Source organism: Eubacterium sp. An3 (genome assembly GCF_002159465.1).
GTDB classification, from domain to species: domain Bacteria; phylum Bacillota; class Clostridia; order Lachnospirales; family Lachnospiraceae; genus Anaerobutyricum; species Anaerobutyricum stercoris.
Genome location: NZ_NFIR01000002.1, coordinates 115344 through 173014 on the forward strand (window position 1 = coordinate 115344; position 57671 = coordinate 173014).

The 57671-nt window shown below is 48.0% G+C and carries 50 protein-coding genes (1 of these 50 only partly in view); 6 read left to right on the plus strand and 44 right to left on the minus strand.

Features of this window, described 5'->3' with window-relative positions:
* The 10 genes from B5F87_RS02940 to B5F87_RS02985 all read right to left on the minus strand — a co-directional run bounded on the left by B5F87_RS02940 (window position 1) and on the right by B5F87_RS02985 (window position 14583).
* A complete protein-coding gene (locus tag B5F87_RS02940) occupies window positions 1-2268 on the minus strand; it encodes an EAL domain-containing protein (protein ID WP_087276518.1) in 2268 nt (755 codons plus the stop codon).
* Window positions 2269-2357: 89 nt separating this feature from the next.
* Window positions 2358-3131, minus strand: coding sequence for a heparan-alpha-glucosaminide N-acetyltransferase domain-containing protein (locus tag B5F87_RS02945; RefSeq protein ID WP_087276521.1), 774 nt, complete (start codon window positions 3129-3131; stop codon window positions 2358-2360).
* A 41-nt stretch (window positions 3132-3172) separates the two neighbouring features.
* A complete protein-coding gene (locus tag B5F87_RS02950; RefSeq protein ID WP_087276524.1) occupies window positions 3173-4660 on the minus strand; it encodes a TrkH family potassium uptake protein in 1488 nt (495 codons plus the stop codon).
* 11 nt (window positions 4661-4671) lie between these two features.
* Entirely contained in the window at window positions 4672-6060 is a 1389-nt protein-coding gene (gene trkA / locus B5F87_RS02955; RefSeq protein WP_087276527.1) for a Trk system potassium transporter TrkA, read from the minus strand.
* Between the two features lie 295 nt (window positions 6061-6355).
* The gene (locus B5F87_RS02960) at window positions 6356-7264 is read right to left on the minus strand and encodes an Ig-like domain-containing protein (protein WP_087276530.1); all 909 of its coding nucleotides are present in this window, start codon (window positions 7262-7264) and stop codon (window positions 6356-6358) included.
* 62 nt (window positions 7265-7326) lie between these two features.
* The gene (locus B5F87_RS02965) at window positions 7327-8052 is read right to left on the minus strand and encodes a hypothetical protein (RefSeq protein ID WP_087276533.1); all 726 of its coding nucleotides are present in this window, start codon (window positions 8050-8052) and stop codon (window positions 7327-7329) included.
* Between the two features lie 506 nt (window positions 8053-8558).
* The gene (locus B5F87_RS02970) at window positions 8559-9269 is read right to left on the minus strand and encodes a response regulator transcription factor (protein WP_087276536.1); all 711 of its coding nucleotides are present in this window, start codon (window positions 9267-9269) and stop codon (window positions 8559-8561) included.
* Window positions 9270-9303: 34 nt separating this feature from the next.
* Window positions 9304-10941, minus strand: a complete 1638-nt coding sequence (locus B5F87_RS20905) for a HAMP domain-containing sensor histidine kinase (protein WP_158096932.1) — start codon at window positions 10939-10941, stop codon at window positions 9304-9306.
* Between the two features lie 234 nt (window positions 10942-11175).
* On the minus strand, window positions 11176-12324 hold the full coding sequence (locus B5F87_RS02980) for an aldo/keto reductase (RefSeq protein ID WP_087276542.1): 1149 nt from the start codon (window positions 12322-12324) through the stop codon (window positions 11176-11178).
* Between the two features lie 141 nt (window positions 12325-12465).
* On the minus strand, window positions 12466-14583 hold the full coding sequence (locus B5F87_RS02985) for a penicillin-binding transpeptidase domain-containing protein (RefSeq protein WP_087276545.1): 2118 nt from the start codon (window positions 14581-14583) through the stop codon (window positions 12466-12468).
* Window positions 14584-14783: 200 nt separating this feature from the next.
* Between B5F87_RS02985 and B5F87_RS02990 the strand changes: the two genes are divergently transcribed.
* The gene (locus tag B5F87_RS02990; RefSeq protein WP_087276548.1) at window positions 14784-15173 is read left to right on the plus strand and encodes a BlaI/MecI/CopY family transcriptional regulator; all 390 of its coding nucleotides are present in this window, start codon (window positions 14784-14786) and stop codon (window positions 15171-15173) included.
* The gene (locus tag B5F87_RS02995) at window positions 15170-16969 is read left to right on the plus strand and encodes a BlaR1 family beta-lactam sensor/signal transducer (protein WP_087276551.1); all 1800 of its coding nucleotides are present in this window, start codon (window positions 15170-15172) and stop codon (window positions 16967-16969) included. The genes B5F87_RS02990 and B5F87_RS02995 overlap by 4 nt, the downstream gene beginning before the upstream one ends.
* Before the next feature lie 56 nt (window positions 16970-17025).
* Here B5F87_RS02995 and B5F87_RS03000 read toward each other — a convergent pair whose 3' ends face one another.
* The 11 genes from B5F87_RS03000 to B5F87_RS03050 all read right to left on the minus strand — a co-directional run bounded on the left by B5F87_RS03000 (window position 17026) and on the right by B5F87_RS03050 (window position 31648).
* The gene (locus B5F87_RS03000; protein ID WP_143405183.1) at window positions 17026-19863 is read right to left on the minus strand and encodes a penicillin-binding transpeptidase domain-containing protein; all 2838 of its coding nucleotides are present in this window, start codon (window positions 19861-19863) and stop codon (window positions 17026-17028) included.
* A 214-nt stretch (window positions 19864-20077) separates the two neighbouring features.
* Window positions 20078-21712 carry a Na/Pi cotransporter family protein gene (locus B5F87_RS03005; protein WP_087276554.1) on the minus strand — a complete coding sequence of 545 codons (1635 nt, stop codon included), beginning with the start codon at window positions 21710-21712 and terminating at the stop codon, window positions 20078-20080.
* Between the two features lie 142 nt (window positions 21713-21854).
* Window positions 21855-22544 carry a TrkA family potassium uptake protein gene (locus B5F87_RS03010; RefSeq protein ID WP_087276557.1) on the minus strand — a complete coding sequence of 230 codons (690 nt, stop codon included), beginning with the start codon at window positions 22542-22544 and terminating at the stop codon, window positions 21855-21857.
* Between the two features lie 14 nt (window positions 22545-22558).
* Window positions 22559-23857 (minus strand): potassium transporter TrkG, encoded by a 1299-nt coding sequence (locus tag B5F87_RS03015; protein ID WP_087276558.1) that lies wholly within the window; start codon window positions 23855-23857, stop codon window positions 22559-22561.
* A 31-nt stretch (window positions 23858-23888) separates the two neighbouring features.
* Entirely contained in the window at window positions 23889-24596 is a 708-nt protein-coding gene (locus B5F87_RS03020; protein ID WP_087276561.1) for a response regulator transcription factor, read from the minus strand.
* A complete protein-coding gene (locus B5F87_RS03025) occupies window positions 24589-25647 on the minus strand; it encodes an ATP-binding protein (protein WP_087276564.1) in 1059 nt (352 codons plus the stop codon). The genes B5F87_RS03020 and B5F87_RS03025 overlap by 8 nt, the downstream gene beginning before the upstream one ends.
* A gap of 193 nt (window positions 25648-25840) precedes the next feature.
* Window positions 25841-26527, minus strand: coding sequence for a carboxymuconolactone decarboxylase family protein (locus B5F87_RS03030; protein ID WP_087276567.1), 687 nt, complete (start codon window positions 26525-26527; stop codon window positions 25841-25843).
* Window positions 26528-26619: 92 nt separating this feature from the next.
* Window positions 26620-27060, minus strand: a complete 441-nt coding sequence (locus tag B5F87_RS03035) for a cupin domain-containing protein (RefSeq protein ID WP_087276580.1) — start codon at window positions 27058-27060, stop codon at window positions 26620-26622.
* A 201-nt stretch (window positions 27061-27261) separates the two neighbouring features.
* Entirely contained in the window at window positions 27262-28791 is a 1530-nt protein-coding gene (locus B5F87_RS03040; RefSeq protein WP_087276584.1) for a hypothetical protein, read from the minus strand.
* Window positions 28792-28912: 121 nt separating this feature from the next.
* Entirely contained in the window at window positions 28913-30007 is a 1095-nt protein-coding gene (locus B5F87_RS03045) for a hypothetical protein (RefSeq protein ID WP_087276587.1), read from the minus strand.
* 36 nt (window positions 30008-30043) lie between these two features.
* Window positions 30044-31648 (minus strand): amidohydrolase, encoded by a 1605-nt coding sequence (locus B5F87_RS03050; RefSeq protein ID WP_087277306.1) that lies wholly within the window; start codon window positions 31646-31648, stop codon window positions 30044-30046.
* A gap of 248 nt (window positions 31649-31896) precedes the next feature.
* Here B5F87_RS03050 and B5F87_RS03055 point away from each other — a divergent pair, with 248 nt between their 5' ends.
* Window positions 31897-33135 carry a M20 family metallopeptidase gene (locus B5F87_RS03055; RefSeq protein ID WP_087276590.1) on the plus strand — a complete coding sequence of 413 codons (1239 nt, stop codon included), beginning with the start codon at window positions 31897-31899 and terminating at the stop codon, window positions 33133-33135.
* A gap of 20 nt (window positions 33136-33155) precedes the next feature.
* Window positions 33156-34556 carry a YfcC family protein gene (locus tag B5F87_RS03060; RefSeq protein ID WP_087276592.1) on the plus strand — a complete coding sequence of 467 codons (1401 nt, stop codon included), beginning with the start codon at window positions 33156-33158 and terminating at the stop codon, window positions 34554-34556.
* 83 nt (window positions 34557-34639) lie between these two features.
* Here the strand turns inward: B5F87_RS03060 and B5F87_RS21575 are convergent, their stop codons facing one another.
* From B5F87_RS21575 to B5F87_RS03095, 8 genes are read right to left on the minus strand one after another with little or no spacing between them, the layout of a single operon-like run.
* Complete coding sequence (locus B5F87_RS21575) at window positions 34640-34768, minus strand: hypothetical protein (RefSeq protein WP_275532328.1); 129 nt, start codon at window positions 34766-34768, stop codon at window positions 34640-34642.
* 18 nt (window positions 34769-34786) lie between these two features.
* Window positions 34787-35596: a protein-ADP-ribose hydrolase gene (locus B5F87_RS03065; protein ID WP_087276595.1), complete on the minus strand. Its 810-nt coding sequence runs from the start codon at window positions 35594-35596 to the stop codon at window positions 34787-34789.
* Window positions 35597-35612: 16 nt separating this feature from the next.
* A complete protein-coding gene (locus B5F87_RS03070; RefSeq protein ID WP_343215720.1) occupies window positions 35613-36563 on the minus strand; it encodes a Sir2 silent information regulator family NAD-dependent deacetylase in 951 nt (316 codons plus the stop codon).
* 10 nt (window positions 36564-36573) lie between these two features.
* Window positions 36574-37359, minus strand: a complete 786-nt coding sequence (locus B5F87_RS03075) for an ABC transporter ATP-binding protein (protein WP_087276598.1) — start codon at window positions 37357-37359, stop codon at window positions 36574-36576.
* 14 nt (window positions 37360-37373) lie between these two features.
* On the minus strand, window positions 37374-38330 hold the full coding sequence (locus tag B5F87_RS21660; protein WP_087276601.1) for a glycine betaine ABC transporter substrate-binding protein: 957 nt from the start codon (window positions 38328-38330) through the stop codon (window positions 37374-37376).
* 45 nt (window positions 38331-38375) lie between these two features.
* Window positions 38376-39014 carry an ABC transporter permease gene (locus tag B5F87_RS21665; RefSeq protein WP_087276604.1) on the minus strand — a complete coding sequence of 213 codons (639 nt, stop codon included), beginning with the start codon at window positions 39012-39014 and terminating at the stop codon, window positions 38376-38378.
* A gap of 15 nt (window positions 39015-39029) precedes the next feature.
* A complete protein-coding gene (locus tag B5F87_RS03090) occupies window positions 39030-39197 on the minus strand; it encodes a 4Fe-4S binding protein (protein WP_343215721.1) in 168 nt (55 codons plus the stop codon).
* Entirely contained in the window at window positions 39194-39775 is a 582-nt protein-coding gene (locus tag B5F87_RS03095; protein WP_087276611.1) for a nitroreductase family protein, read from the minus strand. The genes B5F87_RS03090 and B5F87_RS03095 overlap by 4 nt, the downstream gene beginning before the upstream one ends.
* Window positions 39776-40020: 245 nt before the next feature.
* Here B5F87_RS03095 and B5F87_RS03100 point away from each other — a divergent pair, with 245 nt between their 5' ends.
* Window positions 40021-40353: a helix-turn-helix domain-containing protein gene (locus tag B5F87_RS03100; RefSeq protein WP_087276613.1), complete on the plus strand. Its 333-nt coding sequence runs from the start codon at window positions 40021-40023 to the stop codon at window positions 40351-40353.
* Between the two features lie 17 nt (window positions 40354-40370).
* On the plus strand, window positions 40371-41741 hold the full coding sequence (locus B5F87_RS03105; RefSeq protein WP_087276616.1) for an MATE family efflux transporter: 1371 nt from the start codon (window positions 40371-40373) through the stop codon (window positions 41739-41741).
* Here the strand turns inward: B5F87_RS03105 and B5F87_RS03110 are convergent.
* The 15 genes from B5F87_RS03110 to B5F87_RS03180 all read right to left on the minus strand — a co-directional run.
* Entirely contained in the window at window positions 41738-43036 is a 1299-nt protein-coding gene (locus B5F87_RS03110; RefSeq protein ID WP_242964233.1) for a HAMP domain-containing sensor histidine kinase, read from the minus strand. The two genes, B5F87_RS03105 and B5F87_RS03110, sit on opposite strands and share 4 nt — an antisense overlap.
* Complete coding sequence (locus B5F87_RS03115) at window positions 43017-43733, minus strand: response regulator transcription factor (protein WP_087276622.1); 717 nt, start codon at window positions 43731-43733, stop codon at window positions 43017-43019. The genes B5F87_RS03110 and B5F87_RS03115 overlap by 20 nt, the downstream gene beginning before the upstream one ends.
* 157 nt (window positions 43734-43890) lie before the next feature.
* Complete coding sequence (locus tag B5F87_RS03120) at window positions 43891-44397, minus strand: hypothetical protein (RefSeq protein WP_087276625.1); 507 nt, start codon at window positions 44395-44397, stop codon at window positions 43891-43893.
* Window positions 44398-44590: 193 nt separating this feature from the next.
* Window positions 44591-44830 carry an aspartate dehydrogenase gene (locus B5F87_RS03125; protein ID WP_087276629.1) on the minus strand — a complete coding sequence of 80 codons (240 nt, stop codon included), beginning with the start codon at window positions 44828-44830 and terminating at the stop codon, window positions 44591-44593.
* Window positions 44831-44916: 86 nt separating this feature from the next.
* Window positions 44917-45336 (minus strand): HEPN domain-containing protein, encoded by a 420-nt coding sequence (locus B5F87_RS03130; RefSeq protein ID WP_087276632.1) that lies wholly within the window; start codon window positions 45334-45336, stop codon window positions 44917-44919.
* The gene (locus B5F87_RS03135; protein WP_087276635.1) at window positions 45326-45664 is read right to left on the minus strand and encodes a nucleotidyltransferase domain-containing protein; all 339 of its coding nucleotides are present in this window, start codon (window positions 45662-45664) and stop codon (window positions 45326-45328) included. Before B5F87_RS03135 ends, B5F87_RS03130 begins: the two co-directional genes overlap by 11 nt.
* Window positions 45665-45839: 175 nt before the next feature.
* On the minus strand, window positions 45840-46772 hold the full coding sequence (gene tsf / locus B5F87_RS03140; RefSeq protein WP_087276638.1) for a translation elongation factor Ts: 933 nt from the start codon (window positions 46770-46772) through the stop codon (window positions 45840-45842).
* 171 nt (window positions 46773-46943) lie between these two features.
* Window positions 46944-47675 carry a 30S ribosomal protein S2 gene (gene rpsB, locus B5F87_RS03145; protein WP_087276642.1) on the minus strand — a complete coding sequence of 244 codons (732 nt, stop codon included), beginning with the start codon at window positions 47673-47675 and terminating at the stop codon, window positions 46944-46946.
* A gap of 429 nt (window positions 47676-48104) precedes the next feature.
* Entirely contained in the window at window positions 48105-49892 is a 1788-nt protein-coding gene (locus B5F87_RS03150) for a DUF262 domain-containing protein (protein ID WP_087276645.1), read from the minus strand.
* A 61-nt stretch (window positions 49893-49953) separates the two neighbouring features.
* Window positions 49954-50724, minus strand: coding sequence for a GTP-sensing pleiotropic transcriptional regulator CodY (gene codY / locus B5F87_RS03155; protein ID WP_087276648.1), 771 nt, complete (start codon window positions 50722-50724; stop codon window positions 49954-49956).
* Window positions 50725-50982: 258 nt separating this feature from the next.
* Window positions 50983-53055, minus strand: a complete 2073-nt coding sequence (topA, locus tag B5F87_RS03160; RefSeq protein ID WP_087276651.1) for a type I DNA topoisomerase — start codon at window positions 53053-53055, stop codon at window positions 50983-50985.
* A gap of 164 nt (window positions 53056-53219) precedes the next feature.
* Entirely contained in the window at window positions 53220-54368 is a 1149-nt protein-coding gene (gene dprA / locus B5F87_RS03165) for a DNA-processing protein DprA (protein ID WP_087276653.1), read from the minus strand.
* A gap of 90 nt (window positions 54369-54458) precedes the next feature.
* The gene (locus tag B5F87_RS03170) at window positions 54459-56036 is read right to left on the minus strand and encodes a YifB family Mg chelatase-like AAA ATPase (protein ID WP_087276656.1); all 1578 of its coding nucleotides are present in this window, start codon (window positions 56034-56036) and stop codon (window positions 54459-54461) included.
* Between the two features lie 134 nt (window positions 56037-56170).
* Complete coding sequence (gene nrdR / locus B5F87_RS03175; RefSeq protein WP_087276659.1) at window positions 56171-56668, minus strand: transcriptional regulator NrdR; 498 nt, start codon at window positions 56666-56668, stop codon at window positions 56171-56173.
* A gap of 94 nt (window positions 56669-56762) precedes the next feature.
* Window positions 56763-57671, minus strand: partial view of a polyribonucleotide nucleotidyltransferase gene (locus tag B5F87_RS03180; RefSeq protein WP_087276661.1) — the final stretch only. 1182 nt of this gene lie beyond the right edge of the window; 909 of the gene's 2091 nt are visible here — the last part of the coding sequence; its start codon lies off the right edge, out of view; it ends in the stop codon at window positions 56763-56765.

Here is a 57671-nt window from a genome sequence, read left to right on the forward strand (position 1 = left end):
TTATTTTTGTGTCAATTTCATATATTTCCGGTTAAATTCCTCCCGCGGAATCGGCCGGCTGTAATAATAGCCCTGCCCCAGATCACAGCCCATGTCCAGACACAGCTTCTCATTTTCCACAGTCTCGACACCTTCCACCACCGTGGAAATCTTCAGCCGTCTGGTCAGCTGTACGATCTGTTCCATGATCACGCGGGAGCGGGCGTTCTTTCCGTCGCTGACCTCCAGAAGGAAGCCCCGGTCCAGTTTCAGTTCGTCGATATGCAGGTTTCCAAGGATATTCAGCGAGGAATAGCCGCTTCCAAAATCATCCATGGAAATACGGAATCCCAGTTTCTGCAGCAGAGAAATCTTCTGATTCAGCTCGTCCACATGATCCGCTGCCAGCCCCTCCAATATCTCAAGGGTCAGCAGGTTGCCCGGAACATCATATTTCTCAATGAGAGCGGTCAGCGTCTCTATATAATCATTCTCATAAAACAAAATCTTAGACTGATTAACAGAAATACCAATGGGTTCTGTACCTGCATCCAGCCATTCGCGAATCTGACGGCAGGCGCATTCCACCATATAGAGATCAAGCTTTGCACAGAATCCGTTTCTCTCAAACAACGGAATAAATTCATCAGGATAGATCATGGATCCATCCGACTTCATCCAGCGGACCAGCGCCTCAGCGCCCTTAAGCCTCCCCGTCTGCAGATCCATTTTCGGCTGCAGATAGAACTTAAACTCTCCGTCCCTGAGAGCCTGATGCATATGGCTCTCCACATAATTCTCCGTCTTTTCTTTCTCATGCAGCTTCGAATCATAAAACCAGACGTTATTCTTATAAGAACCCTTTGCCGTGGTCAGCGCGAACATCACATGGGTCATCAGCGGCGTCACATCCTTATTGCCCTCCTCGTTGGCTGCCACGCCGCAGTAAAGAAGAATCTGGTAATTATTATGATGATGACTGGAAATCTTGACCACAGAATCCATGATATTCTGAAGTCTCGTCAATATCTTCTGCCTGTCTGTTTCCAGCAGGCAAAGATAGAACAGATCCGCCTTATCCCGCGCAAAAAATTCTCCCGTCTGCATTTTATAGTCCAGCACGTCTTTCACCTCAACGAGCAGCGTATCCCCATATTCTCTTCCAAAAATCTCATTGATAAACTTGAACTGGTGAATATTCAGCGCCACCACCGACAGAGCTCTTCCCTGCTCCAGAAGCTTGGACAGCTCCTGATTAAAAAAGGAGAGATTCTTTGCTCCGGTCAACGGATCATGATAGGCATGACGCCAGAGCTCCCGGTTATTTTTCTGCACCAGACGAAAACCATATATAAGCAGAAAGAGAATGATCAGAGCCACTCCGGCAAGTCCGATTCCCATGATCGCAAGCACCGGATAGAGAGATTGATTGCTCTCCTGCAATGTATTGACGCACATCAGATACCATCCGTTTAATCCCACAGGATCAAGAAGCACCTGATATGTTTCATCCTCATACGTAAAGGAAGAGAACACGCTCTCCTGCCTGTTCATCTTTTCCTTTAGCACCGGAACTTCTTCCGGGTCAAAATACGGCCCGTCAAAGATATTCTGCATTTCTTCCTTCACTATGGCGTTCTGAGAGCGAATCAGAAAATCCCCTTCCGTTCCTACCATGTGCAGATAACCATTACCACCGAGCACTGTGTTGCCATCAAAAATATCAGAAAAAATCTCCAGCTGATCGCTGGCCATCAGAGCGCCCGCCAGCTCATCGTTGATATATACAGGAACTGCATAGGCAAACACACTTTCTTCCATGGCTTCGCTGTAAAACAGGCGGGATACACTTTTCTCCCCCTGAAGAGCCTTTTCAACGACAGGATGCACGGCCTTGTTCAGATCCGTATACTCTATATCTGTGCTGACGCCGGCTCCCGTGATGGAAACAATACCGTCTCCTTCTTTATAGAAAAACGCCATGGTCTGAAAATTATTCTGCTCATTTGAAATATTCAGTCTTTCGGCAAATGTCTCTCTGTCCTCCAGAAGCTCGCTGGTAAAAAAACTCGCCAGCGTATCCAGGCTCTGGAAATCCGCATTAATCTGCCGGTAAATCCTGCCTTTATATTCTTCCGTCTCGACCGTCATCTGTTTTCTTGCAGAATCGTTCATGGTCTGCATCAGAAAATATATGAGAAATACGGCAATGGCTACCAGTAAAAGGACAACGCCGGCAGTCAGGCGCACCATCCTTTTTATCTGTAAACGTGTCATTTTCTCATTCATGTTTATCGCCCCTCATCCAGTGGTTTTATACATTTTTTGTATTTATTATACACGAAATCCCTCTGGTTTCCATGTGCAATCTATGATTTTTATTTATCAAAATACCATGCCCAGAGATGCAGCAGGACATACAGCGCCGGCTGATGCAGCAGATACAGCAGAAGACTGCGCTGCCCGATCCACCGGAGTGCCGGCGCTCTCCCTCTTTTAAGAAAATGTAAAGGTTCCTCCTTCTGTGGGCACATTACACACCGGTACAGAAAATATCCGCTCAAAAACAAAAATAGCCACGGAATCAATGAAAAATAGTCCGTGGAATAGAAATCTCCCGGCGGAAATCCCAGAAATGCGGTTACGAAATTGTCATACAGCCCTTCCGGCAGCTTCAGAAGACGCCATTCTTCAAAGCCAAGAAATCCCACGTTGACATTTCTTGTAAACACAAAAAGAATGATGCTTGCAATCAGTCCCGGCGCCGGCCGGCACCGGGAAAGAAGCGGCTGCAGCAAAGTTGTGAGAAACGCCGCCGTTCCAAGAAAGGTAAGCACGCCGAACACTACTCTGTCCTCCGGCAGGAACAGGCAAGTCACCAGCGTTACAAGAACCCCCGCGCCAAATACCAGGCCCGCATGTCTGTATTTATTCCGTCCAAACGCCCAGCAGAATCCGGACAGCAGGATAAAGCACCAGCAGATACTCTGCTGCCACACATACCCGGCTGTTCCCTCGTACCACGCTATCTCATATCCAAACATGTAGACCAGATCCCACATACCATGGTACAGTACCATGCTGATAAATACCAGTCCCCGCAGTTCATCCAGGGCAAGATATCTCCCCCGTCTTCTATTTCTGTCCTCCATCGCGCTTTCCTTTCCAGCTGCCGCTCTCCTCTTTTATGTCTCTAATATCCTGTCTCTATCGCCGGTTTCTTCCTCTTCACCCGCTGCTGGAAAGCATCTTTCCATAGGGATGGATGAAACAGAATCAGAAGCGGGAACAATTCCAGTCTGCCCGCCAGCATATCGAACATCAGCACAATTTTTGACAAATTCGACAGATGCGCAAAATTTGACATTGGTCCGACCCCGGCAAGCCCCGGCCCAACATTGTTTATCGTTGTGGCGACAGCCGTAAAGGTAGTCACCAGATCCTGTCCTTCCAGAGAAACAATAAAAATTGAAGTCACAAACAATATCATAAATGTAATAAAATATACATTGGTGGACCGAACCACCTCATGCTCCACCGGCTTACTGTCTATTTTTATCTTTTTGATGCTCTTAGGATGAATATAAGAGTTCAGTTCTTTTTTCACCGTTTTCAGCAGCAGAACAAATCTTGAAACTTTGATTCCGCCGCCGGTGCTTCCGGCACAGGCTCCTATGAACATCAAAAGTACCAGTATTACCTGACAGCTTCCTGACCAGAGATTAAAATCCGTGGTGGCAAATCCGGTTGTCGTGATAATGGACGCCACCTGAAAAGCGGCGTGTTTTAACGCCTCGGCAAATCCCATGGCCGTACTGCATAAAGACCAGGTGATGAATGCCGTCGCCGCGATGATCACGAGAAAATAATAACGTACTTCTTCCATGGCCGCCGCCTTTTTAAACTTCCGGAAGAGTATCAGATAGTAGGCGTTAAAGTTCACGCCAAACAGTATCATAAATATGGTGATCACCCACTGGAGATACGATGAGTATCCCGCTATGCTGTCGCCTTTGATGGCGAAACCTCCGGTACCCGCCGTTCCAAAAGTAATGGTCAGCGCGTCATACAGCGGCATGCTTCCTATGAGAAGCAGCACGATCTGCACCAGCGTCATTCCAATATAGATAATATAAAGGATTCTTGCCGTATATTTTATCTTTGGAACCAGTTTGCCCACAGAAGGTCCCGGACTTTCCGCTCTCATCAGATTGATATGAGATCCCCCGCTTAAAGGAATGACAGCCAGAAGGAAAACCAGAACGCCCATACCGCCAATCCAGTGGGTAAAACATCTCCAGAAATTGACCGATCTCGACATTGCTTCCACATCAGTCAAAATACTGGATCCCGTTGTGGTAAATCCGGATATGGTCTCAAACATGGCGTCCACAAAAGAAGGAATCTCTCCGGTCAGATAAAACGGAAGACACCCGAACACGCTCATGACAATCCAGCTCAGCGCCGTTGCCACACAGCCTTCTTTTAAATAAAACACCTGGCTTTTGGGTTTACGGATGGTTCCTGCTGTCCCGAGAAAAAAGCATAAAGCCGCCACTCCCAGGATGACAAATCCTTCTTTTTCCTGATAAATAACCGCCACAATACAGGGCAGGAGCATCAAAAGTCCCTCGATTCTGAGAACCTGTCCCAAAATATATCGAATCATTGCATTATTCATGACACCCTCCGCTATAATAAAATATCCTGTATATCGTCAAATCCCGTATTGGTTGTAACCACCATCACCGAATCCCCTTCACGGATGCAATCCTGCCCGCTCGGAATCAAAATCTTTCCTTCACGGAAAATACAGGAAACCAGCAAATCTTTCTTGAGCGAAAGATTCATAAGCGGCACATCCGTCACCGCCGACGGCGCATCCACCCTGAACTCAATGGCCTCCACTTTTGAATCATACATGTGATACAGTGTTTCTATGTTGCTGTCCACAGAATTTTTCTTGGCACGAACATAGGCAATGATCGCTTCCGATGTGATGTATCTTGGATAAATCACGCTGCCCAGATCCAGTCCGTTAATGACATCCTTAAAAGTGATGCGGTTAATTTTTGTGATGACCTTCGCATTGGATACCTGCCTTGCATACAGGGTCAGCAGAATATTTTCTTCATCAATTCCCGTCAGCGGCACAAAAGATTCCACCCAGGAAATACCCTCTTCTTCCAGAAGCTCCTGATCTGTCCCGTCTCCATTTATGATCACGGCCTCCGGCAGAAGAACGCTCAATTCCTCGCAGCGCGCTTTATTCTGTTCAATTATTTTCACGGAAATCCCCACGGAAATCAGCTGCTTCGCAAGATAAAACGCCGCCTTTCCGCCGCCGATAATCAGCGTGTTGGCCACCTGGTTTGTCTGAAAACCGATCTGTTTTAAGAATGGCTTCGTAGTTTTTCTCGACGCCACAAAAGAGAGTACATCCCCTTTCATGATCTGAAAACTGCCATCAGGTATATACACTTTTTTCCCTCGCTCCACTGCGCAGACCAGCACCTCTGTCGCCAGCTTCTCGCCCATCTGAGCAATGGTCATCCCGTCGAGAATATTATTCTCCGGAACAGCAAATTTGATGAGCTCCGCCTGTCCCCGCGCAAAAGAATGTGCCTCCAGAGCCGATGGCAGGAACAAAATACGCGCCGCTTCTCTGGCCGCCTCCAACTCCGGATTGATGATCATAGCCAGTCCAAGCTTTTCTCTCAGATAGGCTGCTTCCTGACTGTAGTCAGGCGTACGCACTCTGGCAATGGCAGCGCAGTCTCCCACCTGCTTTGCCATAGTACAGCATAGGAGATTCAGCTCATCGGATTCCGTCACGGCGATGATCAAATCTGCCTCCTCAATCCCCGCTTCCATCAGCACACTGTAGCTGGCGCCGTTCCCTGCCAGCCCCATAATATCAAAGAAATTGGCAATCTCCTGTATCTTTTCCGCATTTTTATCTACGATTGTGATATCATGTCCTTCCTTTGACAGCTGCTCCACCAGCGTCACGCCGACCTTTCCGCAGCCAACAATGATAATCTTAAGTCCCCTCTTTACAGAAGTTTTCTTTCCGAACATTCTGTAATCCTCCTGTATTTTTATTTCTCTGAGATTATACAATGAATGATAAAAATACTCAATGCCAAAAGAAGCCGCATATAACAGGACGACCATCGCTCATTTTCATATTTCTTGTGAAAATTGTCCTTAAATGGCACAAAAAAACGGAGAATCCGTAAAAGAACCCTCCGTTTTTTTCATAATCTTTATGTAATCTGTATAAATTGTTCTTTTATTGCCTTTTAGCAAAACATCCGGTGTTTTCAGACAGATTCTGCGGCCGGCAGCTCAGCAAACCTTTGTGGTTCCCTGCTCAATCATCCCAGTCATCGTCATCGTCGTGCCGGTCATCCCAGTCATGATCGTCGTCATCGTCGTCGTCGTGCCGGTCATCCCGGTCATCATCATAACGGTCGTCGCGATCATCCCAGTCGTCGTCATACCGGTCATCGTCATATCTGTCGTCATAGTCATCCCAGTCATCGTCATCGTCGTCATCCCAGTCGTCGTCATCCCAGTCGTCGTCATCGCCCCAGTCATCCCAGTCATCTTCCCAGTCGAACCGGTCCTCCAGATAATCTTCTACATCTTCCAGATAATCTTCCACACGATCGATGGCGTCGTCCATTCTCTCGGCAGTTCTTCCCCAGCGGTCATCCCAGCGGTCATTCATTCTGTCCAGCTTATTGTCAATAACGTTAAGCTGTCTTGCGAAAGAATAATACTGGCTTCTGCGCTGGCTGGCCGAAACATTCCATCCGGTATTCTTGATCTGTTTATGGATCTTCTTGATCTGCTTCCGGTATTTTTCCAGCTTATTTGAATCAGAACTGCTTCCCTTGGATGTATTCCATTTTTGTGATGCGCCTGAAGTCTTTTTAACTTTCAGCTTCATGGTCGCTTTCAGGTTTGTTCCCTTCACCCGCACCGTAATCTTGGCGGTTCCGGCTTTCTTCGCTTTAATCCGGGTGTCGTCTCCCCGCTTATGAATAACTTTAGCCACAGAAGGCTTGCTGCTCTTCCAGATAATATTGCTGTCTCTCACATAATCGTCATCAATGACGCCATCAGCATCCAGCTCAATGGTTCTTCCCACCCAGGCGGTTCTGGAACCATCAATGTATATTTTTCCGGACGCCGCTTCTGTTTTCACTCCGGCGGCCATCATCACAGCCGCCGCTCCCGCGAACATCAATGCCCCTGCCAGCACTCTTTTTTTCATAATTTTTCCTCCCTCTTATCGCCTCTTGTTTCAATCTGAGATGATCAGACGCCGGTTACCTGTCAGTCATCCCAGTCATTATCGTACCTGTCGTCATCATAACGATCGTCATCGTAACGGTCATCGTCCCAGTCAAATCTGTGTTCCAGATAATTCTCCACGCTCTCCAGATAATTTTCCACGCTCTCAACGGCTCTCTCCATAGAACGGGCGGTACTTCCCCAGCGGTCATCCCAGCGGTCGTTGATCACATCAATCTTACGGTCTATCTTGTTTAATTTTCTTTCGAAACTCTGATAAATCGTCCGGCGGGAAGCTGCATCTCCCGGTACAGCCGTATTTGCGATCTGTTTTCTTATTTTTTTGATTTTCTTTCTGTATTTTTTTAATTTGTTTTTATCGGAAGCGGACTCCGAAGAAGCAGACACGCTTTTCTTTACCGTAATGGTCTTTGTCGCTTTGATGTTTGTTCCTTTAATTTTAACAACCACCTTGGCTTTTCCTGCTTTCAGACCCTTAATTCTCGTATCGTCGCCTCTCTTATTGAGAACCTTTACAACAGAAGGATTTTTGCTTTTCCATACAATATTCCAGCTGCTTACCAGATCGTCGTCGGGATAAATATCCGTATCCAATTCGATCGTTTTGCCTACCCGAACAGAACCTGCACCTTCGATTCTGACTCCCTGCGGCGAAACTGCCGCGTTGGCCGGAACTGCCGCTGTCAGTAATACCGAAGCTGCCAGCGTTGTTGTCAATAAACCTGCAAAAACTTTTTTCTTACTCATAATTTTTCCTCCTTGACATTTTCTTATCTGTTTTACTTACCGAGCCTTAGTATGCTCTCTTATCTTGTTCTGATGATGCCATTATATAGTCCTCTGTTCAACTTCCGATAAAGGAAAAATAAACTTTTCATAAATTCCATCTGATTTATAGGAATTATTTTTTTCCTCTACCTTTATGGATACTGCGTTTTCTTACTATAAATAACAGATTTCACACGAAAAATAACAGATTTCACACGAACAACTTTACATTTAAACAAATATGCTGCGTCAAGGATACTTCGTTTTATCTCCTCCTTCCCGGCTCCTCCAGCGGATGAAGGTCATTCTTTTCCCTGTTGTTTACCATTTGATGGCAACATACTACAAAGTATCCTTCAACTATTCGTAAAGAAAATTTAAACTTTTTCTAAACTATACTGTTTTCCTAGGAAATGTAAAATCTCTGTCAAGCTGTGTAAAATTTATGTTATTTCAAGTAAGTTTTGTGTAAAATATATGTGTGTTTATTTCTGACGGAAACGATATCCGGCTCCCCATACGGTTTCAATGAGTTTCAGGATTTCTTCGTCAGGTCCGATCTTTTCGCGTATGCGATTGATGTGCACTGCCACGGTAGCCGTGTCGCCAATGGCGTCCATACCCCAGATCCGGTCGAAGAGGGTATCTTTGGAAAAAACGATATTCGGATTGGAAGCCAGAAAATAGAGAAGTTCAAATTCTTTATTTGCCAGTTCCACTTCCCGTTCTCCCACAAAGACCTGCCTCGACAACGGTAATATTTTGAGCTTTCCTGCCTGGATGCTTCCCTCTTCAAAGGCTTTTTTGTCCGGCATCTGACAGTTTCTCTTCAATCTCTCATGAATATTGATATGCGCTTTGACTCTGGCTACAAGTTCGCTTGGACTGAAAGGCTTTACAATATAGTCATCTGCTCCCAGACCAAGCCCTCTGATTTTATCCAGATCCTCTTTTTTAGCCGTCACCATGATTACCGCAACATCCTTTTGCTTGCGTATTTCCCTGCAGATAGTAAATCCATTCACTCCCGGCAGCATGACATCCAGCAAAATCAGATCATATTCATTGTCCAGAGCGAGCTTCAGTCCCTCCTGCCCATCCTGACAGATGGTCACCTCAAAATCTTCAATCTCCAGATAATCTCTTTCGATCTCCGCTATTAAAATATCATCTTCCACAATCAAAATCTTTCTCATGAGGCACCTCTTTCTTTTCCTTCTTTATTTAATATTATATAACTTCGCTGTCCGCGCTGTTTTCCTTTCTGACGACAGGAAACTCCAGAACAAATTTCAGTCCTTTTCCTCCAACGCCTTCTTCCGCCCAGATACGCCCGCCGTGGCCTTTCATGATTTCTCTCACAATGGAAAGCCCCAGACCGCTTCCGTTTCCCGGATTCTGCCGGGCCTTATCTCCCCGGAAAAAGGTATCAAAAATCTTCTCCCGCTCTTCTTCCGGCACACCCGGTCCATCATCGGACAACTCCAGCCGGAGTGTATCGCCGAAGGTGTACAGGGCGGCCGTCATAATTGTTTCCGGCTTTTCCCTGTATTTAAACGTATTATCAACCAGATTACCGAGCACTCTCTTCAACTGCTGCCTGTCCCCCTGGATACATATGCCGTTTTCCTCCCAGACCGTCCGCACCAGCGTCAGATGGTTATTTTTAAATTCAATTTCATGCTCTTTGAAAAAGGAGTTTACAAACACTCCAAAATCAATTTTCTCCATAGAATAATGATACTCTCCCCGGTCAAATCTTGAGAACAGAGAAAGGTTATCAATGAGATCTTCCAGATCTCTGGTTCTTATTTTCAGCGCGTCATAGTAACGCTGTTTTTTCTCTTCTGTATTGGCAATACCATCCCGCAGTCCTTCCACATACGCTTTAATGGACGTCAGCGGCGTCCTGAGATCATGGGAAATCCCTGCCAGAAGCTGTTTTTTTGCCTCCTCATATTTTTCTCTTTCCTTTACGGAATTTTCCAGATACTCGGTCATCTCATCAAACTCCTGACATGCCTTTCCAAGCTCGTCCTTTTTCCTGCTGTGAATACGGTATGCAAAATTGCCGTCCTGCACCTGTCGCACACCTTCCGACAACTGTTCCAGGGACTTGTTCATACCGCCGCTCAGCCAGCGGGTCAGGATAAATATGCTGATGGCGATAGCCACCGCGAGAGCTCCCACAAAAATCCCGAGGATTGAAATAAAATCCCGGATTACCTGGGAATCTGAGGAATTGCTCACATAATCCTCGCAGAAAGCGAGGATACTCAGGGTGGTATTTTCCGCCGCATAAGAACGTTTTACTGCGGAGCTGCTCCCATCCGTGACTGCAAAGCTGGCAAGATTTTTGTACTCAGTTCCGGCAATGGCCGCGATCTTCTCCTCCGAACCTTCCGGCAGATTAGACGCGATGAGCTGATCGCCGTAATATATCTCATAATAGTATCCAATATTGCTCAATTCCCTTATCACTGTTCCAAAGGCGTTATTCTGCCGCCGGATTTCTTCTTCCAGCAGCGCCTCGCTGTCAACGCTCCCGCTCTGACCTTCGTCGTCTTCATCTTCGTCCCAGTCATCATCATCCCACTCGTCATCGTCCCACTCGTCGTCTTCGTCGGTATAACCGGACGGATTATACACTTCTTCCACAGGCTGATAAGTCAGAATCTGATTTTGATAATTATATAATATCGTCTGCACATTTAACAGACCGTTATCGTTATTGTATAAAGCTTCCAGCCGGTTCAGCGTCCCGCTTCCGTGAAAAAAAAGTACGACGACACTGAAAAAACAAGCCACCACGATGGGGATTAAGATCATTAAGATGCTGGCCAGCGCTATTTTTTTACGTAAATTCAAATGGCTCCCCCCCTTTTTATAGTTATGTCCCTGCAATTTATTACACATTTTAAGCATTTAGGCATTATTAGTTTAAATTGTACCATGTATTTTTAAATAAAAAATAAATTTATCCTCAACTTTTATCGGTTTTTACGGGTCGCCGGCGCCGCGGCATAAAAATGGCGGCGAGACGGGAACATTCTTTAAAGAACATTTTTCCCGCGTCGCCGCCGTTTATTTTTGTTTTATATATTATTTTCCGAATATCTTCGCTGCTTCCGCCATATTTTCCATGATCGGTACCTCGAACGGACAACGGGTCTCACATCCGCCGCAGCGGATGCATTCTCCTGCATGATGCGGAAGGACTTCGTAGTGCTCCCGCACCGTCTCCGGCACTTCTCCCTGTGCCTTCGCCAAATTGAGAAATTTGGTGACGGAGGCCACGTCGATCTTCTCCGGACACGGAGCGCAATGACTGCAGTACATACAGTGTCCCTTCCAGCTGATATTCGGAAAGGAAGCCAGCGCCATCGCATAATCTTTCTCTTCTTCCGGTGCGTCTTCATAGGCAAGACTCTCATGAAGCTGCTCCACGGTACGCGCGCCGGCAAGCACCGTCGCCACCGCCGGCCGTGTCAGCGCGTAATGCAGGCACTGCGGTACGGTCAGAGCTTTTGCCGCCGGTGAGAGCGTCTCATCCAGCAGATCTCCTCCGCCGAAAGCCTTCATGACGGTGATTCCCACACCCATCTCCTGACAGACTTCGTACAGTCTTTGTCTCTCCGGATCCATATTAATCAGATGACGGGCATAGTTTTCCTCCCGCCACAAATCTTCCACGTCTTCTGTGGACGGCTGCAGATCATAGCACGGATTGACGCTGAACATAAGAACCTCTATCTCCCCGCTGCAAACGGCGGCCAGAGCCACCTGCGCGTTATGACTGCTCAGACCGATATGATGAATGACTTCTTTCGCTTTTAATTCCCGCGCATACTCCATCACAGGACCATTTACAATCTCTTCCCAGTCTTTCATGGAATCCACATAATGAATCATTCCCACATCAATATAGTCTGTCTGCAGAAGAGAAAGCATTTCCTCAAAACCATTTTTCACTTCCTCTATGTTCCGGCTTCTTTTATACTGCCCGTCCTTCCAGATGGAACAAAGATGCGACTGGATGATGAACTTCTCCCGTCTTCCCTTTAACGCCTGTCCTACGCTGGCGCGTACTTCCGGATTCGATGTATACAAGTCAAAGTAGTTGATGCCGTTCTTCTCAGCTATATCAAAAAACAGCTGCGTATTTTTACAGTCATTTTCTGCAAAACCCTCACAGCCCATGGCGATTTCGCTTACTTTTAATCCTGTTCTGCCAAGATTACGATACTGCACCCTGATCCCTTCTTTCCATAATTATTTCTTTTATCATACTACACCGACCGGGACCGGACCGTCAAATGCTTCTTTTCTATTTATTAAAATAGTTGACAGACATTTCTCTTTACATGACAAAGTCCGCCGCCGACTTTCCTTTTATCGGCCGAGATATACGTCAAGTACTTCTTTATCTTTCTGTACCACATAGCCGCTGCCGCCCAGTCCTTTTACATTTTCCACCATGCTGACCAGAAGAATCGGTTTTTCCAGATTTTTTTCTGTGGTAAAGACGGAGAACCAGCCGATCTCCGTGCCGTCGGTATCGTCTTTGGAATCTTTCAGCTCGGCAGTACCTGTCTTTCCCGCCAGGGCGGCCGAAACACTGTGGGCGGCGTACCCGGTCCCGTCCGGATGGTTGACCACACCGGAAAGACCTTCCATAATCTGATCCACCGCCTCTTCGGAGAACGCCTGCGGCAGCCAGATGTCTGCCTGCGATTTCTCTCCCAGGCTCAGGCGGGGTGCCAGCACATTTCCATCGTTCAGAAAGGCGGTGTAGAGTGCCGCCAGGTGCAGGGGATTCATGAGAATCTGTCCCTGTCCGTAGCCGCTGTCGGCCAGCTGAATCTCGTTTTCGATGGCATCTGTGTTGGAATATTGGGACTTCGCCATGAGAATCTCAAAAGGGAGCTGTTTACCAAATCCCAGACGGTCCAGATTCTCGGTCAGGCGGTCCGCGCCGATACGCAGAGCCAGCTTCGCAAAGTAAATGTTGTCGGAATAGATGAGGGCGTTTTTGAGATTCGCCGGGTAGCCTGAATGAAGGGTCGTCACCTCGTACGCTCCCCAGGATTCGTCCTTCTGCCAGGAAAGTCCCTCATTGCCAAAGTCCTCTCCGGCGTCAAGTACGCCGGTATCAAGCCCGATGGCCGCCGTCACCGGCTTAAAGGAGGAACCCGGACACCAGACCTGCCGGAACCGGTTATAAAGCGGGCGGCTCTCGTCTTCATTGAGTCCGGTCCACTGCTCCTCCGACATTCCAGAAATAAAGTCATTGTTATCATAGGAGGGCGTGCTGACAAGGGCGAGCACCTCGCCGGTATAAGGGTTCATCGCCACAGAGCAGCCCGGGTCTTCCCGGAACTGTTCGTATAACTGCTCCTGCAGGGAGGCGTCGATGGTGAGAGTTATATCTTGTCCGTCTTCTTTTTCCACGGAGGCTATCGTCTCCGCAATCTCGCCGTTCTCATCCACTATCGTGATCTCACAGCCGTCCTGCCCTTTCAGTTCTTTTTCGTACAGGCTTTCCATGCCGCTGCGCCCGATGACGCTGCCGGCGCTGTAACCTTCACCTGCATGTTCTTCCAGATCTTCCGCCGTCACCTCCTGCACATAGCCGACCAGATGCGCGGCCGCCTCCGCCAGCGGATAGGTCCGGACCGTGATATCCGAGAGCATGACGCCGGGGATATTTAATAATTCTTTCTGGCGCTCCTGTTCTTTAAACGCCTCCCCGGCAGTCTCTCCTTCCATCAGCGCCCGCTGCTGTACTTTGGGGATCGTGGACACGGGAACAAAGGAATCATCCTGTACCCAGGCAGCCGACAGCTTATTTTCAATGGTCTCCGCGTCTGTGCCCAGAAGCTCCGCAATCTGTTCGAGCGACTTTTCTCTGTCCTCCAGCTTGCCCGGAACGATTCCCACAGAGACTGCCGTTCCCTCTCCAGCCAGCATTCGGCCGTTCCGGTCGAGAATCTTTCCCCTGTCCGCATCATCGACAGACACCTGTACCTTGTCGGTGGAACGGAGCGAAGGGTAGATCAGGTCGTGATTCCAGCGAAGCCGGCAGGCGTCTCCGTCTTTTACGAACACTGCCGTGTTGGCAAATGTGACGGCTCCTGCCACGGTGTCAAATGACATATCATAGGATACGGAAACCTCCCCGTGTTTTACCTTTCCCACCTTCACATTACTGATTTTTATTTTATCAGTTTCCATCCCCTCATAAATGCGGGAATTTCTCTCGATGAAGTCTCCACGGCTGATGCTGCCTGAGTCAGCCGCCTCCGTCATGTCGTACATTTCTTTGTATTCCTGTTTCTCAATATGCGCCATGTACTCCCGCAGGCACTCCTCCGCCTGCACCCGGAAACGAATCCGGCTGCCCTGAAGCGTCCAGACAGCGGCGCCGGCCGCCGCCAGCAAGAGAAGAAGAAGTATGACGAGTCCTGCCCGCCTTTTTCCCTTGCGCATACCTCTTTTCTGCCTTTTCATTTTTCGCCCTCCTTTTTCTTTGCAGAATTGTCTTTGTTAAATCTTACATATGTAATATTTAATATTATGCGCCACAGGTTTCTATTTGTCAATTGTTTCAATTATTTTCTCTTGATTGACCTTTTCCTCTCCCTGTCGTATAATAACCTTAGTTTTTCCTACATAAGTAAGAATAAGTGAAAAGACAGGAGGATTCGACTATGGGGCAATTACCGCAGATATCTGAGGCGGAATACGAAATCATGAAAATTCTCTGGGAAGAATATCCCCTCAGTACCAACGAGATCTGTGAGCGGGCGCAGCAAACGCACAGCTGGAATCAGAAGACCATTCACACACTGCTGTCCAGACTCAACAACAAGCGGGTGATCTCCTATGAGAAGCGGGGACGTATGTACTATTATTTTCCGATCATCTCCCAGAATAAGTATCTGGAACAGGAGAATCACCATTTTCTTGACCGGTTCTATGACGGAAAGGCGGCGCCGATGCTCTCCGCCCTTTTGTCCAACGAGACGCTTACTGATTCTGATCTGCAGGAAATGTACGACATGATTCAGTCAAAAATAAAGGGGGATGATGGCGAATGATCTCACCGGTTCATTTTCTGATGTGCAATGTGCTTCTCAGCATGTTTCTGGGAATCGTACTGCTCGTCCGCAAAATCAGCAGCCGGCATCTGACGATCCCTGTACGCTACCGTCTGTGGCATCTGTTTACCGCGGCTTTATTTCTGCCGTTTCTGCCATGGCGGCAGCTCTCTCCTCAGGAGTTTCTCTTTTGGATACAGGATCTGCTGACCCAGGACGCCACAGCTTCGGCGGTCACTCACACAGCGGAGAATGCTGTGCAGAGCAGCTCTTCCGGCACCGTGATCCGGGATTTTTCCACGGCGGTGACTGCTTCCGGCATATCGCTCTCCCGGATACTCGGCATTATCTGGATCGTCGGTATGACAGCCGTGACGCTCTATTTTGCCGTCACTTTGCTGAGCATCCATAAAATAAAACGGAACGCATTTCTTGTCACCGCGGAATCGGAGCCGGACCTGTACCGGCAGTTTTCCTCCTGCGTCCGCGAGCTGTCGCTCCGGCAGAAGGTGAAGCTTTATGCTTCCTGCGACATTCAGAATCCGGTGTCCTGCGGCTGGCTGCGTCCTGCCGTTATCATTCCGCAGGATCTGGATATCGTGTCCTCGGAAGAAGAGCTTCGGTTCATCTTTCTCCATGAGCTTCAGCACTGCAGGCATAAGGACGCTCTCCTTAATCTGCTGGTCTGCGTTCTGGAAATTCTGTACTGGTTCAATCCGCTGATCTGGTACGGTTTCCGGCAGCTTCAGAAAGACCGGGAAATCGCCTGCGACCATGCGGTCATCGACCATGTAGGTATCAGCGAACGGATGAATTACGGACTGACCATTCTCCGGTTTGCCCGGCATGCAGGACAGGGAGTGTTCGCTTCTCCGCTTTCCGGCATCAGCAGCAGCGCGTCCACCACAAAGCAGCGTATCATGGAGATCACGGAATACCGGCCGGCAACCGCCTTGCAGCGGCTTAAAAGCGCAGGTATCTTTCTTTTGATCTTCCTGCTTCTTTTTGGCACAAGCCCTCTCCTGTCCGCCTACGCCTCCGGTTCCCCGGTCTTTCATCTGACGGACGAGGCATGGACGGAAGCTGACGTGGCTGAAAGCTTCGGCGGCCGGGACGGTTCCTTCGTGTTATATGATATGCAGACAGAAAATTATTACATTTACAATAAAGAAAAAAGCGAGGAAAGGATCTCCCCCGCTTCCACCTATAAAATATGCAGCTCCCTCTTTGCTCTGGAAGAAGGGCTCATCACCCCGGAATCTTCCACACAGCAGTGGGACGGCTCCGAGCAGCCTTTCCCTGAATGGATGCACGACCAGACGCTCACATCCGCCATGCAGGATTCCGTCAACTGGTATTTCCAGAATCTTGACAGACAGATGGGGCTGCCCGCCCTTGCTTCCTATTACAGCCGGATCGGCTATGGCAACTGTGATCTGAGCGGCGGCGCCGGGAACTACTGGTCAAACTCCCTTGCCATATCCCCTCTGGAACAGGTACGGCTCCTGTCCGAACTTCTTTCCAACACCTGGGACTTTGCTTCGGAAAATATCCTCGCCGTCAAAGACGCCATGCTTCTGTCAGAGCACTCTGTTTCCGGCGGAAGACTTTACGGCAAGACCGGAACCAGCAATCCGGACGGCGGCACCCAGAGCGGATGGTTCGTGGGATTCCTGGAAACCGGCGAGACCACCTACTGTTTCGCCGTCAACCTGCAGGGCGAAGGATGCGACGGCAGCACCGCCGCAGATGTGGCGCTGCAATCACTGACAACGATGTTATCCCGGACGGAATGATTCGCCCGGGATTTTGTTTTCTCTTGCTCTTTTCTGTGGGCATATGAGAATCTTATTTATTTCCCGCTCTTTTCATTTCCATTATGGAAGTATGCGGAGAGAATCTCTCTGCCGCAGGCCACAGCGTTCTCTGATGTATAACCGTTGACAATCCGGACTGCGAGAGATATCTCCGGTTCATCCGCCGGGGCATAGCCGATAAAAAGGCCGTGGTCCGGTCTTGTTCTGCTCTCCTGGGCGGTTCCTGATTTACCCGCCACCGGAATGTCGAATCCTTCAAATACTCCCGTACTCTCCACATACATCTCCATCCCCCGGTGTACGCTGCTCCAGGTACTCTCCGACAGCTCGATGTGACTTTCCGGCTGTACATCCGTTTCGCCGGAAGAGCCAGCCTCAGCGTCTCCCTCCTTCCCAATGGTTTTGATGAGGGTGAGGTTGTAGCAGTCGCCTTCGTTGGCGAGAGTATTCACGTAACGGCCCAGCTGCACGGTGGCAAAGTTGTTGGTTCCCTGACCGATGGCGGACGGGATAGCGTAGGCGTCCGTCACCTGCGGGCTGCTCTCGGTGAGTTCGATACCGCTCTTTTCATCCAGATGGAACAATTTGGCGTATTTTTGCAGATAGTTCAGGGCCTGGGCGTCGGAAAACTCCCGGTTTCCTTTCATTCCAAGCCGGTAAGACACCTCGCAGAGATAATCATTGCAGGAATGACGCAGGGCGGCGGACACGGAAGTCACACGGCCGTGTCCGGCATGGTTCCAGCACCGGAGCGCCGGAGAAACTTTATCAAAAACACCGTCGCAGACCACCGTGGTATCTGTATCAATGACGCCTTCTTCCAGCCCGGCGATGATGGTAACCGGCTTAAAGGTGGAACCGGGCGCCGAGAGCTGCTGGGTCGCCCTGTTGTAAAGCGGCAGCGACGCATTCTGGGACAGGCTGTAATAATAGGCGTTGTCCATATTGTTGGCGAGGCGGTTGTTATCGTAGCCCGGATAGCTGACGCAGGCCAGCACCTCTCCGGTATCCGCATCTGTCACCACCGCAGAGCCGGAACACGGGTCCAGCGCCAGATCCGCGGGGGTGATCTCAAGACTTTCTATCTTGGCGCGGACAAATGTATAGGTAGACATTTCCCCCGACTTCCAGGCCTGATAGGTATCATCTTTTTTCTTCAACACTCCCTGATCGTAAAGAAGCTGCACGATCTCCTCCGGAGAGATCCGATCGCTCATGACCATATCCTCGTAGACTGCCGTATCAAAATCGCCGTCTTTCTGTACCGCGCCGGTTATGTAATCCACCACGCTTTCGTACATTTCCTCCTGCGTCAGATACTCGCTGTCTCCCTCGAAGATCTCATCCCGCACCCAGCCTTCGGATATCACCGCATTCAGGTAATCTCTCAGCGTATAACTGCCGTCCTGCCATTTTTCATACAGGGCGTCGGCTTCTTTCTCATACTCATCATACAGTAAATCCACATTGTCAAGGATAAATTCTTCGTATTCCCGCATCCCGGACTCCTCGTCTTCCTGTCCGTAATTTTTTCCGTCTCCCATGAGATGATCCGCAATTTTCTGACAGATATCTTCTTTTCGTTTTTCATATCTCTGATGCATCTTCTTTTCCAGACTGCTGGCGTCATTTTCCGCAAAATGTTCCGTATCCAGCACGTGATTGCTAAACAGAGCACAGTACACATCATATATGGGAATCCGTATTTCTGTTGTGTCAGAAACCGCTTCTTTATCAAATGTTCTGGCGTCAATGATATTTTCCAGCAGAATTTCCGAGATTTTTTTCTCCAGCGTATCATAGACCTCCTGCTGCAGTTCAAGGTCAATGGTCAGATAGACGTCTTCGCCGGTCTGCGGCTGTTCCGTCTGTCCGGTCCCGGTGAGGATGCGGCCCATATTGTCCACCAGCACTTCTGTCTGTCCGTCTTCCCCGTGAAGATATTCCTCCAGATATTGCTCCATACCAGCCTTTCCCACAATAGAATTGCTGCTGTATCCCTCCTCCTCCAATTCTTCCAGCTCATTGGAAGAAATCTGTCCGGTATATCCTATGATCGAAGCGCAGGCTTCTCCCCCGTCATATACCCGCATGGTATCTTCCTCAATGGCAACCTCTGTGAGCTCCGCCTTATTTTCTTCAACGGCAGCTACCGTCGCTTCCGAAACATTTTCCGCCACGATGACAGAAAGATACTTCTGGTAAGCCTGCAGGGAGAGCGCATATCGGATACCGAGAATACCCAGGATGTCTTCCTTTGACAGTTCTTCCGGGAGACCATACTGCGCTTTTTCTTCAGCGGTATACGGCTTGCCGTTCTGTGAAAAGAGACAGAACCGTTCTTCGCCGCTGAGATAGTCAATGATTGCTTCCACATCCGCGTTACTTTCTTTTTCCGTCAGATCGTCAATGTTGGCCTCGCCGTATACATCGGCCCGGAACCTGTCCAGCGCCGTTCCTTCTACGGAAAACTGATACTCTCCCTGATCATTGATATGAATTTCCAGATATTCTGACGGCGTATCTCCGTTCTGCTCCAGAATCTTAAGCAGACGGTAAATCTTGCCGTTTAAGGCAAGCTGCCGCTCCCGGCTGGTGTCATAAGTCTGGCTGTCACTGAGCGTCACCGAATACACCAGCTCGTTTCTTGCCAGAGACTTGCCATTCCTGTCGTAAATATTTCCCCTGACGCCCTTCAGCTGAATCTCCCTCTTTGTCTTCAAAACAAAATTCTCTGCATACTCTTCTCCATGAAGAATCTGAAGCTGATAGAGCCGGCCCACCAGAGCCGCTCCCATACAGAACATCACTCCTCCCAGTATCGTGATTCTGGACAGTTTTATATTTCTTATTTTTTCCGGTATACTTATCATGTTTTCATCCCCTACATATGTAATATTTATATCTTACATATGTAGGGGATAGATGTCAACCCTATTATCAGAAAAATCTCCCGCAATGTGATCCTGGCGGAGCGTTTTTTATATGGATCTGTATTCCCTGCATCATAAACAAACGGCATGCCCGCAGCCGAAGCCGCGGACATGCCGCATGTCTTTTATGTCATATAGGGTATGTTTAATGCGATTACGCACGAATCGTCGCAAGTTCCTGTCCGATATTCAGGACATGGTCACCGATTCGTTCAAAGTCTGTCAGCATCTCTGAATACAGAATACCAGCCTCTCCCTCACAGGTCTCCATACGCATTCTTTCCATCTGATTCTGACGATATTCTTCTGTCATCTGGTCAATCTGCTGCTCAATGCCGGAAATTTCTGACAAGGCTTCTTCTGACAAGGCATCCAGGTTGTTCAGATGGTCAATGGCCGAGAGACTGATACTGCGCATGTTCTCAATCTCTTTTTTTGCCTCCCTGGAGAAGGTAATCTTTTTTTCATCCATCATCTGCGTGTACTCGCAGATATTCATGGCATGATCGCCGATCCGTTCCAGATTACTGCATATTCTGAAAAAGGAACTGAAGTTGGAAGAATCCTTTCGGTTTGTCTCATGGACAAGGATACGGGAAATATATTTGGAGATCTCTTTGTTGAGATAATCAATATATTCCTCATTTTCTTCCACCTTGGAAAACCTTGCCGAGCTGCCTTCCATAACAGCCGTAAAGCTTTCCTCCACATTTTCTCTGGTCATCTTCTCCATACGTCTCAATTCATTCCAGATACCGTTAAAGGCAATGGCCGCATTTCCCATCTGATACTCAGCGCCAGCCTCCAGAGGCTTGATATACATAAGTCCCTGTGTATCCGGCTCTTCTCCCTCTCGCTCCGGCAGAATCCGCACCGCCAGCTTCGCCAGCTTCCTGCCAAACGGCAAGAGAAGCAATGTGGTGACCACATTAAACAGCGTGTGCATATTGGCGATCTGTGCCGCCGGATTGTCCGGCGTGAAGTTCTGCACCACTGTAGTAAGCGGCGTGAGAATACAGACGATGGTAAAGATTATCGTACCGATGATATTAAAGGTCAGATGGATAATGGTTGTCCGCTTGGCATTTCTGCTTGTTCCGATGGACGCCAGAACAGCGGTGATGCAGGTACCGATATTCTGACCAAACAGTACGAACACCGCATTCGGCAGGTCGATGAGACCGCCGATGGCCAAAGTCTGCAGAATACCTACAGAGGCAGAGGAAGACTGGATGATAGCGGTAAATACCGCGCCCACCAGTATTCCGATCACCGGATTACCAAACTGGGTCATCAGACTGATAAATGTTTCTGAATCCCGCAGCGGCGACATGGCACTGCTCATCATCTCCATACCGAGAAAAAGTATACCAAGCCCCGCCACGATCTGGCCATAGTGCTGTACCGTCTGCTTTTTGCTGAATGTAACGACAGCCACGCCGGCAAAGGCCAGCAACGGCGCGATCGCTCCCACGTCAAGAGCGATCAGCTGTCCGGTTATGGTCGTTCCGATATTGGCTCCCATGATAATCCAGACCGCCTGCTGCAGACTCAGCATTCCGGAATTGACAAAACCGACAACCATCACGGTAGTTGCAGAGGAAGACTGAATAACAGCTGTAATACCCGCTCCGACGATCACACCCAGTATCGGATTGGATGTCAGTTTCTCCAGTATCCCTTTCATTCGGTTCCCGGCTGCCGCCTCCAGGCCGGAACTCATCATCTGCATACCGTAAAGGAACAGGGCGAGACCGCCCAGAAGTCCTAATACGATGCTAATACTCATACCTTTATTTTTCCTCCATTTTCTCTCTCAACCTGTTTTCACAAAGACAGGCGGCCGCTCTGCGCTGTCTGCTTCGGATAACGGATTCTTTTCCGTCTTCCGCAGGCCAAAACAGGCTTTCTCCTGATTCATTCTGTCATTCTCAGGAATTTTTTTCTTTCTCGATCCAGTCTGTAAGGTGGAGCATTCCCTCCTCACTTCCCGAGATATACAGAATATCATTTTGTCTCAGTTCATATTCCGGGCGAACGTCTTCCATAACAGACTCTTTATTTTCAATGGCAATGATATTTACGCCAAGTTTGGAGCGAAGATTCAGGCTCTTGATGGACTGACCCACCATACTGTCCGGAACAGCCACCTTTGTGATGTTGATTTTCTTGCTCAGCTGCACAAAATCAAGAATTCTCGAAGATTCCAGACGAAGGGCAAGGCGGACAGCCATATCTCTCTCCGGATAAACCACTTCCGCTCCCAGTCTCTCAAGAATCTCTCCATGCTCGGCGCTGTTCGCCTTGGCGATCACCGTAGGAACGCCGATGCTCACCAGGTGAAGCGTCGTAAGAATGGAGGTTCCCATCTGCTCGCCGATGCAGACCACCGCCACATCACAGTTTTTAATTCCTGTTTCAAGCAGAGACTTTTTGTCAAGATTTTTGACCACATAAGCATTTTCCGTGACATCGCGGAGTTCCCGCACCTTTTCCTCATCCCGGTCGATGACCAGAAGTTCCGCGCCTGCTTCCGCAAGCTCTGAGGCCAGAGCATATCCAAATCTTCCAAGGCCTATGATACCATATGTTCTGCTGTCTTTTTTCTGTTTTCCAAACATAATATCCTCCTGCGTTATCCAATTGCAATATTTCCTTCCGGATAGCTGACCCTGTCACCTCTCGTAAAGTACCAGAGAGAAGCGATCGTCAGAGGTCCCAGCCTGCCAATATACATAATAATGATCGACAATAACTTACTTCCGTCACATAAATCCGCCGTGATTCCTGTGGAGAGTCCCACCGTGCCAAAAGCACTGGTAACCTCAAACAGCAGGTCAATAAGCGGAGTGTCCGGCTCCATGATCGTCATCAGATAGGTTCCCACAATTACGACGCCCAGCGCCAGAATAGCTATGACCGCCGCCTTGCGGAAGGCATTTTTAGGAATCGCATATCGAAATGCCTTTTCGTCTTTATTGGTTGCCGCCGATTTGATTCCCTGCAGCAAAACAAAAAATGTGCTGGTTTTGATACCGCCGCCGGTGGAACCCGGAGATGCTCCAATGAACATCAGTACCGTCAGTACCAAAAGTCCCGACTGAGAAAATGTTCCCAGCGGATAAGTGGAAAAACCTGCTGTTCTGGCGGAAACACTGTGGAAAAAGGCTGCCATCCAGGTAATGTCTTCCGTAAGCTTGAGCATCACGGCTCCCACCACGATAAGGATGGCGCTCATGGAAATCACGACCTTCGCATGCATAGAAAACTTTTTCCATCGGAATCGCTTGGAGCAGACTTCCCGGATAACAAGAAAACCAATACCACCCAGGATAATCAGTGCACAGGTCACCACATTCAGCAGCACATCGTGCCGATATGGAATCAGATTCTGGAAATTACCCAGAATATCGAATCCGGAGTTATTAAAAGCGGCGACGGAATGGAATAAACTGATTCCGATCGCCCGGATCGGCGGATAATCCTGTACAAACACCAGAAAGCTTAATACTGCACCAGAAAGCTCAATAATAACCGTTGTAATAAAAATATCCCGCACAAAAATGACCAGCCCTCTTCCGGAGTCCAGATTCATGGCCTCCCGGATGAGATTGCGTCCTTTCATGTTTACCCTCTTGCCGATGGCAATGATCACGCCGGCTCCCACCGCCGTCACGCCAAGACCTCCTACCTGAATCAGCATGGCAAGGAAGGTCTGTCCGAGAGGAGTAAATGTATCCCCCGCGTCAACCGCGATCAGCCCTGTCACGCACACCGCGCTGGTAGACGTATACAAAGCGTCGATATACCTTAAAGTCACGCCGTCTTTTACGCTGCATGGCAGCATGAGAAGTACGGAACCAATCAAAATCACAGAAAGAAATCCCAGAGCGATGATACGTCCCGGAGATTGTCTTTTTAGTAACCTAAACATTGTAATATCCTCTTTCTTCTTTCAAGTCTCCTTATGCTTCGTCCTGCATTCGATATCCAACGCCCAGCTCATTGACAATATAATTCTTCTCTCCCGGTCTTGAGCCCAATTTTTTTCGGATATTTGCCATATTCACCTGCAGCTTTTTAATACTTCCCGCGTCGGAGCTTCCCCATACGGCCTGAATAATGGACGCATAAGTCAGTACTCTTCCCGCGTGCTGTGAAAGCAGGGCTACTATATTATACTCCGTCTGCGTTAATTTAATCTCTTTTTCCCGCACACGGACCAGACGTCTGGCATAATCAATCTCCAGATCCTTGAATCTGTATCCGCCATTTACGTCTTCTCCACCCTGAATTCCTTCATAGCGTCTGTTACGCAAAGCTGCCCGTACCCGTGCCAGTAACTCTGCTGTCCCAAAAGGTTTTGTGATATAGTCGTTGGCGCCGGCATCCAGCGCCGTCACTTTATCGTTCTCCTGCGTTCTCGCGGAGAGTACGATGATCGGCGTGGAATCAGACCGGCGTATCTTACTGATAAAAGACATCCCGTCTTCATCCGGCAGTCCCAGATCCAGAAGCACCAGATCCGGATGATGGGAAGAATATACAAGCATCCCCTGCCGTAAGCTTCCCGCTGTCAGAACCTGATAACCGTTGGTATCCAGAATTGTTTTTACAAAACTGCGGATGTTGGTCTCATCTTCAATTACCAGCAGTTTATATTTATTATTCATTCATTTCCTCCATTTCCAATGAGAAACTGAAACGCGCCCCTCCTTCTCTGCGATTTTCAGCCTTGATGTTTCCACCGTGTGCCCTGATAATGGTCGCACAGACGGAAAGGCCGATACTCATATTGTTTCTCTTCCCATCCGTAAGTTCACCGGCTCTCTCCTGATATCCGTCGAAGATTCTGTCGAGTTCTTCCGCCGGTATTCCGCAGCCGTCATCCGCAATCTCAAAGACGGCCTGTCTGCCGGATGTTCTCACTGTGAAGGCAAGCGTTGTCATTCCTTCCGCATGCAGCACCGCATTTTCCAGCAGATTGATAAGAACCTGCTCGATCAGCAGCGGATCCACCGGAATACTGATAAATTCTTCCGGAATCTGCACAACTACTTTCTGGTTTGGATAACGCTTGTGAAACTTGATCAGGGTATCGTCGATCAACTCTTCCAGCACTGTGGGAGTCTTGATGACCTGCACCTTCTTACTGCCGATTTTTGTCACGGACAGCAGATTCTCCACCATCCGGATCAGCCATTCCGCATCCTCTCTGATCTCCCCGAGCAGCTTAATCTTCTGCTCTTTCCTGAGAGAATCATAATTCTCTATAATCGCGGAACAGGAGCCGTAAATGGTAGTGAGCGGCGTGCGCAGATCATGGGAAATCGCCCTCAGCAGATTGGCCCGTACCCTCTCTTTTTCATTTTCTGTCTTTGTTCTTTCCTGTTCCTTTATCTTTGTGGTCAGCGCGCTGGTCAGCACAGCTACGATCAGCATGATCACTGCCGAGAACAGACTCTCCACAGCTGCAAAGTCAAGAACAAAGTATGGAAATGTAAAAGCAAAGCTTTCCACCAGCACGCTGACAAGCGATGCCAGGATTCCCCATAAATACCCTTCTGTTTTCAGAGATATCAGGAATACCCCTAAAATAAAAACATCCGAAGAAAATGACTGCGTTTTAAATATGTTCTGCAGGACCAGATTAATAAGAAAGGTTACGCCCAGAACAATTACAGTAAGAAACATGTCCCGTATATAAATTTTGTATTTGTTCATCTTTTCTGTAACCTCCGCTAACGACTATATCACTTTTCTGGCTAAGATGTAGTAAAGATTAAGGGACAGCCCGTTTTTCACAACTGGCTGTCCCTATTATATACCTTTTTTCTTTATTTTGTTATGCCTAATGTAAAATTTGTCAAATAAATGTAAATTTTCTTGTGTTTTCAGTAAAATTTCTGTAAATCCGTTACATTTCCGCAGCCTTATTGATGCAGGAAACGGTGTTTAAGCTTCTCGGATATCCAATATATGGAAGACACTGGGACACAACCCTCATAAGAAAAGCTTTGTCATTTCCAAGATTCATGTTTCCTTTGGCGTGAGAAGTCAGCTGCGGCTCGCATCCGCCCTGGGCTGCCAGGAAACAGAAAGTGATCATTTCCCGCTGTTTCAGGTCAAGACCGGTTCTCGTATAGTAATCGCCGAAACAGTTGTCCGCCAGCCAGCGGTTGATGTGTCCGCCCTTCCAGGCTTCCCGCATCTGCTCGCCGAAGATCTCTGCCTGTGCATCCACGCCTTTCTCAAGACGGTTCTCCATGGTCGTGGTGGCCTGGCCCGGCAGCGGCAGTTCTACGCCCCGCTCTGTGAGCACCTCATTGACCGCATGAAGAAACGGCAGCACCCGTCCCATGCCGAGGTAATCCACCGCCTGATAAACCATTTCCTTAACCATTACCGGCGTAAGTCCGGCGTCAAGGGCCTTCGGCAGAACCTCCTTAAATGTATCCACACCCTGGCATCCGGTGAGGGTTGCCAGAATCGCCAGATATCTGGTGGAATCGTCCAGCTGCTGTCCCGGCTCGTTGACTACCTCATCCAGCGCAAAGTGATCATATCGTTCCATAAATTCCGGATCGGTTTCATATAAACTCATTGCAACGCACCTCTTTTTCTATGATTTCTTCTAAATTATACACAATCACAAAGGCACAGCCCAGGAGTTTTGCTGTGCCCTTTTTTATTCAATTATTCCGGCAGTTTTGCGTACTCTTCGTCGGACACCGGCTCGCACCACTCGTTGGATGTCTCTTCACCCGGCACTTCCACAGCGATGTGGCTGAACCAGGAATCCTTTTTGGCTCCATGCCAGTGTTTTACTTCCGCAGGAATGTTGATGACCGTTCCCGGCGTAAGGCTGACCGCCTCTTTTCCTTCCTCCTGATACCAGCCCTCTCCGGCTGTACAGATCAGCATCTGACCGCCGCCGCTTTTCGCATGATGGATATGCCAGTTATTGCGGCATCCCGGCGCAAAGTTCACATTGGCAAGACCAACTACAGACTCACCCGGTTTGGTCAGCGGATTCAGAAAGGAATCCCCGATAAAAAACTGTGCGAACGCCTCATTTGGCTGTCCCATACCAAACATGTTCTGTTTTTCAAATTCTTCTCTGCTGCTGATTTTCATAACTCTATATCCTCCATTCTCATACTTCGGCACTGCCGCCGATGTACTGTCTCTTCTTCTGTATCCATGAAACATTCTTTCATTTCGATACCAGAAACTCATTTCCTGAGATAATAGTAGCCCCCGGACTAAAAAAAGTAAAATGCCTAGTTGGAATGAGAGATAATGCCCCTGCTGCATGAAAAGTCCACCGAACGCCTTTTACTCTCCGGGCAACGTCTGCACCCCGGCATACTCCCAGGTAACGCCCGCGTCCGCTGATGTAAAGAGCAGCGCATAAGTTCCCACGTCCGCCGCGCTGGTGGACACCCGCACATGAAGCACTCCGCCTTCTTCATATGGAGTCTCTGTATAATCCATATCGCCGGTGGTAAAGGAGAACTCGTTGCCTTCCATATCCTCCGCCGCTTCATCCACCAGAAGAGTCACCTGCTGAAAATTCGTTCCTCCATCGTTGGTGTAATACATGGATGACGAATCCTGAGAGGCATAAGTCAGCAGAATAAATCCTTTCCGGGCATCCATGAAATATATGCCCTCAGCCGTGCCGATGTTTCCATCAAAAGGATCCGTATTATGAATGTCTCCATTATAAAACTCATAGAAACGGCTGCCGGCAGCGGCGTCTGTCACCTCCAGTCTCATGGAATTGTCCGCGTCCAGATAGAACGTCATGCTGCCGTCCTGATCCGTGAGCAGCGTCTTTCCTTCTTCCTGCGCTGCGGCGATATCTTCTTCGGCCTCACTTTTTTCTTCTGCCTGCTGCTGTGTCTCCATGGTCCCCTCGCCGCAGAAAATGGCTGCGATTTCTGCGCCCTCCGAGGAAATGTTCAGGAAAAAAGCATCCTTGTTTTCGCCATAATTGTTCCAGAAATAAGAAGCCAGGTCTCCTTCCCCTGTCAGCTGATACCAGTTGCTCCCACAGACTTCCGTGGTGTAACCGCTGTAACTCATGGTCCAGGAACTTCGCCCGCTGGAGATTTCCGGCAGCCCCTGTTCCCGCAGAGCGTCAGCCATGGCAAACATCGGCGACAGCCGCTCCTGCTCCCGGTAATCCGTATTTACAGCGCCGTTTAAACGAACCGTCATTTTCTTATCGGCAGACGAATCGTAACTGATCAGCCAGCTCTGTTCCTGATTTCCTTCTTCTGTCCCATTTTCATCTATTCTATCTTCTTCAGTTCCATTTTCTTCTGCTCCAAAGGAATACAGATAACCGTCGACCCTCTCAATCATACCATCGGCAGAAATGGTCACGGAAAATGTATTGGCCGTATACAGTTCACTGTCTTTCGACAGCCCCGCCCCTTCTTCCAGGGCCGTCACGATTCCATCCAGGCCATACTGTGAAAAATCCCGCTGTTCAAAATCAATTTTTCTGGTATTTCTTAAATCATCCAGCACCCAGGACAGTTTTCCGTTATAAGGCTGAGCGCTGTGATAGATCTGTCTGCCGTAAAATCCCGTGAGAATCACGAAAACGATCAGTTCTGCCAGCAAAGCAGGCAGTACAAAGTTGTCCTTCATCACTTTTCTCTTCTTCCGACGGAAATAAACAATGGTCCAGATGATAAACCACAGAATCCCCGCGCCGCCAAGCAGAGCGATCAGCGGAAGCCGGCGGGCGACGCCGCCCCACTGAAAGAACCGGGACAACGTGCGAAGTCCCAGGGCGTAAACCAACAGAAACAAAGGATTCAGTAAAATAAGCCAGTAATGTTTTTTATTCATGCCGCACCTCCTGTCAGAAAAAGGCTGTGAGGATACATTTTCTCCCCACAGCCGATTTTTCATTTTTTCCTCTTTTCTGACGCACTTGCTGCGTCAATAATGGTAGATTTGGGATCGTCTTCTACACAATATTCAGTCCCTTTGCCACGATCATGATAAAGTCCTGTACATTTGTGACAATGGTTGTCGCCGCCAGGCTGCCTCTGTCCAGAAGCTTATTGACCACGAACTCGTCGGCGTCCACCGTATATAGGAAGACCGGACGCACGGTTCCATCCTCCAATACGCGGTAGGACGGGGTCATATTGCCGGTGGCGATGGTGTGAAGCATGGTCGCCAGACAGACGACGGTTGTAGCTTTCTTTACCATGTTCCGCATGGCGGTCTGTCCCTCGTAGGCGTCGCCTATGACTTCCGGCAGCGGGCCGTCGTCACGGATGGAACTGGTGAGCACAAACGGTACATTTTCTTTCACACAACTGTACATGATGCCGTTGTCAATCTTGTAGTCTTCAATAAATTGCGGAATGGAGCCGCTCTTTCTCACACGGTTGATCACATCCAGATGATTATAATGTCCGTTCGGATGTGACCTCTGGGTATAAATGTCCTGTCCCAGGGCGGTGTGGAACATAGCGCCTTCCAGATCGTGGGTAGCCAGCGCATTTCCCGCCATCAGACCGTCCACATAGCCGTTTTCCACCATGGCCTGCATGGCTCTCCTGGCGTCGGCATCAAAGGAAAACGCCGGCCCCATGACCCAGAGAATATTGCCGTGGTCTCTCTCATATTTTAACAGTTCAAAAAGATGGTCGTAGTCTCTGGCATAAGAAGTCTCCCGGCTTCTGCCCTGACGGAACACAAATCGATCTCCTTCTTCTTCCTCCGGATTCTCAAAGCCTCTGCTGTGCAGATAAATTCCCTCTTCCGCATTTTCGGTTCTTCCGAGAATCACTCTGTCGCCAATCTGCAGATTACGGTTCTCCACCACCCGGAGTTCCCCGTCTTCTCCGAGAACTACGCTGGAATCCATGCGGCTCTCTTTGGCAAGCTTCCACTGGCCGTTGATCTTAAAGTATTCCGGGTACATGGATGTACTGTGGTAGTTCTCCGGCGCCACCCCTTGAATGGACACCTTCTCCCACACGGCGTCAGGCGCGTTTACAAATATATCCTGTGTAAAATCCGGTTCTCTGTATTTTGGTAAATGAAACATATTCTTTCCTCTTTTCTTCTAAAATTAATCTCGCTATTACTCTCGCTGGTACACACATTTTCCATCCACATAAGTCTCCGCCACCCGCACTTGATCAATATCGTCTGCCGGAATCTCCAGAATATCCCGGTCAAGCACTGCAAAATCTGCGTGATATCCCGGAGCAAGCATTCCGATATCCGGGAAGCCTGCTGCTTCCGCCGCGCCTTTTGTGTATAGAGTAACGGCCGTCCTGATATCCACCGCCTGCTCTTTTCCACAATCTGTTCCATCGGCGGCGACCCTCGTCACTGCCTGTTTCAGTCCCGGAAACGGATCAGAAGGCACCGCCCAGAAAGTAGCCGGCGCATCGGCAGAAAAACCGGTCGCCACTCCCTCTTCCAGCAATGTTTTTACCGGATAGCACCGCCGCATCCATTCCACACCGAGATTTTTCCGGTAGCTGGCCGATTCCGCGTACATGAAGATTGGCTGCGTCACAAAAGAAATACCGTGAGCCGCCGCTTTTTTTATGCTGTCCATGGAAGGGTCCGTCACATGCTCCACACGCACGTAAGGGATACCCGCCGGGGTCCACGGTTCTTCCACTGCCGCCCGGTCCACCATCCGCCGGATGGTTCTTCCTCCCATGGCGTGCATGGAAAGCTGGCAGTGATGCTCCTTACAAAATGCAATGGCAGCCTCCATAAGCGCATCACTGCACACAGAAATTCCGTACTCATCTGTGGAACCCTGATACGGCCGGTCCATCCAGGCAGTCCTGCCGGAAATACTGCCGTCCCCAATGAGCTTTAAGCCTGCGGCAAAAATCTGCTGATTCCGGTTCAGCTCCTCATTTGTCAGATCAAAGTCTGCGTCATCCGCAAAATAATCCCACATATAGTAGACGCCTACTTTCTGACAAAAGCCTTTCCGGGCCGCCGCCCGGTAAATCGGAATATTATCGGTGTTGTCCAGATTACCCATATCACAGATTGCCGTGATTCCCTGGGAAGTGAGCAGCCTGCCCAGTTCCAGCAAATTCTCCACTTTATTCCCCTCAGATTCCACTGGCAGAAGCGGCGTCAGCAGATTTCGCGCATTCTCTTTGAGAACGCCGGTCGGCTCTCCGTTTTCATCTCTCTCAATCTCCCCTCCCGGCGGATCCGGCGTGTTTTTGTCAATGCCCGCCATGGAAAGCGCCATACTGTTGACACAGCGGATATGGGCGCAGGTACGCATCAGAGATACCGGCGCATCGCTGCATACTTCATCAAGATCATACCGGTTGGGCGACCGTTTCTCCGCGAAACCTTCCTCATCGTATCCCCAGCCTTCAACCCACTGTCCCGGGCCCTGCAGCCGACGTCTCCGGCGAACCGCCTCCTTTAATTCCTCAATGGAAGTGATCTCGGGCGGCATGATCGTGATCTTCTTCTGAAAATCCGCCAGCATGACCGGATGCATATGAGCGTCCACAAAACCAGGAATCACTCTCCTGCCCTTCAGATCGATCACCGCGCCGCTGCCCGGATTCATCATATCTTCTTTTCTGCCAATCCAGCAGATACGCCCATTCTCCACTGCCATGGCATCGGCGCAGGGCATTTCCGTGTTGGCCGTAAATATCTTTCCATTTACAAAAAATGTTTTTTCTGTCATGTTCATTTTCCTCTACGCTCCTTTATGTACTATAATAGCAGAATAGGAGATATTTGTCAGGAAGTTTTGTATAAAATGTTGCAAATTGTGTAAAAAAGTGATAACATAATTATTAATATGTTTTAATATTTATGACATAATATGACTCCGAGGCTGGAAAGATAATTGTCCGGGGTCTTTTCTTTTTATCAGGAAATGTGCTGTTCACGGCACTCAAATGATAAAAGACGGAAAGGAGACGACATATCATGACAACGTCCACAGGTCAGATCCAGAAAATGGCGCAAAATATCCGGGAACAGATCATTAAAGACCGGCGCTTTCTTCATCAGATACCGGAAATCGGAACCGATTTGCCCGAAACCAGCGCCTATATCAAAAAACGCCTTGATGAGATGGGCATCGCCTGGAAAGACTGCGGCGGTCCGCTCCCTGCAGCAATGACAGAAGATTACATAGCCGCGGGATTTCCCCGCATGGAAAAGGAAACCGGCGTCGTTGCCACCATCGGCCGCGGCAGCCCATGTTTCCTGCTTCGCGCCGACATAGACGCCCTGCCGGTCCGTGAAGACAACGATCTGGATTTTAAATCCACCAACGGTTTCGGACATATGTGCGGCCATGACGCCCACGCCGCCATGCTTCTTGACGCCGCACAGATTTTAAAAGAATTAGAAGAACAGATCCCCGGCACAGTCAAACTCATGTTTCAGCCCGGTGAAGAAACCGGCGCCGGCGCACGGCTTATGGTGGAGGACGGTCTGCTGAATGGCCCTGAACCAGACGCTGCATTTGCCATCCATGTGCAGCCCGGAGATACCACAGGGCACGCCGGATATGCCGTCGGCGTCAACTCTGCTTCTCTTGATACATTTATTCTGAAAATCAAGGGAAAGGGGGGACACAGTTCTCAGCCGCAGTTTTGTACGGATCCGCTGATGGTCATGAATCAGGTATACCAGGCCGTTAACCTTCTTGTGGGCCGGGAGACAGACCCGGCTGCCATGGTTGCTCTGACCTGCGGCGTAGCGAAAGGCGGCGCCGCCGTCAACATTATTCCTGACGAGGCGGAACTGCACATCGGCGTTCGCACATTAAATGTGGAGGCCGCGGAACATTTGAAAAAACGGATTCCGGAGCTCATCGACCATTATGTCAAAGCGTGGAACGCCGAATATTCTCTGACCACCTTCCATACGCCTTGCACGCTGACCAATGAACTGCTATGCCAGGAACTGGTACCCTGCCTGAGAGAAGTGCTGGGAGGCAGCAATATCCACCAGATTCCCGCCATGTCCGGCACGGAAGATTTTGGATACGTCACAGAAAAAGTACCCGGTATGTTCGTATTTTTAGGAGCCGGCGCGCCGGGCAATGCACCGCTGCACAGTCCGCAGATGGTTCTTGACGAGAATGTGCTGCCTCTGGGAGCCGCTCTTCACGCCAGTGCGGCCATGTCCTGGCTCACAACTCATAAAATAAAATGAATCAGAAAGGAAACTCAAATATGGACACTCAAGCCAATGCAAAAAAGGGCTTTCGCATGCCGCATGTTTTTATTATTCTGCTTCTGATCATGCTTTTTGTTGTGGTTCTTTCTTATATAATACCAAGCGGAAGCTATGAGCGGATAGAAGACAGCGCGGGCATCACCGTCATTAACCCGGATACCTTCCAGTATGTGGAAAACGAAACGCCCATTACTTTTATGGATTATTTTGAAGCCATCTACACCGGCTTTGTCAACGGCGCCACCATCATGGGTACGCTGTTTATCAGCTCCGGCGTCATTTACCTGCTGGAAGTAAGCGGCGCCTTCGGGGCGGGTATCAACCTGATCTTACAGAAAACCAGGGGAAAGGAATTTTCTGTGGTATGTATTTTCTACACCATTTTCGTCATTTTCGGAGTATTGGGATACGGTGAAGCCGCCTACCCGTTCTATCCCCTTGCCGTGACCATCGGTTTTGCCCTGGGCTATGACCGGATGGTGGGCACCGGCCTTGCCATCATCGGCAGCACCGTGGGCTTCACTTCCGGCCTCATGAACACATTCACCACCGGCGTGGCCCAGCAGATTGTGGGTCTGCCGCTGTTTTCCGGCATCGGTTTCCGTGCCGCCGGTCTTGTGGTCTTTTATATTATCGGTCTCGCTGGTCTCTACGCTTACTGCCGCAAAATCAAAAAGAATCCGGAAGCGAGCCTTATGAGCGATGAGTACTTAAATCAGAATAAAGAAGACCATGTGTCCGGCATGGAAGAAATGACGCTGCCACGGATTCTGGGACTGCTGGTATTTCTCTGTATTATCATCATCCAGGGGATCGGCTGCATCCGCTTTGGCTGGAGTTTCCCGCAGATTGCCGCCATTTACGTGATCATGGGCATCCTCCTGACCATCATCTTCCGTTTCGAGCCGAGCAGGGCCTGTCAGCTTTTCTGCCAGGGCGCCGTGCGGGTATTCGCCGCCGCCTTCGCCGTGGGTCTGGCCCAGTCCGTGGTTGTTCTCATGAACCAGGCATGTATCATGGACACCATCGTCCACGCCATGTCCGTGCTGCTGGAAAACAAGAGCGCCATCCTTGCGCTGCTGATCATCTTTGTCTTCGTGACGCTGTTTAACTTCCTGGTAGTATCCGGCAGCGGCAAAGCGGTCATCATCATGCCGATCTTACAGCCACTGGGCGAGATTCTCCACATCAACCAGCAGGTGCTGGTACTGACCTACCAGTACGGTGACGGAATCACCAACAGCTTCTGGCCTGGCAGCTCACTGGTACAGCTTTCCATGTGCGGGGTGGACTACGGCTCCTGGATCAAGTTCTGCTGGAAAATCTATCTGGGCTTCATCGTCAGCGCGTTCATCCTTGTAATGATCGCCCACAGTATCGGATACGGGCCGTTTTAAAAGAATGATGGAATCGACATAAAAATACTCCCCTTCAAGACGAACGGGGAGTATTTTTATGTTGATCCGGAAAAGAATTTCCACTATCCTTTATGAAGAGACTGCTGGTACTCCACATCCGCCAGAAGATGTTCGCTGGCTATCTCTCTTGCGGCGGAAGCGTCTCCGTGCTTTAGTGCGATCCAAAGTTCTTCATGCTGTTTCAATTCCAAGGCCGCAGGAACTTTCCTTCAGTGTCTTCGGGAAAGGTTAGAAGACGAATGAGAAAGAAGCTTTTGATAAATAGAATAGTCTTTCTCTTTGAATACATTAAAGATTATCCGAATATCTGTTTCCTGTTCACTCAGAAAGGAAGTCACCGTTTCCACCGCAATCTCCGCCGCTTTTTTGTTGGGAAAATGAAATTCTCCTGTAGAGATACAGCAAAAAGCGATACTATGCAGCCCGTTTTTCACGGCAAGCGCAAGACAGGAACGATAGCAGCCGACAAGCTGGCGGCAGTGTTCTCTGGTCAGAGTCCCTGTTACGATCGGACCGACCGTGTGAATTACATAACGTGCCGGCAGGTTATACGCCGCCGTGATCTTTGCATGTCCGGCCGGCTCATCGTATCCCTGCTCATTCATGATCGCATCGCAGGCCAGACGAAGCTGTATACCGCTGACGCTGTGTATCATGTTGTCCACACAGGAATGACAGGGTACAAAGCACCCTCTCAGGGCGCTGTTGGCAGCGTTGACGATGGCGTCAGCTTTCAGGCTTGTGATGTCTCCGCGCCATAACACAAGTCGGGGATCTCTGGCGGAGGATGGCAGCGTTTCACTGTCTGTAATCCCCTTTCTTTTCACTTCTTCGCTCAGGTATTCATCCTGCACCTTGAGAAAATCTTCTCCGGCAGGGCGGGGCGGACGAATATTCATCAGGCTCCGAAGCAGATTTTTCTGCCTCTCCTCATCCTCCGGTATTTTCATGTCACTGTATTGCGGAAGCTCTGACAGCAGCTCTTTTATAAGATATTCCCGCTTTTCATCGTGGGTCATATTTCTCACTCCTCCTTTATCCCAGCATCTTCTGCAACACTTTTCCGATATCCTCGTTGATGCAGATGGATCGATCTTTTATCTCATCCGGCGCCCACGCCTCGCCTAAATTAATGCAGCCGTACCATGCTGCCGGTCTCTCATAAGTCATGCGCCAGAAATTAAATTTTATGATAGAAGGCGTGTTCATGCCGGTGCCAAGCTCCAGAAATAATGTTTTTACATTTCTATGTCTGCGGAGGAATTCACTGCAGCGCTCTGCCGCTCGGTGCCAGCCTTCGTCTTCCACAAATGTATGATCCGAGCGAAGGTTCATGCTCATGGGCCGCCCGCACCGTGGACAGTGGGGGATAAGCTCCGCAGGAATGCTCATTTTCGCCGTCCGCCCCTCCGGCAGGACGAGCCCGCCCCCGCCGTCTCTTTCCAAAAGGAATCCCTGAGACTTCAGCATCTCCTCTATCTGTTTCTGATTATCATACGTTTTCTGATGGCACGGTCCGGAACACTGCAGCAAACCATAATCTCCCTGCGTGTAGAACAGCCGCTTTTTGTCAAATCCTGCTTTCTGGAAGCAGTGATCCACGTTGGTGGTAAGGACAAAATAGTCTTTATCTTTCACAAGCTCCAGGAGACCCTCATAAACCGGTCTGGGCGTATCCATGTAGCGATTGACGTAAATGTACCGGCTCCAGTACGCCCAGTGTTCTTCCAGCGTATCAAAGGGATAAAATCCGCCGGAGTACATATCCTGAAATCCATATTTTGATGCAAAATCTCCAAAATATTTCTGAAAGCGTTCCCCCGTATAGATAAATCCAGCCGAAGTGGAAAGGCCGGAACCTGCGCCGATCACCACAGCGTCGGCGGATTCTATGACATTTTTTATGTCAGCTGTTTTATATACTGCCTTTTCTTTTCTTTTTTGTACTTTTTCCAAAAACATTTCCATCACCTTTTTTCTGTTCACGCGCGGCTTCTCAGATTGCCCCGCTGTACTCGCAGTCTCCCAGTTTTTCTTCCGGCAGATGACACCGCCGGCGTTCCTTTTCCACCAGTTTTCTCACATAATCTGTGGCCGGAGCGTGAAGAATCTCCCTGGGAGGAGCAAACTGCTGAATACTGCCTCCGTCCATGACAAGGACTTTCGTCCCCAGTTTTAATGCCTCGCCAATATCGTGGGTGACAAAGAGCACGGTGATTCCTGTCTCCCGGTGAATCCGGGAAATTTCCTCCTGCAGACTGCCCCTTGTGATCTCATCCACAGCCCCAAAGGGCTCATCCATCAGAAGGATATCAGGAGACGCCGCCAGAGCCCTGGCAATGCCGACTCTCTGCTGCTGTCCGCCGGACAGCTCCGACGGAAAACGGCTGCGCAAAGAGTCTTCAAGCCCCACAATATTCATCCATTTTTCGACAGCCTGCTCCGTCCTCTTTTTATCTCTTTTATTGAGCAGATTCGGCACATAGGCGATATTTTTCTCCACTGTCATATGCGGAAAAAGTACGCTGCCCTGAATGGCGTAGCCGATATTTCGGCGCAGCATTGTCAGATCTGTTTCCCGGGTATCCCTGCCTTCCACTAAAACATTTCCGTTCACGGGCCGCACCAGCCCGTTTACCATTTTCAGTATGGTCGTCTTGCCGCATCCCGAAGAGCCGATAATGGTGACAAACTCTCCTTTCTCAATGGAGAGATTAAAGTTTTCAATGACTACCTTTTCTCCATAGGCCATACGGACATTTTTATATTCTATGATACTCATATTTTTCACCCCTGTTATTTCAGCAGTCCTTTTTCCTGCAAAAATGCATTGGCGACATCTTCCGGCTCCTGGCCTTCCGTCTCCACCTGATAGTTCATCTCCGCCATCTCCGCATCGGTGATCAGATTCTCCACTTTATCGAACACCTGCTGCAGTTCCGGATGTTCCTCAAGAACTTCATTTCTTACTACAAATCCACACACATAAGAAGGATATAACCCTTTATCATCCTCAAGGACCACGGCGTCCGCTGCAGAAAGCTGCCCGTCTGTGGTGAAAATGTTCATTACGTCGATTTCTTTCTGGGAAAGAGCATCATATTTCAGACCGATATCCAGATCCATGGTATCCTTAAACTTCAGACCATAGGTGTCGCAAAGTGCATCGTAACCGTCTTCTCTCTCAAAGAAATCATACTCGGCTCCGAATACCAGCTGATCTGCCACAGCCGCCAGATCCGAATAGGTTTTCAGATTATATTGCTGCGCGATACTGCTGTCCACCACCAGGCCATAGGTATTATTAAATCCAAGCATTCCTGTCCAGGTCATATCCATCTCGTCATATCCCGCCTGCAGCTGATCGAACATACTCTCATCATAAACGCTCTCTTCTTTCAGAACCGCATTCCAGGCGCTTCCGGTGTATTCCGGGTAAAAGTCAAATTCCCCTTCCTCCATGGCGGGATGGATATTGGCTGTGCCGCCGCCAACGCCTTCCGTCACCTCCACAGTAAGATCTGTGTCCTGTTCAATGAGAGTTTTCATCATGCTCCCCATGATGTACTGTTCCGTCATGGGTTTCGTCGCCATGTGAATCGTCTGGCCGCTCTGCCCGCAGCCGGCGAGCGCACCCGTGCTAAGTACAGCAGTCAGCAACACGGCTGCTCCCTTCTTCCATGTTTTACTTCCTCTCTTTTTTCCGGAAGCTGGCTTTTCATTACACTTTGCGTCAAAGTTATATCCTTTCATGTTAATATCCTCTTTCCATTTCTGTTCAAAAAATCAATCTTCTTTTCATGCCAGTCCATGTCTTTTCACCATTTTTTCTATTCGTCCGATGAGGAAATCCACCGCGATAGCCAGCACAGCAATAAGAAGACTTCCCACCAGCGTCATCGCCTTATTATTGGTGGTAATTCCGCGATAAATAGCCACGCCCAGACCGCCGGCTCCAATGAAGGAAGCGATACCGGCCAGGGCGATGGTCATGACCGCCATGCTCCGGATTCCGGAAATGATCACCGGCATGGCGAGCGGCAGTTTCACTTTGATAAGCGTCTGCATTTTCGTGCTTCCCATGCCGATGGCCGCTTCCAGCAGAAGGGGGCTCACATTGGTAAGACCTGTGTGTGTATTTCTGACCATAGGCAGCAGGGCATAAACCGTCAATGCTATGACCGCCGTGGCGTCTCCCACTCCGGAAAGGGGAATCAGGAATCCCAATAGAGATATGGACGGAATCGTGTAAATGAAATTCACGATTCCGATGACTACTTTAGAGCTCTTCTGATACTCGCTGATGAGAATGCCGATCGTCAGTCCAATGACCATGGCGATGACGATGGACAGCAGCGAAATCTGTATGTGCTCCACGAGAAGCCCCAGAAAGAAATCCCATCGGCTCTGTATCAAATCAATGATTTCTGTCAACATAATTCATCCCTCTTTTCATTTTTCATTCCGCCGCTCTATGGCCAGGACCGGACAGTTCTCAAAGCAGAGTCCGCAGTGCAGGCAATGCTCCTGCGCGATACGGTACGGAGTCCCCGGCTCCACACATTGCTGCGGGCAAACTCTGGCGCATTTTCCACAGCCGATACAGGTTTCCGTAATCACAAAACCTTTTTTGACCGGAGCTTCTTTTTCTCCGGCCGGACGCTCTGCTCCCATCGCTTCATATCTTCATAAGTTTTTTTGTCGAATCCTTCCGGATAAACGCCGTTCTCAGCCAGCCGCTCCATTTCTTTATATGCCAGATTTCTGAATTCATTCATCTGTTCTACATCGTCAATGAGTGTAAATTCCACCTGCTGCTTATTGCCTCCATTGGGTGCGTTCCCCAGTCGGCAAAGCATATCTTCGATGACCGCAGAATCCACAGCCCGGTTCTGATACCGCCGGCAGGAATGCCTGTTCGCGATGAGTGTGTTCATCACTTGTTCTGTCTCCATATAATCCGGAACAGAAAGACTGTTTTCCGGCTTTTTGCCAAGAACCTCTATGGCTCCCCCGGGGCAGACCGCCAGACAATGTTCGCATTTCCAGCAGCCATTCCACCCAAAAGAATCCGCCCCGGTAATACACGGTTTTCTGTGTTCATCCAGGGAAAGCAGTCCTCCCGGACAAACCTTTACACACGCTCCGCAGCCAATACATTTTTTCTGATCCACTCTGAATCCCGCGATATTGTTCATTTCCTGTCCTCCTTTATATCTCTATTATACGAAAGCATTTTCAGAAAAAAAGTACGCACTTTTTTATTACATAGTTACCTTTTCGTAACCATTGCAAATATCATTTCTGTCCGCCTTGAAAAAGAAGGAGCATTTGACTATAATAAACATGTTACATCGAAGGAAATCATTCTGACCTTGGAATATCGCATTGTGCGAACCTTCTATATTTTAAAGGATAAAAATGCAGAAAGAGGTGACAGCGTATGCTGACAAAAGAAGAATTGCCGGAATGTCCGGTGGCAACTACAGTACAGCTTATTGGAAGTAAATGGAAACTTTTAATTATAAGAAATCTTCGGATGCGCCCATGGCGCTTTAATGAATTGAAAAAAAATCTGGAAGGCATCAGCCAGAAAGTTCTCACGGACAGCCTGCGTTCCATGGAAGAAGATGGCATCATTATCCGTACCGTTTATCCGGAAGTTCCGCCCCGGGTCGAGTACAGTCTTTCAGAATTGGGAGAGTCCATGAAACCGATCCTTGACGCCATGGAACAATGGGGAACGAATTATAAAGCAAGTCTTGAAACAGACTGAGGAAAGAAGGAAATGTGATGAAGTCTCATCAGACAGATTTTTCAAAAGGAAATGTATACAGAAATATCTGCGAGGTGGCCGTGCCTATGATCTTTGCACAGCTTCTTAATCTTCTGTATAATGTCGTGGATCGTATTTACATAGGCAAAATTCCAGGTACCGGAACCATCGCTCTCACCGGCGTGGGGCTCTGCTTTCCGCTTATTACTCTTGTCTCAGCTTTCACCTATCTTTATGGAAACGGGGGTTCTCCGCTGTGCGCCATGGAACGCGGAAAGGGCGATGACCACGAGGCAGAACTCTTCATGGGTAATTCTTTTACGTTGCTGGTATGGACCGGAATAATTCTGACGGTCATCGGACTGCTCTTTTACCGTCCTGTGCTCTATCTTTTCGGCGCCAGTGACATTACATTTCCTTACGCGCAGGAATACATACGGATTTATCTGCTCGGCACCGTTTTCGTAATGATTTCAGTGGGTATGAATCCTTTTATCAACTGTCAGGGATTTGGAAGTATGGGCATGCTCACCATTCTGATCGGCGCAGTATTAAATATTATCCTGGATCCGCTGTTTATCTTTGTCTTCCATATGGGCGTTTCAGGAGCCGCTGTCGCCACCGTTTTGTCTCAGCTTTGCTCCGCACTCTGGGTTCTCCGTTTTCTCACGGGAAAAAGGGCAGTTCTTCATCTGAAAAGAACTGCCCTGCGTCTGCAGATGACCAAAGTGAAAAAAATCATTGCTCTTGGTATTTCCGGTTTTTTCATGGCATTTACCAACAGCCTTGTACAAATCGTCTGCAACAAGACTCTCCATGTGTACGGAGGAGACTTGTATGTGGGGGTAATGACAGTATTAAATTCTGTTCGGGATATCTGCACCATGCCTGTGCAAGGTTTTACCAACGGCGCCTCTCCGGTCATCAGTTTCTGCTACGGCGAGGGCTCTTACAAAAAGGTGCGGCAGGCCATCGGCTTTATGACCGCCGTCTGCGTTGCATACACGCTTTTCATGTGGGGAATCCTGAAGCTTTTTCCGGCATTTTTTATTCGTCTGTTCAACGACAGCCCGGATTTGCTGGCACAAGGCATCCCCGCTCTCCATATTTATTTTTTTGGTTTTTGTTTCATGGCGCTGCAGTTCAGCGGACAGAGTGTATTCGTGGCGCTCGGCAAATCTAAGTACGCCACCTTTTTCTCCCTTCTCCGAAAGGCGATCATTGTTGTCCCTCTAACGATCCTTCTTCCGGGGATTCACGGACTTGGAACTGACGGCGTGTTCTGGGCAGAACCGATCTCAAATCTTCTGGGCGGCTGCGCCTGCTTTATCACCATGCTGCTCACAGTTCTCCCGGAACTTTCCTCCAGGTCTTCTTCCCGAAGCTAAACGACCGGGAACAGCAGAGTCAGGCGGAATATGCCTCCTGCTGTTTCCGCGGTACAATCTCCATCCATCTTTGACATCATATTTTTTATATTTTGTATACCGATTCCCGTGCTTTCCGTTTTATCGGCACCGCTTCGAATATGGTTTTCAACGGTAAAGCCCACCGCATTCGTTTTTTCGACAGTACATATCCTGAGTGCAGAGGATGCGTCTGCATATTTAATAAGATTGGAAGTAATATTATCCATAATTCTCATCATATAATTTTCTGAAATCTGAATCCTTTTGTCAGGCCATTCCATCTGACAATCCACCTGAAATCCCTTCTTCTCCAGATAACTGCAGGTTTCTGAAAACAAGTCATAAAATAATGTCTCAAAGGATTCCGGCTGTCCCAGTTCAATTTCATCCTCTCCGGTTACAAGCGAATATTCGAACAGATTATCCGTAAGCTGTTTCATGCGGTACGCTTTTTTCTCAATGATCTCAATATATTTTTTTTGCCTTTCCTCATCCGTTTCTTTTTTCAGTATCTCCGCATAAAGCATGATGGACGTCACAGGCGTCCGGAGATCATGCGACATCTCTGTCACGATTCTCTGGTTCTCTCTGACCATCCGCGCTTCTTTTTCGCGCATTTCAAGAAACGATCTGCGCATGGAGTCAATCCCCGCCGCCAAAACAGCCAGTTCATCTCTTCCCTTCACCGTCACCGCATAATCAAGACTTCCTCCTTCCAGTATCTCGATATCTTCACTGAGCCTTGAAATATAATGCATTTTTTTTCGTATTCCGAGCAGCACCAGGCATAAAAAAACGGCAAAAGAAACAAAGAGATTGGCAATAAATACATAATTATAAAATTGATATCCATATGCACCCAGAATAATGACCTGCGTCATGCCGTCTGCAAATTCTACTTCGTAGCTGACCTCATAATCGCTGAGAGCTATTTCTTCTTCCCACACTTCCTGGTCCGGGTAGTCTGAATTAAAAATAAGGATTCCATCTTTATATATATCAATCGACAAAATTTTCTGCTCCCGGACCCACTCTGAGATGACCGATGTATCATCTGTGGACAGATCTTCCCTGTCTATGTAATTCTGAAGCTCTTCAATGTAATGTCTGTCCTTTTTCTCCTGATATTCCACATTATACAAAGACTTGTCCAGGAAGTACATTCCGGCCAGATCAAGCGCTCTGAAAAGCAGTGCGGAAATAACGGCTGAAACGATAAGCAGGCGCAGAAGCTGCACATAGATAGAATTTCCTTTATTTATTTCCTGCGTCAAATTTATACCCCTTTCCCCACACGGTTTTAACATATTGCGGATATTTCGGATCTTTCTCTATTTTCACTCTGAGCTTCCGGATATGCACCATAACAGTACTGTTGCAGGAATAAAAATACGGTTCCTCCCACACACTCTCGTAAAGATTCTGCGCAGAAAAAATCTTTCCCGGATGGCGCATCAGCAGAAGCAAAATATTATATTCGATATCTGTCATATTTTTTTCCACACCATCCACGAAGACTTCATTGAAGGTTTTATGAATCCGAATCCCTCCTATTTCCAGATATGGCTCTTCCTCCTCTGTCTCCGGCGCATATTTTCCCATGTAGGTCCGGTACCGGCGCACCAGCGCTTTTACTCTTCCCAGAAGCTCCGCATAGGAAAAGGGTTTTGTAAGATAGTCATCTCCTCCTGCCATAAGGCCGATGAGTTTGTCCGACTCCTGAGCTTTTGCCGTCAAAAACAAAATCGGTACATTGGATATTTTCCGAATTTCCTCGCAGGTACGAAGACCTGACATTCCCGGCATCATAACATCCAGAATGACCAGATCCGTATTTTCATCCAAGATTTCCAGACCTTTCGTCCCATTTTCCGCCTCATGCACCACATAATTTTCACTTTCCAAAAGAATCCGCACACCCTCTCTGATATCTGCATCATCTTCCACAATCAATACTTGTTCTTTCTTCATATTTTTACTCCTTTTTGCAGGTTCTTTTGTTTATTATATCAGTATACCGTGTTTTGGCGGAAAATTTATTACAGAATTCTTAGAATATTAAGAAAATGAGCTGTACATTCCTGCACAGCTCATTTTCCCTCTTTCGTCTTACCCTTTCCTGTAATTGTTATCTTGTTGATTTCTTCGTTCCAGTTGTTTTTTTCTTTGTACTTTTGGTACTTTTTTTGCCGCTTTTTGTATTCTTTTTGGAACTGGATTTCTTCTTATTTTTTTTCGCTGTACTGTTCTGATTCTTTTTTACTGCCGCTTTTCCATTGTCAGTTCCCTGAGCTGCGCTGCCGGCTTTTGCATTCTGGGTGCTGCCGGAAGCTGCGGTTGTATTTTTGCCGGAATCCGCAGTTGTCGCCTGACTTCCGCTTTTTCCTGACGCCGCCGTCGTTCCGGTGCCGGCAGACTGTGTCGTTCCGGATTTCGGTGTTACTTTGGAAGATCCGGATTGATTTCCGGTTTTATTCTGAGTCGCCTCTGTTTTTGTCTTGGACTCGCTTCCCGCTGCTTTTTTCTTATGTCCGCTGCAGGCAACCATGCTGAGAGCCATCACGCCAACTACGCAAAATACTAATCCTTTTTTAATAAAACCTCTTGTTGTTTTCTTCATTTCTCTGTCTGTCATTGTCATATTCTCCTTTCAATAAAGTCCTTTCAATAAAGAATGTTTTTTTGTTTCACCAGGATAATTCCAGTTACTCCAAACCTCCTTTTGATGTATTTCAAAGTAATTATCTTTGATGACCTTATTATCGCAGAGAAATCTGAAATGTTCATAAATGAAATCTAAAGGAATCTGAAGATAGCCCTCCGGTCCATCAGTATATCTTTTTAATATCACCCTCAACGCCATACTGTTCTCTGAAATCCGCCAGATCCGCCGGATTCCTGATGAACATCACTTCCTCGAACTTTCCCGTGTGTATGTCCTGGAATCCCGCCACCTGCTCGCCGTTGCAGATGCTGCATTTCAGGACAGGCTTCTGGGTTTCTTTGTTGTAGGTCTTTTTGCTGACATTTTTTGCGTTATTTTTTACATTCTTTTTGAATAGAAACATAAGATGGCTCCTTTCTGTCTAAAAAGCCCTTGAAAACATCCGTTTTACGGAATTTTCAAGGGACTATAAATACTTTATCAACAATCTTATTCTTCATCCAATGCTTTCAGATATTGTTCAACTAACGCTACCACCTCTTTGGCTGTTCCCAATTGTTCCCTCGCATCCTCTATTGACACGATATAAAAGTCATCATAGTCACTGGCATGACGCACTTCCTGTGCTCTGCTGATTTTTCTGCTAATTTCCTTTGGAAACACACCAGTATGGACAAAATCTTTATTAAAATTTCCAATTACCTGAGCGTGCTGCTTATATGCTTTAAACTCCAATGCAAGGCATGCTGAAATTGCTCTGAAAATAGCATAATATGCTCTGTTGTTTGAGGATCTGTAATGTCCTCCCTCAAAATTCATCTCTGCGGCCTCCAAATCGTCTTTTGCTACATTGATTCTATGCCAAGCTAATTCTCTGGCACCGCCAATATCGTCCAAATTATGCTGCATATAATTCTACTCCTTCATTCTTAACATTATTATAGAATGGATACGCCCTGATCCATTTATTAAAATGATCCAGATTCTTCACAATAGGCATAATCTCCAGATTGTTATCGAAATTATAATCAAAAGTCAGGTCAGAAAGTACGTGCCCTTTACGTTTTATCTCATCATCTGATAAATCTACCAGAATCATAAGATCAATATCTGAATCCGGTTTGAAATCGCCTCGCGCATAAGAACCATATAATATTATCGTTCTCAAATTTTCTCCATAAATTTCGCGCACATCTTCCACATATTTTTTCAATATTTCATCTAAAATCCTGGACATACTCCCCCTCCTTTCTGTTGCTCTTCCTAATTATAGTATATCCATTCCACAGAGTAAAATCAACCAGACTTTATTCTCCGCTACATTTTTTCTGAAAATATAAAAACCCTTACAAGCAGTGTAAAACCACTACCTGTAAGGGTCTATTGTTCAAAACAATACTATAGATTTCGGATTACAGTCCCATCTGAGCTGCAACTTCTGCTGCGAAGTCTTCCTGTTTTTTCTCGATTCCTTCGCCTGTCTCCATGCGGACAAATCCTTTGATGATGACTTTTGCATTGTTTGCTTTGGCAACTTCTTCTACGTATTTGCCTACGCTCTGTTTTCCGTCTTCTGCTTTTACATATACCTGGTCAAGCAGGCAGATCTCTTTTAACTCTTTGTTGAGACGGCCTTTTACCATACCGCTGATGATCTTGTCGTTGGCGTCCGGTTTCTCGTTTCTTGCAGCTGCCATTAAGATCTCTTCTTCTTTTGCAAGATAGTCCTGATCAACTTCGGCTCTGCTTGTGTATTTCGGTTTTAAAGCTGCAACCTGCATGCAGACATTTTTTGCCATCTCTTTGATCTCGTCGTTGACAACGTCAGTTACAACGTCAACAAGAACACCGATCTTGCCGCCCATGTGAGTGTAGGAAGCCACGAATCCGGCGTCCTCTTTTACCTGCTCATATCTGCGGATGTTCATGTTCTCGCCGATGATAGCGATCTGTCCGGCCAGCGCTTCTTTTACAGTCTTTGTCTCGTCAAACTTCCATGTTTCAGCGAGGAAAGCGTCCAGATCTGCAGCTGTTGTGTCCATTGCCTGCTCAGCAACCTGTCCAACGTATGCCTGGAACTTCTCGTTCTTTGCAACGAAGTCTGTCTCAGCGTTTACCTCAACAGCGACAGCTTTGTTTCCGTCCTCGGAAACGAGAACTTTTACGATACCCTCTGCAGCAATTCTTCCTGCTTTCTTCTCAGCAGTAGCAAGACCTTTTTCTCTTAAGAACTCAATCGCTTTATCAAAATCGCCTTCTGTAGCTGTAAGAGCTTTCTTACAGTCCATCATTCCGGCACCTGTCATTTCACGTAATTCTTTTACCTGTTTTGCTGTAATAGCCATTTTCATTCCTCCAAAATTATCAAATCATTTTTTGTGTCCGGTATTCCCGACGGCTGCCCCGACACTGCCAGAAGGCAGGGGCCTGTTACCGGGAATGCGCAGGTTACATATCACACAAAAATGCCCCGGCCTGCGAGATGCAGGCTGAGGCGTATGGAACTGCGGTCAGAATTAAGCTTCTTCTTCTACAGCTTCCTCTTCTTCTGCAACTTCTGCATCCTGTCCCTGATTGCCTTCGATTACTGCGTCAGCCATCTTGGAAACGATTAATTTGACTGCACGGATTGCATCGTCGTTTCCTGGGATCACGTAATCCAGTTCTTCAGGATCGCAGTTTGTATCACAGATACCAACTAAAGGAATACCAAGAGTATGTGCTTCCTGAATACAGATTCTTTCTTTTCTTGGGTCAACAACGAAGATCATATCAGGAATATCCTGCATCTCTTTGATACCGCCCAGGTTCTTCTCAAGCTTCTCCTGCTCTCTCTTGAGCTGGATAACTTCTTTCTTAGGAAGTACTTCAAAAGTTCCGTCCTCTGCCATCTCCTCGATCTTCTTTAAGCGGGCAACACGGCTCTGGATGGTCTTGAAGTTAGTGAGCATACCACCTAACCATCTCTGGTTTACGTAGAACATTCCACATCTCTCAGACTCGTTCTTGATAGAATCCTGTGCCTGTTTCTTTGTACCAACGAAAAGAATCTTTCCTCCGTTTGCCACACAGTCTCTGATCGCGTTATAAGCTTCGTCTACTTTACCTACAGACTTCTGAAGGTCGATGATGTAGATGCCGTTACGCTCTGTGTAAATGTACGGAGCCATTTTAGGGTTCCATCTTCTTGTCTGATGTCCGAAATGAACACCTGCTTCGAGTAACTGTTTCATTGAAATTACACTCATGTCAATTCTCCTTTTTTGTTTGTCTTCCGTCATCTTCATATTCCTCAGCCACCCCGAAAGGCACACCGACCGACAGAATCCGATAACGTGTGTTTTATCCTGCCGCAAAAGTCACGGCATGACTGTTACTTTTTTACCGAAGGTAGTATAGCATACAAAAACTCCCTTGGCAAGAAGTTCCGTTTAAATTATTGCAGAAAATTTGTACACCGCCGGAGCATTCCCGGAATAAAGAGTTCTGCTTGTCAGAACTCTCGCGCCGAGCGCGGTCGCTTTAGCGACAAAGTTCTATTTCGCGCGAGTGCGCATCCCGCCCGGAGGGCGTTATATATTATAGGAATCTCCTATAATATATAACAGCGGTCTCCTTTTTCAGGATTCCGCTGTCTGTATATATCATCTTGTTGAATTCTATTGTTTTGTTGGTTTCTATAAAGAATAATAATGGTTCTGAATCTTCCGGGCCATTTTTCTTCTTCTCTCCGCCAGAATCTCCGGCACGCTGCCGGCATCCGCGTCAAAAATATTCTCCGGAATATCGTTGGCAGCCAGGGACGCCTGAATCTCCTCTGCGGAAAGCTGTTTTTCCAGTTCTTCTCTGTAATCGGCCGGAGACTTTCTCCTGACGATTGCTTTCACTTCTTTGGAAATGTATGTCAGATTCGCCACCTGTCCATAGGTCTCTCTGGTCTTGAAACCACATTTTTCCAGATAAGCCTTCGGCAGAATCTGGTATGCTTCCGCTTTAGCGGCGTAAAGTCCGCCCACCGTATTCTCCCCGCTGTAAAGGGAAAGAGTGCCGGAAGCTGTCTGCGCTGCCAGATAAGCAAGATATGGTGCCGTCCGTGCCGTGGTGGAAGTAAATTTTTCCGGAAGAACCGAAGCAAAGAATTCTTCGCCGAGACGAAGCTCTTCAATCTGGCGCAGATAGCTTTCCATGCCGGCTTCCCTGATCTCCTTGTAATCTTTCATGACAACCGTATCCGGCGTACTCTGGTAATGCCCGGTGATCAGGCACATGGTCATCCACCGGCCCATAAGACTTTCTTTCTTATCGGAAGGAAGTCCCTCCATATCCATGAGAAGATACATGGCATAACAGTAATTCAACACCGCCTGGGAATACAACAGCCGCTCGCTGGTATATCCCGCTCTGCGGAGAGCTTTCAGAAAACCTTTATAATTCTCTTCGCTGACGAAAGCTCTGACTCCCCGTCCCAGCGTCTCAAAGGCTTCCTTCGCCACTTTCTGGGAAACCTCTCCTCTGGCGAAGGTCTTATCTTTCGTCTTGCCGGACAACAGATTGACCAGATCGCCGATCTTGCTCTTTCCGAATCCAGCAATAAGTACGACCTTCAGCACATCAGAATAAGAAGGAACATAGAGCAATTCCTCCCCTTCCTGCAGCCATCCCAGCAGTCTGCCGTATTCTGTCTCCATAAATTCCTTTTCATTTGCTTTGAGAATCGTCATAAAGGATGGCTCTTTTATAAGATGACAGAAATAATCGATGCAGTTTCTGATAAGATCTCCGTCATACTGCTCATTGACAGATATCTTTGACATGGCGAAATCTTCCTGATTGAGCGGCTTGCCCTGCAGATTAATGCGGATAAATATCTCCGATACCACATCAATGTCCAGCAGGAAGGACAGTTCTATGACGCCAACCTGATGTTTGACAATTCCTTTTAACCGGTCTATGGCAGCTTCCAGAAGGGAAGTGTCCAGATCCGGATTCTTTTCTTTATATTCTTTTTCAAATTTACGGAAGGAAAAATCTCTCCGGAATAAAACGGAGATGTCCGGAATCCATCCCGGCTTATCCTCATAGGAGGCGTCGCTGACCGCAAACTTTTCCTCTCCCGGCTGCGCCAGAGGATAAAATGCGATCTTGATCCGGTGAGATCTGTACTGGGAGTCCAGTACTTCCCTGCCCAGAAGAGCCGCCATCAGCGCCGTCACTCTCTGCTGGCCGTCTATGAGGATTTTTTTCGTTCCGCCTTTACCAAATCCGCGGATTCTGACCTGAGAATTCTGCCATACAATCAGATACCCGATGGGATATCCTTCATACAGGGAGTCGATCAAATCTCTGACCTCCTGCCCCTTCCAGACAAATGGTCTTTGAATTTCCGGAATGGCAATCTGAGAATTCTCAACATATCCTAAAATTGTACTGACTGAATACTGGGTTATCTTATAATTATCCGCCATGATGTTACTCCTTTATCCTATCGTAGCCTTTCTCTGTTATTCATATATGCAGGGTGCAAATCTAATGTTTCATTTTCTTCAGTTCGTCAAATACAACATCGTTGAGTACCTTGATATAGGTTCCTTTCATGCCGGAAGAGCGGGACTCTATCACTCCGGCACTCTCAAACTTCCGGAGAGCATTGACAATGACAGACCTGGTGATCCCCACCCGGTCGGCAATTTTGCTGGCCACCAGGATGCCTTCTTCCCCGTCCAGCTCATCGAAAATGTGCTGAATAGCCTCCAGCTCTGAAAAAGACAGGGTGGAAATTGCCGATTTTACGATGGAGACCTTCCTTGTCTCCTCCGCATTTTCTTCATTGACAGAACGCATCATCTCAAGCCCTACCACCGTGGTGCCATATTCCACCAGAATGATATCGTCAATCTCATAATGTTTCTCTTTTCGATACATGAAAACAGTTCCAAGTCTCTCGCCGGCAATATCGATCGGAGTAATAATTGCCTGATACTCGGAAATGTCTGAAAATTCAAAACCCAGTGTTTCCAGATTCACATTTTCTTTTGTCGATAAAACTCCGAGGAGCCTCTCATTTAACAGAGGGTCGATATATTCACCCACTTCATTATTAATGAGTTCATTGATCGTCTCAATATCTGCTCTGTCCTTAATTCCAAGAACCTTTCCTTTCTTGCTGATGACCAGAACGTTCGATAAAAGAATCTCGCTGAGAACTTCACAGATGTCATTAAATACTACTTTGTGTGAATTGTTGTTGTGCAGCAGTTTGTTAATTTTTCTCGTTTTATCAAGCAATTGGACACTCATAGAAACCTCCATATTATTAACTGACAATTCTTCATTAAAAATTATTTTAACACATCTACCGCACAATCACAACGATATTATCTAAAAATTTAAGAATTTATTAATCCATCCAATTATTAAAATATTTCAGACAAACATAAAAAAACATCTGCAGCTATGTTATTTCCATAACTGCAGATGATCCCTGTCTGATAGCAGACTCTGCTTATCCTATGGTATCTGCCAGCTTGTCTTTTCCGCACATCCGGCAGCTGCTGTCTATTCCTCATCCGGCTTATCGGTCACATATCCGCACTCCGGATTCATACACACAAGTTTTTTGCCTTTTTCCACCATAAGACCGCCGCATTCTTTACATGGTATCTTTGACGGCTTCTGCCAGCTCATGAAATCGCACTCCGGATTATCAATACAACCATAATATTTTCTGCCCTTCTTAGTCTTCTTCAGCACAATATCCTTGCCGCATTTCGGGCAGGCAACGCCAATCTTCTCGTAGTATGGCTTCGTATTCTTACATTCCGGAAATCCCGGGCAGGCCAGGAACTTACCGTGCGGTCCGTATTTGATCACCATGTTTCTGCCGCACTCTTCACAGACCTCATCGCTGACTTCATCGGCAATTTCCACTTCCGCCAGTTCCTTCTCGGCCGCTTCCACAGCATCATTGAGATCCGGGTAGAAGTTTTCCACGATGGTTTTCCACTTTACTTTTCCTTCCTCCACTCCATCGAGAAGCGACTCCATATTGGCTGTAAAATTCACATTTACAATAGAAGGAAAACCTTTCACAGTCAGTTCGTTGACCGCTTCGCCAAGCTCCGTCATGTAAAGATTTTTATTTTCCTTCACAATATATCTTCTGGCAAGAAGCGTAGTAATAGTAGGCGAATAGGTACTCGGGCGTCCTATTCCCAGCTCTTCCAGAGTCTTAACGAGACTGGCCTCGGTAAAATGTCCCGGCGGCTGTGTGAAATGCTGCTGTGGTTTCAGTTCTTTTAACGTAAGCTCTGAATCCTCGCTGATCTTTTTGAGGGCGGTGTCCAGCGTGGACTTCTCATCATCATAATGATATACCGTCATAAAACCGTCGAACTTAATCCGTGCGCCCGACACGCTGAAACGATAGTCGCCGGCTCCGATCTTCACAGAGACGGTCTCATATACAGCCTCTGACATGCGGCTGGCAATAAAGCGGGTCCAGATCAGATTATACAGACGATACAGATCTCTGGACAACTCTTCTTTCAAATCCGACGGCGACAGGCTGCTGTCCGTAGGCCGGATGGCTTCATGAGCATCCTGAATCTTGCCGGCTCCCGTCTTCCTGGCAGTGCCGTTTCCCACAAAATCTTCTCCGTACCGGGTTCTGATATACTCCTGGCAGGCTGCATCCGCTTCCTCGGATATTCTGGTGGAGTCTGTACGAAGATAAGTAATGAGACCGATGGTCCCGCGGCCTTTCAGAGAAACGCCTTCATAGAGCTCCTGCGCCAGACGCATGGTCTTCTGCGTAGACATATTCAGCTTCTTGGAAGCTTCCTGCTGCAGGGTACTGGTAGTAAATGGCAGCGGCGGTTTTTTCCTCCGCTCCCCGCGCTTGATACCCAGAACTTCATAGCGGCATCCTTCCAGTTCTTTTGTGATACGCTCCACATCTTCTTTGCTGCGGAGTTCGATTTTACCATCTTTGTCGCCTGTAAAATGCGCTTCCAGCGGTTTTTTCACGCCTTCCACCTGCAGATCCGCATCTATGCTCCAGTATTCTTCCGGAATAAACTCATTAATCTCTTTTTCGCGGTCAGATATGATACGCAGCGCCACTGACTGCACACGTCCGGCGCTCAGTCCTCTCTTAATCTTTGACCAGAGAATCGGGCTGATCTTATAACCCACAATACGGTCCAGCACGCGCCGCGCCTGCTGCGCATCCACCAGGTTCATATCAATATCCCGGGAATTCTTAATCGATCTCTTCACCGCATCCTTCGTGATCTCATTGAAAGTAATCCGGCTGCATTTTTTTCCTTCCAGCTTCAGAGCGTTATAAAGATGCCAGGAAATCGCTTCGCCTTCCCGGTCCGGGTCCGTTGCGAGATAAACTTTATCTGCCTTTTTCACTTCCTTGCGAAGTTGAGCCAGAATCTCTCCCTTCCCCCGGATTGTTATATATTTCGGTTCATAATCATTATCAAAATCAATTCCCATAGAACTTTTGGGAAGATCACGGACATGTCCGTTGGAGGCAATGACCTTATAACTTTTTCCCAAAAACTTCTGAATCGTTTTTGCCTTTGCAGGTGATTCCACAATCACTAACTTGCTTGCCATTTACAATACACTCCCAACTTATATATAGATAGATGGCATAAAAAAACTCTTAACCTCATATTCCAGGACAAATATTTTGCTATATTATTCTGATAAAAAGCCTTGTCCTGTAAAACAATTATCAATAATACACCATTTCACATGGGTTCGCAAGAAAAAAATTTTTAAAATTTTCTCAGATAAGTGTTCTGTGACGGCTGATAAATATACTGAGAAATCTCCATTTCCAATAAAATATACTGCAATTTTACAAAATTATACCCGCTTTTCTCTAAAAGTTCATTAAAACTTGTCGGATTTTTTGCATCCAGAAGTTCATAGATTCGCTGCTGTTCCGGATCTTCCAAAAGACACGCTGCCCGTTCTTTTGCAAACTTTACCTGTTCTTTTCCATTCTTTTTCTCAGATTTTGCATACTTGGCAAGTAACTGACCGGCAATGTCTTCGGGACACTGTACCAGAGAGGCTCCTTCCGCGATGAGTCTGTTGCATCCGGCGCTCAGCGGATCCGAAACTCTCCCCGGCATTGCGAACACCTCTTTCCCTTGTTCCAGTGCCTGGTCTATGGTGATAAAAGAACCGCTTTTTTCTCCTGCCTCCAGCACAAATACTCCGTCCGCGATTCCACTGATCAGACGATTCCTGAGCGGAAACAATCCCGGACTGTTGGGAACGCCGAGATTATATTCTGACAGCACACCTCCTCTTTCATACATTTGCATATATAAAGAAAAATTCTCCCGGGGATACATACTATCGATGCCTCCGCCCAGAATTCCAAGAGTGTATCCTCCGGCCCGAAGTGCTCCTCTGTGGCTTGCAGCATCAATTCCCGCTGCCAGACCGCTGACGATCTGGATGCCCTGCAGCGCCAATGACTCCGCGAAGCTCTGCGCCATATGAAGACCGTAGGGAGTCGCCGCCCGGGATCCCACCATGCCAAGCACCGGCATATCCTCTGCCGGAAGCCTTCCTTTGACATATATGCCATACGGAGGATCAAACAGCTGCCTGAACTTCCGGGGATACTCCGGAGATTCCCAATGCACAAAATGCACGCCGGAAGTCTCCAACTTCTGCATCGACTGATTTATCCTATATGTATTGCGGGAGTTTTGTAAATATACGCACTGCTTTGGACTCAGGATATCTTCGTACTCTCTCTTTCCCGCATGATACAGGACTGCCGGATGGATAAAGCGGTCCAGCAGCTTCTTTCTGGACACACTGCCTACTCCGGATATGTTCACAAACCAATACCAGAAAAACGCGTTGTTTTCTTCCACTTTATAATCTGTCTCTTTATCGCTCATATCTGCCCCCCGACCATTCTCACCCGACGCCCCTGCGTCCCGCGGTATCACTCTGCCGCAAAATACCTCCGTGCGGAACGCTCTACGATGCTACGGCGTATCCGGATCTTGCCCAAAAGGCGCAGTCCGGCGGAACATCAGCGCCTCCCGCAGATGTTCTTCCCTGATCCGGGCGGAGCCTTCCATATCAGCGATTGTTCTTCCCACTTTGAGAATACGGTTGTATGAGCGGCCGGTCAGCCGCAGACGGTCAAATACTTCTTTCATCAGCTTCCGTGAATTCTCATCCAGCACGCAGTATTTTTTCACTTCTTTCGGCGTCATACGTCCGTTAAAATTACTTCCGCCTGATTTAAAACGTTCCTTTTGCAGTCCCCATACCTCCCGGACTCTTTCCCGGACCATCGCTGAAGTTTCTCCTTCTTTCTCCTCCGTCATCGTCTCATAAGACATTTTGTCACAGCGCACAAAAAGATCCAGACGATCCAGAATGGGCCCGCTCAGACGATTCTGATAATGAAAGATCTCCCTCGGACTGCAATGGCAGTATCTTCGGTCAGGAAAATATCCGCACGGGCAGGGATTGGCCGCGGCAATAAAAATAAAATCCGCCGGAAATGTCACCGTTTTACCATTTCTGATCTGTCTGACCTGATGATCTTCCAGCACTACCCGGAACATCTCAATTAATTCTCTTTTAAATTCCGGAAACTCATCCAGGAATAATACCCCATGATGTGCCAGAGTCACTTCCCCGGGGCTCGGATTCTTTCCTCCTCCGAACATTCCGGCCATGGTGACAGAAGAAGACGGAGCCCGGAAAGGTCTGTTCTCCACCAGAGAAAAACCTTCCCGCAGCAACCCTTTCACACTGTATACCATGGTAGCGTCTATCATCTCTTCTCTGGTCATTCCCGGCATAATCCCCGGCGTGCATGACGCCAGCATGGACTTGCCCGCTCCGGGCGGCCCGTCCAGAAACAGATTGTGATATCCGGCCACAGCAATCTCCAGCGCTCTCTTAGCCATACGCTGTCCTTTTACCTCCGATAAATCAGGATACCCGGCCCCTCCGTCCGGACGTCCCGCCGCTCTTATTGTTTTCCCCACATCTTTAACACAGGTTACGATTTTTCTTTCGGAATATTCATCCTCTGCCGTCCCCCTCAAAAAGGCGGTCACTTCTTTTAAATTGGCAAAACCCAGAACCCTCATCTCCGGCAGGAGAGACGCCTCCTGCACATTGGCCGGAGGAACTACACAGGTATGGTATCCCGCTTCCTGCGCAGTCCTCAGGATAGCGAGCACACCCGTAACAGGCGACAGCATACCGTCAAGAGCCAGCTCGCCCAGAAATACAATTCCTCTGACAGCACTTTGCGGTATCAGTCCCATGGCTGTCATAATGCCGACGGCGATGGCCATATCATAGCAGGTACCGCTTTTTCTCACGTCTGCCGGCGCAAGATTCACTGAGACACGTCTAGGAGGAAGATGGCAGCCTGTATTCTTCAGGGCAGTGCGAACTCGTTCCTTTGCCTCCTTCACTTCAGAAGACAGATGTCCGGTCAGACCAAAAACCGGAAGACCGTCACTAACATCTGCCTGTACTGTAATGATCTCTCCATGTACGCCCTGTACCATACCGCTTAAAACTTCTGCTACCATGTTTCACCTCCTGACTTTTCCAGATTTTAACATATTATTTTTACATTTTCAAGTGTATTTTACATTATTTTACATTTTATATTCTAAAAAAACTCCGGTATTGCTCATACCGAAGTTTTTTAATGTTTTATGCTTTACACGCCTTTTATTTCTGACTCTCCCTGTCCGCCGGCATCGCTGCTGGAATCCAGCATCTTTTTCAGTTCATTCATAAATGTATTAACATCTTTGAACTCCCTGTAAACCGATGCAAATCGAACATATGCCACCTGCTCCAGTGATTTGAGCCGTTCCATGACAATCTCGCCGATAACCTTGCTTTCAATCTCCTTATACTCCAGATTGAAAATGTCATTCTCGATCTTATTGACAGTCTCTTCTATCTTCTCCACAGGAATCGGCCGCTTGTGGCAGGCACGAAGAACGCCGGCCATGATCTTGCTCCTGTCATATGGCTCCCGGCTCCTGTCCTTCTTTATGACAGTGAGAGGAATGATCTCTACCTTTTCGTATGTGGTAAAACGTTTCCCACATTCATCACACTGTCTTCTTCTCCGGATGGACGCATTGTCATCCGCAGGTCTGGAATCAATCACGCGGGTGTTATCCATACCGCAAAATGGACATTTCATACATGTTCCTCCCTGGCTGTATCTTATGTATCCCGGTCAGTGCAGTGCGCGTTCCTGAAAACGGGAAAAGCACTGCACTGGGAAAAGGAACCAATCAGCTTAATTTCTCTCTCAGTGCCAGGTTGATTCTGCCCATCTTGTCGATCTCGAGAACTTTTACTCTCACCTTGTCACCGATATTGACCACATCTTCTACTTTATTTACTCTGTCTCTGGATAATTTGGAAATATGAATCAGTCCGTCTTTGTTCGGAGCAAGCTGTACAAATGCACCGAAATTCATGATTCTCACAACTTCACCTTCATAGATAGCTCCGACCTCTACCGGCTCCACAATAAGACGAATCAGCTCCATAGCCTTATGAATCATATCCTGTTCCACGCCGCAGATATCCACTCTTCCGTCATCGTTGATATCAATCTTCACGCCGGTCTCATCAATGATGCCGTTGATAGTCTTGCCCTGTTTGCCGATGATCTCGCTGATCTTATCCGGCTCCACATGCATCTGCTGAATCTTAGGCGCGTATTTACCAACCTCCGGTCTTGGCTCGGCGATTACCGGCTCCATAACCTCAGTAAGAATGTACTCTCTTGCAGCCTTTGCCTTTGTGATGGCTCCTTTGATGATGTCCGGCGTCAGGCCGTGAATCTTGATATCCATCTGGATGGCAGTGATACCATCATGAGTTCCGGCAACCTTGAAATCCATGTCTCCAAAAAAGTCTTCCAGCCCCTGAATATCTGTAAGGATCAGATAATCGTCATCAGTATCTCCGGTCACAAGACCTGTGGAGATACCAGCTACCGGTTTCTTAATCGGAACACCAGCTGCCATCAGAGACAGGGTGGAGGCACACACGCTGGCCTGTGAAGTGGAACCGTTGGATTCCAGTGTCTCGGATACGGTACGGATTGCGTACGGGAACTCATCCTCGCTTGGCAGCACCGGTACCAGCGCCCGCTCTGCCAGAGCGCCATGTCCGATCTCCCGGCGTCCCGG

What these genes read in the sequence shown, in the direction of transcription:
- B5F87_RS02940 (WP_087276518.1), bottom strand. Translation starts at nt 2,268, where the DNA reads ATGAATGAGAAAATGACACGTTTACAGATAAAAAGGATGGTGCGCCTG.
- B5F87_RS02945 (WP_087276521.1), bottom strand. Translation starts at nt 3,131, where the DNA reads ATGGAGGACAGAAATAGAAGACGGGGGAGATATCTTGCCCTGGATGAA.
- B5F87_RS02950 (WP_087276524.1), bottom strand. Translation starts at nt 4,660, where the DNA reads ATGAATAATGCAATGATTCGATATATTTTGGGACAGGTTCTCAGAATC.
- trkA (WP_087276527.1), bottom strand. Translation starts at nt 6,060, where the DNA reads ATGTTCGGAAAGAAAACTTCTGTAAAGAGGGGACTTAAGATTATCATT.
- B5F87_RS02960 (WP_087276530.1), bottom strand. Translation starts at nt 7,264, where the DNA reads ATGAAAAAAAGAGTGCTGGCAGGGGCATTGATGTTCGCGGGAGCGGCG.
- B5F87_RS02965 (WP_087276533.1), bottom strand. Translation starts at nt 8,052, where the DNA reads ATGAGTAAGAAAAAAGTTTTTGCAGGTTTATTGACAACAACGCTGGCA.
- B5F87_RS02970 (WP_087276536.1), bottom strand. Translation starts at nt 9,269, where the DNA reads ATGAGAAAGATTTTGATTGTGGAAGATGATATTTTAATAGCGGAGATC.
- B5F87_RS02985 (WP_087276545.1), bottom strand. Translation starts at nt 14,583, where the DNA reads ATGAAAAGGCAGAAAAGAGGTATGCGCAAGGGAAAAAGGCGGGCAGGA.
- B5F87_RS02990 (WP_087276548.1), top strand. Translation starts at nt 14,784, where the DNA reads ATGGGGCAATTACCGCAGATATCTGAGGCGGAATACGAAATCATGAAA.
- B5F87_RS02995 (WP_087276551.1), top strand. Translation starts at nt 15,170, where the DNA reads ATGATCTCACCGGTTCATTTTCTGATGTGCAATGTGCTTCTCAGCATG.
- B5F87_RS03000 (WP_143405183.1), bottom strand. Translation starts at nt 19,863, where the DNA reads ATGATAAGTATACCGGAAAAAATAAGAAATATAAAACTGTCCAGAATC.
- B5F87_RS03005 (WP_087276554.1), bottom strand. Translation starts at nt 21,712, where the DNA reads ATGAGTATTAGCATCGTATTAGGACTTCTGGGCGGTCTCGCCCTGTTC.
- B5F87_RS03010 (WP_087276557.1), bottom strand. Translation starts at nt 22,544, where the DNA reads ATGTTTGGAAAACAGAAAAAAGACAGCAGAACATATGGTATCATAGGC.
- B5F87_RS03015 (WP_087276558.1), bottom strand. Translation starts at nt 23,857, where the DNA reads ATGTTTAGGTTACTAAAAAGACAATCTCCGGGACGTATCATCGCTCTG.
- B5F87_RS03020 (WP_087276561.1), bottom strand. Translation starts at nt 24,596, where the DNA reads ATGAATAATAAATATAAACTGCTGGTAATTGAAGATGAGACCAACATC.
- B5F87_RS03025 (WP_087276564.1), bottom strand. Translation starts at nt 25,647, where the DNA reads ATGAACAAATACAAAATTTATATACGGGACATGTTTCTTACTGTAATT.
- B5F87_RS03030 (WP_087276567.1), bottom strand. Translation starts at nt 26,527, where the DNA reads ATGAGTTTATATGAAACCGATCCGGAATTTATGGAACGATATGATCAC.
- B5F87_RS03035 (WP_087276580.1), bottom strand. Translation starts at nt 27,060, where the DNA reads ATGAAAATCAGCAGCAGAGAAGAATTTGAAAAACAGAACATGTTTGGT.
- B5F87_RS03040 (WP_087276584.1), bottom strand. Translation starts at nt 28,791, where the DNA reads ATGAATAAAAAACATTACTGGCTTATTTTACTGAATCCTTTGTTTCTG.
- B5F87_RS03045 (WP_087276587.1), bottom strand. Translation starts at nt 30,007, where the DNA reads ATGTTTCATTTACCAAAATACAGAGAACCGGATTTTACACAGGATATA.
- B5F87_RS03050 (WP_087277306.1), bottom strand. Translation starts at nt 31,648, where the DNA reads ATGACAGAAAAAACATTTTTTGTAAATGGAAAGATATTTACGGCCAAC.
- B5F87_RS03055 (WP_087276590.1), top strand. Translation starts at nt 31,897, where the DNA reads ATGACAACGTCCACAGGTCAGATCCAGAAAATGGCGCAAAATATCCGG.
- B5F87_RS03060 (WP_087276592.1), top strand. Translation starts at nt 33,156, where the DNA reads ATGGACACTCAAGCCAATGCAAAAAAGGGCTTTCGCATGCCGCATGTT.
- B5F87_RS03065 (WP_087276595.1), bottom strand. Translation starts at nt 35,596, where the DNA reads ATGACCCACGATGAAAAGCGGGAATATCTTATAAAAGAGCTGCTGTCA.
- B5F87_RS03075 (WP_087276598.1), bottom strand. Translation starts at nt 37,359, where the DNA reads ATGAGTATCATAGAATATAAAAATGTCCGTATGGCCTATGGAGAAAAG.
- B5F87_RS21660 (WP_087276601.1), bottom strand. Translation starts at nt 38,330, where the DNA reads ATGAAAGGATATAACTTTGACGCAAAGTGTAATGAAAAGCCAGCTTCC.
- B5F87_RS21665 (WP_087276604.1), bottom strand. Translation starts at nt 39,014, where the DNA reads ATGTTGACAGAAATCATTGATTTGATACAGAGCCGATGGGATTTCTTT.
- B5F87_RS03095 (WP_087276611.1), bottom strand. Translation starts at nt 39,775, where the DNA reads ATGAACAATATCGCGGGATTCAGAGTGGATCAGAAAAAATGTATTGGC.
- B5F87_RS03100 (WP_087276613.1), top strand. Translation starts at nt 40,021, where the DNA reads ATGCTGACAAAAGAAGAATTGCCGGAATGTCCGGTGGCAACTACAGTA.
- B5F87_RS03105 (WP_087276616.1), top strand. Translation starts at nt 40,371, where the DNA reads ATGAAGTCTCATCAGACAGATTTTTCAAAAGGAAATGTATACAGAAAT.
- B5F87_RS03115 (WP_087276622.1), bottom strand. Translation starts at nt 43,733, where the DNA reads ATGAAGAAAGAACAAGTATTGATTGTGGAAGATGATGCAGATATCAGA.
- B5F87_RS03120 (WP_087276625.1), bottom strand. Translation starts at nt 44,397, where the DNA reads ATGACAGACAGAGAAATGAAGAAAACAACAAGAGGTTTTATTAAAAAA.
- B5F87_RS03125 (WP_087276629.1), bottom strand. Translation starts at nt 44,830, where the DNA reads ATGTTTCTATTCAAAAAGAATGTAAAAAATAACGCAAAAAATGTCAGC.
- B5F87_RS03130 (WP_087276632.1), bottom strand. Translation starts at nt 45,336, where the DNA reads ATGCAGCATAATTTGGACGATATTGGCGGTGCCAGAGAATTAGCTTGG.
- B5F87_RS03135 (WP_087276635.1), bottom strand. Translation starts at nt 45,664, where the DNA reads ATGTCCAGGATTTTAGATGAAATATTGAAAAAATATGTGGAAGATGTG.
- tsf (WP_087276638.1), bottom strand. Translation starts at nt 46,772, where the DNA reads ATGGCTATTACAGCAAAACAGGTAAAAGAATTACGTGAAATGACAGGT.
- rpsB (WP_087276642.1), bottom strand. Translation starts at nt 47,675, where the DNA reads ATGAGTGTAATTTCAATGAAACAGTTACTCGAAGCAGGTGTTCATTTC.
- B5F87_RS03150 (WP_087276645.1), bottom strand. Translation starts at nt 49,892, where the DNA reads ATGGCGGATAATTATAAGATAACCCAGTATTCAGTCAGTACAATTTTA.
- codY (WP_087276648.1), bottom strand. Translation starts at nt 50,724, where the DNA reads ATGAGTGTCCAATTGCTTGATAAAACGAGAAAAATTAACAAACTGCTG.
- topA (WP_087276651.1), bottom strand. Translation starts at nt 53,055, where the DNA reads ATGGCAAGCAAGTTAGTGATTGTGGAATCACCTGCAAAGGCAAAAACG.
- dprA (WP_087276653.1), bottom strand. Translation starts at nt 54,368, where the DNA reads ATGAGCGATAAAGAGACAGATTATAAAGTGGAAGAAAACAACGCGTTT.
- B5F87_RS03170 (WP_087276656.1), bottom strand. Translation starts at nt 56,036, where the DNA reads ATGGTAGCAGAAGTTTTAAGCGGTATGGTACAGGGCGTACATGGAGAG.
- nrdR (WP_087276659.1), bottom strand. Translation starts at nt 56,668, where the DNA reads ATGAAATGTCCATTTTGCGGTATGGATAACACCCGCGTGATTGATTCC.